Consider the following 57,671-nt stretch of genomic DNA (forward strand, 5'->3'; position numbering starts at 1 on the left):
AGCGTATCCTTGTGCTGCTCGGTGCGGTGGCGCTTTTGACTATCTGGCAGCGTAACGTCGCTGATCAGCCAATATTTAAACCAATCCCTATCGAGCCTGTGCTAGAGGAAGCGGCGCTCTACAAGCAGCCACGTTTGCTCCAAAACGCTCTAAACAGTATCGATCCGGGTATCACGGGAAAAACCGACTGGTACTTTATGGGTGTGGCGGGGTTTTCTGAGCAAAATGTATTTCGCTCGGAGATCAATAAAGTCCGTGAGCTGTTTGATGTACGTTTTGGCACCAGTGGTCGCTCGCTTGCTTTGATTAATAATACTTATAGCTGGCTAGATGAGCCGGTGGCGACCAAGACCAGTATCTTGCGCGGGCTAAAAAAAATTGGCCAGCAGATGAATACCGATGAAGATGTGCTGTTTATGACGCTCTCATCACACGGCACCGAAGACCTGATTCAATTGGCCAACCCGCCACTCGCTATGGAAAACCTCGACGCGGCATGGCTGCGTGAGGCACTGGATACTTCTGGTATTCGCTGGCGGGTGATTGTGGTGTCTGCCTGTTATTCTGGCTCGTTTATCGACGAGCTGGCGTCGCCGACCACGGTGGTGATTACCGCCTCAGACGCTGATAAGATGTCGTTTGGTTGTACCAACACCGCTGAGATGACTTACTTTGGGCAGGCGTTTTTTGCCGAGAGCTTACGTAGCAATACCAGCTTTGCGGCGGCCTTTAAAGACGCAAGGCGGCGGGTTAGTAAGCGCGAAAACCTGATGGGCTTTGAGCCCTCTGAGCCGCAAATGGCCATCGGTAGTCTAATGGAGACGGCGCTGCCAGCCTTTGAGCAAGTGCTGTTTGATAAAACGCGGCCGCCAGTGGCACGCATTATAGAGGGTGCTGGTATCGATGCCGCACCTAAAAACGCTGCCCGTCCAGCGGTCGCCGCTATTGATGGGATGCGTTGATCTTATCAATATAAGACAGCACGGCCCATGTATTCTCTCGTTAAGCGTCATATATTTGACCAGTATTTTATCTTAGATAAAAAGGATCTGACTTATGAGTAACTCCTATCATCATAGCTTCTCTACCAGCTCACAGCTCACGCAGCTTAGTGTCAATCGCTGTTTTGATGGCGAGCAGCACTATTATAGCCATCAGTCGACAGCGACAAAGACTGCGATGACATTTAGTATCTACTTGCCAGATGAGGCGCTCGCAGGTCGCCGCTGTCCAGCTGTTTTATATTTATCAGGTTTGACGTGTAATGCCGATAACGTCACGCACAAAGCGCATTTTCAACAAAAATGCAGCGAGCTTGGGATGATATTTATCGCGCCAGGCACCTCTCCTAGAAGTAGTGAGTCGGTGGATGTGCCAAATGATGAGCGTTATTTTGTCGGGCAGGGCGCCAGCTACTATGTCGATGCTGCGCAGGCACCGTGGTCCGAGCATTTTAATATGCAAAGTTATATCGTAAATGAGCTATATGACTTACTGCGCTCAGAGTTTCCTATCGATAGCATCGGTGTGACAGGACACTCAATGGGTGGTCATGGGGCACTGCTATTGGGGTTTAAATTCCCGAGTAAGTTTATCAGCGTATCAGCGCTGTCGCCAGTATGCGCCGCCAGCGAGTCGGCATGGGGCGAGGCTGCTTTTACAGAGTACTTTGGTGATGATAAAGCGCAGTGGGCGCAAGCAGATGCGGCAAAAACGATAGAAAAAGTCGGTCAGCAGTATGCAAGTATTTTGGTCGATCAAGGCGCGGCGGACAATTTTTTGGCAGACGGCCAATTACAGACCAATAAGTTGCTTGACGCTTGTGAAAAAGCCAAACAGCCCTTAACATTACGTTATCAAGCAGGGCATGACCATAGCTATTACTTTATCCAAACTTTTATTAATGATCATATCGAGCATCATTGGCGTATGGCGCAGTTTGGCTAGTGGCTTGTTTGTCCCGAGCTGTTTTTTGCGCGTAGGCTTTCATATAGGTGCTGTACGGTAGATTGCTTATGTTTATTAAGGTTAAAATATAATGGCAAGTTATCAAGATATTATGACTTCCAAGCCTGCTATATCGCAGGCTGCTTGTGCCTCAGCCTCGCTTACCATCATGCGCGCTGATATGATTGCCGCCTTACAAAGCAAGCAACATGGTAAGCGGGCGTCAACTGAGCCGCAGCCCTGTCCTCAGCATACAGGTAGTAGTCTGAGTGTGCTAGATGAGGCGCAGATATCACGCGTGATAGAGATGGCGTGGGAGGATAGGACGCGCTTATTGCAAAACGCAATATAAGCCGCGTTAGCTGTGGTTTTGAGCCTTGTTATTTCTAGCCTTGTTATTTTTATACAATCATCAATCAGGTAGTTTATTTATGAGCAGTCCTTCTAAGCCTTATCTTATTGCGCCTTCTATCTTATCGGCTGACTTTGCCAGACTTGGTGAAGAGGTCGAAAAGGTATTAGAGGCTGGTGCTGATGTCATTCATTTTGATGTCATGGACAATCACTACGTACCCAACTTAACGTTTGGTAGCATGATCTGTAAAGCGCTACGTGATTATGGCGTCGATGCCCCTATCGATGTGCATCTGATGGTGTCGCCTGTCGATGGTATGATTGAGCAGTTTTTGGACGCAGGGGCCAGCATCATTACCTTTCATCCAGAAGCCAGCGCGCATATCGACCGCTCTTTGCAGCTGATCAAAGATGGCGGCGCTGAGTGCGGTTTGGTATTAAACCCAGCAACGCCTTTACACTACTTGGACTACGTGATGGATAAGGTCGATCAAATCCTGCTAATGAGTGTCAACCCAGGGTTTGGCGGTCAGTCGTTTATCGACAGTACGCTGGGCAAGGTGCGGGAGGTGCGTCAGCGCATCATCACCAGTGGCCGTGATATCAGGCTTGAAGTGGATGGCGGCGTCAAGGCCAGCAATATCCGTGCGATCGCTGAAGCGGGCGCTGATATGTTTGTCGCAGGCTCGGCGATATTTAATCAGCCAGATTATAAAGCTGCAATCGACGCCATGCGTGCAGAGCTGGCATTGGCCAACGCGAGCGCATAGCTGAGATGGGGCACGGCTCACGGCTGCTGTTAGCGTGAGCGCCCTACAAAAGTAAAAAGGTGACATATGAACACAAACAAACCGCCACACACATCAGTGCCGCCTGATTCTGTAAATAGCCACGCGCCGCGACAGCGCAGCTTGGTGCCTAAAGGTATTACTATTGGTCTTGCTGTATTTGCGCTTGTACTCAGCTTAGCCGGTTATGGCTTTCGGCTGATGCTCGGTGAAGATGTAGAGACGGTGCTGCGCCATGCAGCGGTCATCGTCCCAGCCTTTGTGCTGGGCATCCCGCTGTTTTTTTGGCTGGGTTCGCGCCTGCTCAACAAAGTCAAAGGCATGCATATCGAAACTCGCAATGCCTTAACGCTTGGCTGGCTGACCGCGTGCGTGGCCATGCTGTGGCTGATGGGGACTTATAGTTAAGTTGTTATGTGCCTCGCTATACTGCATAAACTAAAGGGTTTTGCGTATCGTGCATATCAAATACCCTGTTATGAGGACAGGTTAGTGTGTATGAGCGCAATTCAACCTTTTGTGACTGCTTACTTTTTATTCATAAATACGTCACGCTGTTTGGGCGTGACTGGACGCTTGCATGTCAAAACCTTCTGATAAAATCTTCGATCTTATTTTTCCCAAAGACTTACCCAACAGTTTGTTTATTATCCTGATAGTGGCTTGTCTGCTGCTTGGGCTGTCATCCTTACGTCATGGCACCGACTTGCAAGGCTGGCTCAATGTCATCGAAAACTGGCTACTGATGCTGCTGATATTTCCTACGGCGACAGCGACTGTTGCCTTGCCATTTAAATACCGTGACCCATCGCTTGAGCTCAAGCTCATGTATTATCTGGGTATGTTTGTCGCTTTCTTATTTACCTTAGCAAAACTGCGCTACTGGCGCTGATCGGCGCATGTGCGAGCGCAAATACTTGACACAAGAGCGGACTCTAGAATAGAAGACTTACGTGACAGCCCTTGAATTTCAGGGCCAAAGCGTCCATTGTATGCATAAGACAGTTTTACCCGTATTACTTAGCGTAATCACGTGGCCAGACGCGACGTATTTTGCCAGTACTTCATCACGGGACAATAAGGAACACATGAATGCCATACGACATCGATATCGATAATGAGATAGAAGTAGATAACGAGAATAGCGATCAATTCGCAGGATTTGGAAGAGAAACCACGCTTGAGCTGGTAGAGGCCGATGATGGGCGACTGCTATTACGTGATGCTGAGCAAAATGAAGCACCGCTCATGACCATTGATTTTTCTGAAAAGCTCAAAGACATCCTCGGCAGTGATACGCAGGCGATAGGTCAGCATATGATTCATGCTGCCATTCAGGTAATCATGCAAAAACAAATGAGCCAGTGGCACGCCCATGTCTATGACAAAGAGCCGGCACACTATAGCTAGCTAGCCGATGTACTATAGACAGATAGTCAGCTGAAAACCTACGGCCAAAGCGCCATGCGAGTGACAATAGAAAAAAGTAGCAGATAAAACAGACAAAAAAAGGGCTTATCAATCGATAAGCCCTTTTTTGTATTCAAATAATCAGCATTGCCGTATTATTTGATTTTTGCTTCTTTAAAGATCACGTGCTGGCGGACTTTAGGATCATATTTTTTGATCTCCATTTTGCCAGGCATCGTGCGCTTGTTTTTGGTCGTGGTGTAATAATAGCCAGTACCAGCAGTCGATACTAATTTGATTTTATCTCTCATGATAGCTTTCCTTTAGATGGTGGTGATAAGCGCGTGGCTTAAACTTTTTGACCTTGTGCGCGCAAATCTGCTAACACTTTATCAATACCAACTTTGTCGATGATGCGCATACCTTTGGTAGACACACGTAGACGTACAAAACGGTTTTCTGACTCTACCCAAAAACGATGGTTGTGAAGGTTTGGTAGAAAGCGACGACGGGTTTTGTTGTTTGCGTGCGAAACATTATTACCCACCATAGGGCGCTTTCCAGTCACTTGGCAAACTCGAGACATGGCGAACTCCTAATCTATGAGGCATGAGGGATTCTCATACCAGTCTGGGCAAGTTGCGCGTTTTTGCGGCATGGACACAGCAAGCGGCAGCTTTGCACCAAACAAAACTATATGAAGGTTGAGCTGATATGACTGTTACTAAAGGCAAATAACAGACCCACCAATTCAGAAAATTTTAAAGCCGACATTTATACCATAAAACAGATGAATACTCAAATATTTTTATGATTATCGTCGGTCTAAAGGGTAACTATTATACCCTGAAATGAGCCGTCTATGTTGTTGATTATTTAATAGTAAAGATTCATTTTTTAGTTGTAAGTTATAACAAAAGTCAGTAAAGTTGCTGTTATATATTTAATACAATCTGTTAATACAACCAACCTTACTGTAATTCTATGTATCATTATCAGTCTGTCATGATTCTAGACAATGATATTTTGCTTATTTGCGCGAATAAATTACTGCCGATGCGGAGTTCCAAATATGTCTCATAGTTCACGTCCACTTTCTTCTAAGTTGTTTCAACTGACAGCGCTAACTTTAGCACTCACATTGGCTGGCTGTGGCGGCGGTGATGGTACAGATGTGGTTGCACCAACGCCTGATATTGGTCTGATTCCAGTTACCCCTGACGATCAAAATCCAGGCTCAGGCGAACAAGAGGAATCAAGTACTAAAGTAAGTGAAATATATATCCTGTCTAACTATGACAGTATCAACGTCAATATGGATAAAGACACCTCTATCAAAGTAGAGGCGTTGGTACTAGATGATAAAAATGGTGTAGTAGAAAATAAAACGGTGACGTTTGAGATTACTGATCCGAAAGCTACAGGGTTATTTAGCACCTCTAATTCTAGAGTAATTACTGATGAAAAAGGCAGAGCTATCATTGAGTTACAACCAGTAAATAGATTGACAGAAGCTCAAAAGGATTTTTTGATAAAAAATGGTTTAACAGTTAAGGCCAGTGTCGATGGTGTCGAACAGTCAGTTACACTTCTTGGAAAAGAAAGCGGCGATAATACCCAAAAAGACAATGCTTATGATGTCTTTATCTCATCCGATAAAACTGAGTTGTTAACTGGTTCGGATACAGCGACAGTAAACATTAGAGTCACCGATAAAAAAGGTGGTGTCGTGGCAGGTGTTCCAGTTATTCTGGGTATTACAGATGCGGCGTTGTACGGCTTATCACTCAATAGTCCTTCTAAGCGAGTCACTGACGAGCAGGGATTAGTGAGTGTTGAGTTGATACAAAATAGAGTAAATGTTGATGCTCAATTAAATCACGAAAGTCTGTTAACAGTCGTGGTTGATGATGAAGAAAATAGTATCGTTGAGCAAGGCTTTCCTATTATAGTGTCAGGCACTCGTGCAAGTAACGTGGTGTCTTCTAAGAACATCGTCAGCACTGGCGAGAATTTCTCAGTATCTGGGCAGCTTTTAGATGGTGCAGCAAAGTCTATTAATCGTGCAGATGTAGTTTTATATAATAACAATATCGAAGTAGGCACTGCTACTACTGATGATAAAGGTGGGTTTAGATTTGACTTAAACGCAGCCAACCTAGAAGTGTCGTCTGATGATAGCTATGTATTTGATATTGAAGTCAAAGGGACTGAAAGTACTCAGCGTATCTCTAATATATTGACGGTAGGCTCTGCTGTTAGCTCAAGCATGAACTTTGTACAGATCACTGATATTGTGGTTGGCGTTAGAAAGAAAATTACTCTGAATGTGCCAGATGGCAGCAACGGTGATGATGTTGTTCTCTCAACCAATAAAGGCAGGATCTTCAGTAGTATGGATGAGGCTGAAAACCTTGGTAGCTCTCGCCGTGTATTAAAGGTTATGAACAAAAAAATCGAGTTTTTTGTGAAGTCAGATGTACCTGATAGCGCTACTATAACTGCCACACATAAGCGTACAGGACAACCAAATAATACCAAAGAAACTGTGCTGAGCTTTGTGTCAGTTAGCCCCACTAAGCTACTGCTACAAACTGAGCGTTCGGTACTGAGTGTTGGTGGCTCCACTGAGGTGATTGCTCGTGTATTAGATAATGATGATGCACCAGTGAAAAACGCGATCGTGCAGTTTACAACGATCAAAGATGCCTCTGGTGGTAGCTTGGGACAAGGGGTTGCTTATACCAATAGTAGTGGCGTGGCGAGAGTCGTTTATAATGCAGGACAGAACCCTACCAAGACAGATGGTGTCATCATCGAAGCAGAAGTACGATTGATTGAATTACCAAATGGTACAGAACAGGCGGTTAGTGTCAGACCGACAGAAACCAAACTTTCAGTACAGACTAAATCAACATTTATCAGTTTTGCCTTTGCCGATAAAATAACTGCAGGTGAGCGAGAGGTTTATTACTTCCAAAAAGGCTCAATCAGCGTACTAAACAGCACAGGTAAGCCAGCTATTAACCAGCCAGTATCCATTAATTTGAATCCTGATACTTACCTTAAAGGTAGGTTTATCGTCGTGAAAGATATAGATGATGAGAAAAGCTGGGTTCAAACGCCCCCTTACACTTGCCAAAATGAAGATAACAATAATAACGGTATCTTAGACCCAGGTGAAGATGTTAACGGTAATGGACAGTTAGATCCTATCAACGTTGCAGCAGTGCTCGATAAAGACGGTAATGAGGTGAACTCTAGCCAAAACTTTAACTTTATTACTGATCAGTTTGGTAAAGTTGATTTCTCAATACGTTATCCAAAAGAGTATGCACAGTGGTATAAAGCAAAAGTTACCGTCAATACAAGCGTCGATGGCAGTGAGTCACAGCAGTCTCGTGCGATTGGTTTCCCCGTATTAGTAGATGATGTGGATATTAATGAGCCATTACGTCCAAACTGGGTTAGTCCATTTGGTACTGGAGCCTGTACGAGTCGCAACTAAGCTGTTTTTATACTTATATAAGACTAAATGACTAATCCAACCCCCCCCAACCCTGCGTTGGGGGTTTTTGCATTTATAATCTTAATAACCAAATACAAGCAACTCAATCAGCAAAGTTTTGCAAAAACGATTAGAATAGTTGGTTTCCTATACTTTTATTAGATTTCTGCTATCAGCATGACCATGTAAAGCTGATAGCTTTGTTTTTTGAATTGGGCGCATTATGCTAAGTAAAACAACACCAAGTAACACCACCTCAAGCAACAATGCAGCTGTATCCGCACCAGCTGTGTCATTGCCAAGTACATCAGCAAAATCTTCGCAAACGACAGCGGCTATCGATACGGCGACGCTACTCATTAAGTGCCGTGACCAAGCGGGCATCGTCCAAGCGGTATCTGAGTTTATCCATCGCTATGGCGCGAACATCATTACCTTGGATCAGTATTCCACCGCGCATGAGGGCGGGCAGTACTTTATGCGTTTAGAGTTTGCTTTGGCAGGCTTGAGCGAAATTATGGATAACTTTGAGGCCAGTTTTGCGCATACGGTTGCTAAGCGCCACAACATGACGTGGCGGCTACACAACAATGCCATCAAGACCAAGGTCGGTATCTTGGTGTCAAAGTTCGATCATGCGTTATTGGACTTGCTATGGCGTCATCAGCGCGGCTTGCTCGATTGCGATATTACTTGTGTGGTCAGCAATCATCCAGACCTGCGCCAAGCGGTAGAAAACTTTGGCATCACTTTCCATCATGTACCGGTGACGAAGGACAACAAAGCAGATGCCGAAGAGCAGATTCATACGCTGATGGCAGGCAATGACTTATTGGTATTGGCGCGTTATATGCAGATATTGTCGTCCGATTTTGTCAAACGCTGGCCGATGCAGGTGATTAATATTCATCACTCATTCTTGCCAGCGTTTGTCGGTGCCGACCCTTATCGTCAGGCTTATGACAAAGGTGTCAAACTTATCGGCGCAACAGCGCACTATGTCACCGCCGAGCTCGATCAAGGGCCTATCATTGAGCAAGATGTACACCGCGTCACCCATCGTCAGGGTGTGGCGGAGCTGCGCGCTATTGGCCGTGATATCGAGCGCAATGTCTTGGCACGTGCAGTCAACTGGCATGTACAAAACCGCGTGATTGTGGCGGGTAATAAAACTGTGGTGTTTAATTAAGGTACTTAATTAAATAGTGCTGAAATCACTGTAAGTTAGTAAAAAGGCCGCCAGTCATCTTCTATCACGACTGGCGGTCTTTTTATGTTTGCTGCTTGAAAATACCAATTATATAGTCGATTCTAAATAAAACAGATACATTATATGTCAACGTGGAACTGGTATAAATTTTCCTTGCGTGCTGTGCCTGCGCCGACAGAGGCTGCGTAAAATTTATCCCAGTCCCACTGTATCGTTTTTATACTGAACTCACTATAGCAGCATCTCTAATACAAACTTGCTACCAACAAAGCCAATAGCCAGCAGGATAAACGCATAAATGGTGATGTTGGCCGCACGTTTGCCGCGCCAGCCTGCGCGCCAATGACCGAGTAATAAGCCACCAAACAACAACCAAGACAGCAGGCTAAACACGGTTTTGTGGACGATATGCTGCGCCATCAAGTCCTGTACGTAAATAAAGCCAATCCCCAGCGCGATACTAAGCAAGACAAAGCCAACTAAGAGCATATCAAACAACAAGCTCTCCATACTTTGTAGAGATGGCAGTTTATTAACCCAAAATCGGTGGATGGTTTTGTGCTTAAGCTCACGGATTTGCAGCCGTAAAAACAGCGCCTGCACCGCCGCCATCAGCAGCACACAATAGGCCGCCAGCGACAGTAAAATATGGGTCTCAAGCCCGAGGCTGATATCGGTAATGGGCTGATAGGGGGCACGGCCGACATAGCCGATGGTCATGCCTGCCAGCGCGGTCGGCGCTGCCAAGATGCCAAGACTGACAATCGGGCGATACAGGCTAAACAGCACATAAAAACACAAGAAAAATAAGCTGATCAGGCTGATGACGTTAAATAAATTAAAGTTTAGGCCATATAACGTCACCACAGATGGATAAAGTAGCGCGGCATGCGCGGCCATCCCGATCAGCAATAAGCCTAGACTGCGGCCTTTGTAGATAGGTTTATCAGCAATCAGCGCCCAACCGATGTAAACGCTGACCGCTATATAAGTCAGGCTAGCAAGTAAGAATGCAAAGTGCACAGATATAAAACCTCATCTCATACTGAGCGCAACATGACCGCTCAATGTATCACCAAAGTGGTATTATCGGAATGATTAGAATAATCCTCCAATTTATCATAAAATGGGTGGCAATTGAGTACCATCTTACTTATTCTTGATAAATGCTTGGTGGCCGCATTATCCGCAGCAAGAGGGTTTAAACCTCTGCAAAACGACCATAAGTACCGTATCGTCTTAATGGTATAGTAAGGATTATCTGCTGTTTTTTTGTGGCCATCTCATAAGGGCTTGTGCTAAGAGCGTCCCTTAATATGTTCAGACACCCTGATATTATTGATAAATCGGTTAACTGGTTTACTAAGCGCTGATTTAACGAACAACTATTTTAACTGTATTATTTTAACTGAGAGTTATTTATGTTTGATACCTTAACAGAACGCTTATCGTCGAGCCTACGTAATATCGTAGGATCTGGACAACTGACTGAAGACAATATCAAAGACACGCTGCGCGAAGTGCGTATGGCATTACTAGAAGCCGACGTGGCGCTACCTGTCACCCGAGACTTTGTCAAACGTGTCAAAGAGCAGGCGCTAGGGGCAGAGGTGCTAAAAGAGCTGGCACCGGGCCAAGCCTTTGTCAAAATCGTCCATGACGAGCTGACCGAGATGATGGGCAGTGCCAACCAAACGCTTGAGATGACGGGCAAACCGCCGGTTGTCTATCTATTAGCAGGCTTACAAGGGGCGGGTAAAACCACCACGGCAGGTAAGCTTGCCAAGTACTTACAAGAGCGGCAAAAGAAAAAAGTCATGCTGGTCTCAGCGGACGTCTATCGTCCAGCCGCGATTAAGCAACTTGAGCAAGTGGCCGGTCAGGTCAATGCCAAGTTTGTCAACTCAAGCACGGATGAAAACCCGATAGATATCGCCCGCCGCGCTATCGAAGAAGCAAAAATCCAATACCAAGATATCTTGATCATCGATACCGCGGGTCGTTTGCACATTGACGACACCATGATGGATGAGATCAAAGCATTAACGGCTGCGGTCAATCCATCTGAGACGTTGTTTGTCGTCGATGCGATGACGGGTCAAGATGCCGCCAACACTGCCAAAGCCTTTAATGATGCGCTACCGCTAACAGGCGTTATCCTCACCAAGACCGATGGTGATGCGCGCGGCGGTGCGGCGTTGTCTGTACGTGCCATCACAGGCAAGCCGATTAAGTTTTTGGGTCGCGGCGAAAAGCTGGACGCCTTAGAACTCTTTCATCCTGAGCGTATCGCCCAGCGTATCCTCGGTATGGGTGACGTACTGAGTCTGGTCGAAGAGGTCGAACAAAAAATCGACCGTGATAAAGCCGAAAAAATGGCGAAAAAGATACAAAAGGGCGGCGATTTTGACCTTGAGGATCTGTTGACCCAATTTCAGCAAATGAAGAGCATGGGCGGCATGGCAGGCTTTTTGGACAAGATGCCAGGTATGGGCGGCTCAGACATGCAAAAAGCGGTCGAGGATGCCAAACCTGAAGAAAAAGTACGTGAAATGGAGGCGTTGATTAACTCTATGACGCCGTTTGAGCGTAAAAACCCAGATAAGATCAACCCAAGCCGCAAGCGCCGTATTGCTGCAGGCTCTGGGCGCGAGATTCAAGACGTCAACCGCTTACTAAAGCAGCACAAACAAATGGCAAAGATGATGAAAATGATCTCAAAGCCAGAAGGTATCAGTAAAATGATGAAGTCGATGCAAGGCTTGATGGGCGGCGGCGGATCTGGCGGCGGTCCACTGTTTGGCGGTGGTCAGCAAGGCGGCGCTAAAGATGTGAATCCTGCACAGATGGCAAAGCAAATGGGGCTGGATCCAAACAACATGCCGAGCACCGAAGAGATGCAAAAGCAGATGCAAGAGCTACAAAACCAAGCGCCCAAAAAGTTCAAAACGCGCTTTTAAGCCTTGATTGGCGGTCATGGTCGTCAGTATGGTCGTCAGTATTATAAATACGGCAGGTATAACGACCATCAAAGAGACCTCAAAGCTGTGACGGCTTTGGGGTCTTTTATATTTGCCAAGCGCGAGTTGGTACTGATAAAGAAAGTATGAAAAACGTAGAAATTCATAAAACTTGCCTATCCTAAATGCTATGATAGGCGCTGATTTATTAGGGCATAAGTTTATGCCGAGCGACAAAATTGAGGTTGTGATGTTTTTAGCAATGGATACCGTGTTTGATCAGTGTTCGATCGCCGTTTTAGATGCCAGTGGACAGGTATTGTCCGCTCATACAGAGAGCGGCAAACGTCAGCAAACCCAGCAAATCTTGCCGATGATTGATGCCGCCTTGTTGGAGGCCAATCTAAAGCTTGCAGATATACACGCATTAATATTTAACCGTGGCCCTGGCGCGTTTAGCGGCATACGTATCAATACCGCCGTGGTGCAAGCGTTGTCTGTGGCGCATGATCTGCCTTGCGTTGGTGTCTCAAGCCTGCAGGCCATTGCCCAATGCGCGTATCAGCAGTATGGCGTGACAGAGGTTTATAGCGCCCTTGATGCGCGGATGCAGCAAGTATATTTTGGTCACTATAAGATAAAGCAGACCGAAGAGACAGCCGCCATTATGCAGCCAGTGTCGACGGCTGATGATGAAAGCACAGAGCAGCTGCTCGATTATGACAGTCAGACGACGCTGAATTTACCTATCGCTGGTAATGGCTCAGTATTACTCAAACCACAAGACGGTCAGGTGTGTCATGATGATGTCTGGCCGGACGCCGTGGTGATAGGGCAGATTGGTATCGCCCAATTTATGCATACTGGCGGTACCGATGCGGCACATGCGCTACCAAAGTATCTGCGCAACCAAGCATGGAAAACCCTCAAAGAGCAAGGCAAGGCCTAACTGCGGCCAGCCGTATAGACGATAACAACATCGCAAAAATTATACTCAGTCACCTGTCAATCTGGGTTTAGGAATACCACCGTGGATATCATTTTATTAATTCAAGCTGTCATCATGGGTATCGTTGAAGGTATCACTGAGTTTTTGCCCATCTCTAGTACCGGCTATATGATTTTGTCAGCCGATGTCATGGGGTTTTGGAGCAAAGACAAAGTTGATTTGTTTGTGGTGGTGGTGCAGCTTGGTGCGATTTTGGCGGTCATTTACGACTACTGGGGGCGGCTCTGGCAAGCGTTTATGGGTCTGCTGACTGGCAAGGCCGCTGGCATGAGCAACCCACGGCAGCTGGGGCTGAGTCTGATTGTCGCCACTATTCCGGTGATGCTGGTGGGCTTTACTTTTGCCGATGAGATTAAGACTTATCTGTTTAATCCGATCACAGTCGCTATCATGCTTATCATCGGTGGTCTGCTGATTTTTTATGTCGAAAAACGCCCTAAGACCGTCATTGCATGTGAGGCCGAAGACGTCAGTCTAAAGACAGCGCTGATGATAGGGTTGTTTCAATGTCTGGCTCTCATTCCGGGAACCTCTCGCTCAGGGGCGACCATCATTGGTGCGCTGTGGCTTGGCGTCTCGCGCAAGGCTTCGGCTGAGTTTTCATTCTTTTTGGGGATTCCGGTCATTGTGGGTGCTGCATTATTAGACTTGCTCAAACACGGTGATGTATTGAGCAGTCGCGAAGACTGGCTGGTATTGGGCGTAGGCACAGTGGTGTCATTTATCGTCGCGCTGCTTTGTATTCGCTGGCTGGTAGCATGGGTCAGTCGCCGTGATTTTACGATTTTTGCATGGCTACGGATTATCACTGGAGTCATCGTACTGTTGGCGTCTTGGTTATTTGGTTATCAAATGGCAGGCTAAATGGGGGCGATGATTTGTGGTTATATAAGTAATAAATAGAGAGAGATAGTCATGAGCGCGCCGCAACCAGCAGCTAACCCTCCTAATGTGCAAAGTTACTGTCACCTGTTTTATATCAGCGATAGCCAGCAAGCACAGATTGAGCGCTTGCAAGCCTTGATAGTACAGCACCAGCTGACCATTGTCTTACATACTGAGCGATTGCACGATAAGCTCACTCAAAAACGTCGCCAGCAGTTAAGCCAAACCTCCAGCGTACCTATTTTAGTATTGGATCAAAAAGACAAGCTATCATGGCTAAGTGATGGGTTAAGTGTTGCACCAGAATGGGATAAATTGCAGCGCCGCGTGGTAAGCGCTGGGCGTAAGTCTGAGCTATTGCTGCAAGCAGCGAAGGTCACAGCGGACAGCCGTGTGATTGATGCCACCGCAGGCTTTGGTCATGACAGTTTGATATTGGCCAGCACCGGCGCACAAGTTACCATGCTCGAGCAGCAGCCGTTGATGGCATTGCTATTGTTGGTAGAGCAGCAGCGGATGAGTGCACAGCCCAATTGGCAAAAGCTGATGAGCCGTCTGCAAATTATCAACACTGATGCGCTCAGCTACTTTGCAACCTTACAAGCTGATATAACAAATGAGACTAAAGCCGTCGATGTGGTCTATCTAGATCCGATGTTTCCAGAAGACAGCTACCAAGACAGCAAGACTGGCAAAGGTGCTAAAGTTGGCAAGCATATGCAAGCGCTGCACCAGTTAGCAAGCCCGCCGACACTGGACGAAGAGCGCCAGCTGCTACAACATGCGCAAGCTATCGTTGGAGATAGTGACAAACAAGGCCGCGTGGTGGTAAAGCGTCCACAGCTTGCCTCAGCACTTGCCAATCAACCACCCAATGAGAGTTGGCATAACGAAGCGGTGCGCTTTGATGGTTATTTTGTGTGATAGACGTTTATTATTAGGATGAATGGACTCAATTAATCCGCTTGAGTGTTTAGAGTTAATGGATATAGGAGCCGGAATGTCAGCGTTAGTCATATGGATCATGGGAGCAGGGTTATTATTGATAAATATCATACTGCGTACTCGGCTGCTTCGGCTGGAAGCATCACTTAAAGCACTCAGAGGTCCACAAGAGTGTTTGAGTTATCTGCATAATCAAGCTAAAACAACGCAAAATAATAAAGTGGCTGCTATCAAAGCGCTGCGAAAAAAATATCCTGAGTTGTCGCTGATCGAAGCCAATAAATTATGGCAGCAGATCCAGTAATCTTATCCGAGCATATAAGCTGGTTACCTAACTTTTTATTGATGATAATTAAATTACCATGACATTTTCAGACAAACTACATGCCTACCTGCAGTTGACCCGTTTTGATAAACCAGTCGGTATAGAGCTGCTACTCTGGCCGACGCTGTGGGGCGTGATGCTGGCGGCGATGGGTAAGGCGCAGCAGCAAGGGGCGACGGCAGGTTTGCCCAGCCTAAAAGTATTTGTATTATTTGCCCTCGGGGCGATTTTTATGCGGGCGGCAGGCTGTGCGATTAATGACTTTGCCGATCGTAAGGTCGACGGTCATGTGTCTCGTACCAAAGGCCGACCATTAGCAGATGGTCGCTTGTCTGCCAAAGAAGCCATCGCAGCTTTTGTGATACTTGTCTTACTCAGTGCCAGCTTATTGTTTTTTTTGCCTATCGCAGTGTTTTATTGGTCGTTAGGGGCAGTCATATTGGCCTTTATTTACCCCTTTATGAAGCGCTATACCCATTTGCCGCAAGTGTTTTTGGCTGCCGCGTTTGGCTGGGCGATACCGATGGCGTATGTCGCGATACAAGGCGCGCCTGATATCTGGTGTTGGCTGTTGTTTATCGCTTATATGTGCTGGACGGTAGCATATGATACCCAGTATGCCATGGCGGATCGTGAGGATGATTTAAAGATTGGGGTTAAATCCACAGCGATACTCTTTGGCCGCTATGATGTCGTTATCATCTCGCTACTACAGATGCTATTTTTGCTCATTATGGGCGTGGTGATGTGGCACTACTTTGCGCCGACGTCGCTTGGCATAACGCCAGTATTTGGACTAGCGTTGGTGGCGATGATGTTTGCTAAGCAAAACAGCGCCTGTGCCACGCGTCGTGCAATGTCTTGCTTTCAGGCGTTTTTGGCCAATATCTGGGTCGGGCGCTGTGTCTTTGCACTTATCGCAGTTGCGTGTCTATGGACGACTTTTAATGGATAAATTTAAGAAGCTATCAAAGTCAAAAGCGAGAAAGCGGGCCAATCCCAATGGTCCAAGCGTCGATTATCAAGCCAAGCTTGCTGAACATGGACTGACGCGCGCGCAGGTCATCGCCACCGAGCGTAAACTGGCCAAATTTGCCAACACCGTGGACTCATTGGTGCGGGTGCCATTTACCAAGCAAGGCATGGGCGCTGATGCCGCGCTGTCAACCATTCCGCTGGCAGGGGATTTGGCGGGGCTGGCGTTGACCAGCTATGCCTTTATATTAGGTCGTCAGCTAGGCGTACCGGCACATAAGATGACGCCTGCAGTGAGACTGGCACTGATCGATATGGTGGTCGGTATCGTCCCTGGTATCGGCACATTGCTGGATATCTTTATACGTCCCAGCCGCAAGACTTTGGGAATCGTCCATGAGCATCTACATAATGAGTATGGCATCACCGAAACCATGCATATGGATCGGCCGTTTTTACATCAATCATTAGAAGACAAGCAGCAGCAAAGTCGCTTTTGGCGTAATCCTATTGTGGCTTGGGTGTATCTGCATATCCCAGACATCATCGGCCTTATCGTCATCGCGATGATCGCGTGGGGGCTGTGGGCGCTTATTAGTTGGCTGGTCGAGGTATTTGGCAAGACAACGGGTTTTGGCTAAAAATAAGCAATAAAAAAGGCGGCAAACGTTATGGTCGTGTGCCGCCTTTTTTATTGCTTAAAATATTCTTTTGAAGAGGCTTAAGGCATTTGACTTTTAATAAGTTGCCAGTTGGTAATTTACTCAGTGATGACTTCAGCATCAGCGCTGATGGCTTCAAAGCTTTTGACTTTATCGTTTTTAATCAGGTCGATACTGCCGCCACCTGCATGACTGACCAATTGAACATCACCATCGCTTGAGCGATACGTTGGGTTATTGCCTTGGCCTTCTGGGGCGCTTAGGGTCATCGTTGATTTATTGGGCAAGGTGACAATGGCATTGAGTACGCCCGCCGCCGAGGTCTCAAAAGTGACAGATAATGACTCACCAGCTGCGCTTATATAACGCACGTCGGTGATTTGCGCGCCTTTAATGGCTTGCTCTGGGTTTGGGGTAGGCGGCGTATCGGGTGTATCGGAGGCAGCCGGCGCTGCACCGTCAAGATCGCTTTCTAATTCCGTTAGGCTAACGTCATGGTCGGTCGCTGTTATTGGCTCAATCTGAGTGTGCGCCGTGTGTGCCTCATCGCTACCAGCATGATCGGTATCAGTATTTGTGGTCGCTACTGGTTGGGTGCGGATCTCAGTTTGAGTATCGTCAGTGGGCGCGGGCGTTTCTTGACAAGCTGCTAGTTGCAGGCTGAGCACGGCAGCAGGCAACAAAAGATAAAGGCGCCGCGCCTTTTGAGACATGGCACTTGAAGGGATGGCTCTTAGAAAGCTCGTCAATGTGGGGGCTAGGGTCGTCATAAGGCGCTGCTTGTCTAGTAAGATAGCGATATTTAAGCACAGTAAACCAATAGGAACAATCCACGACCACGCCAACGGTATTTTATAGGGTAAATAGTGGTTTTCTTTGTGATGGTATTTTCTTTAAACTAGGGTGTGTCCTCAATTCAATCGATAGCCATCTAAATGGGCGAAATCTGGCCAAACGGTGTCAAATAGCTGACGAATATCTCGATATTATCTGCGCTATTTTCCTTGTTTGACGGCGATTTATCTCATTTTTATCACCATTTTCAAAATGAGGACACGCCCTAGTCTTAGTCTGCAAGCGGCGTCTGCAAGCGCGTGCGGTTCGGTGATAGGCGTGATTGCATCGCTGCCGACAACGGTGCAAACGAGCCGAGCATCATATCTGCCAAGGCCTCAGCACATATGGGGGCTAATGCATAGCCTTTTGCGCCCATTGCGCTCATTGTCCAAAGCCGCTTACTATCTACCAACAGCCCAACCATTGGATGATAATCAGGCGTTTGCGTGCGAATGCCTGCACGTCCCCGCCATAGAGCGGTATCTGTTGGAATCACTGCTGCCATCTCAGGAATGGCAGTGACGAGCTTGTCACGGCTAATCTGATGCTCTTCATCACGAATATCGGTGCCTGTGTCATTACGCACAAAGCTTGCGCCTAACAATAAATACTGTTCGCCTTCTACCACATTATTCAACCTACCATCACCAACTTGCCCGCTAAATGAGGTGCAATAGCCGCTATATTTAAGCGGTATTTTAGGTAGTTTTGCGAGTTGTTCGGCTGTAGGTGTAAACCACGAAAGCTGACCACGGATTTTCCGACAATCAAAAATACGCTGATCTAATTGATGGCTTTCATAAGCGGCGCAAATCACCACGTTATCGGCATCAAGAGAGACGATACTATCATCCTGATCATTACCTTTAATCGTAGCGGTTTGCGCCGTCTCGCTAATATCGTAAACGTCTATTTGTTGAAAACGGATGAGCGGATGCGTCAGGATGGTGTTTTTTAAGGCGTGCGGATTGACCAAGCCAGACTGTGGTAAATATAAGTTTTCTGTTAAGTCTTGCATGGTTAGTCCGCTGATGCTTTGTGCCTGCGCATGTGGTAGCGTGGTGGCCATCTCATCCGGATAATCTGCAATTTGCTCGGTGCCGATATTGGCTTTTATCAGCAAATCGAGCGCGCCTGTCGGCTCAAGCACTGGCGCTAGCTGCTGCGTAGCCTTGTCATTGAGCGTTCGATATAGTCTGCTACTATAGAGATAGCCGATAGTATGCAGATGCTCGTCGACATGATGGATGGGCGTCATTTTGGGCGCGAGTAGGGCGCGCGGATTGCCTGACGCCCCTGCCAACGGTGCCGTTTTATCCAGCAAGGTCACCTGGATGCCGCGATTGGCCAGCGTCCATGCCATCATCAGCCCTGAGATACCAGCACCAATGACGATACTATGGCCATTATCTATAGCTTGGTGGTCAGCCGCTCGATTATCAGTGTGTTCATACGTCTCATCGCTTACTGGCGCTGGCATGATGGCAGTGAGCATCTCACGCTTGCGGCCAAAGCCTTTGACTTTTTTGATCTCAAAGCCGCAGTCTTTTAGCGCGCGTTTGACGATACCGGCGCAGCTATAAGTAGCCGCGGTCGTGCTGGGAGACGATAGCCGCTGTATCTGTGCAAAGATATTTTCAGCCCATAAGGTGCTGTTGCAAGACGGCGCAAATCCGTCCAGATACCAAGCATCGATAGCAGGCGCTGGCGTTAGGTGCGTCCCTGATGCCAATTTCGTCAAGCTGTCAGCGGCATCGCCCAACCATATATCGACCGTTAAGTTGTCATCAAAAAAACGCAAGCGATGACAGCCTGCGATGAGCGGCGGATAGGCGGCCAAAAACTGCTCAATCAGCTCGGCCAGCTCAGGCGCACGCTGTGTCCATAAGGCTAAAATTTTAGTAAGATCGGCGTGCGCGATCGGGAATTTTTCTGTGGTAATAAAATGCAGCTTCGCTGTGGCTAAGTGCGGATGCCTGTCACGCAGCGCACGCCAGAGCTGCCACGTTGCCAATAAATTTAGCCCCGTGCCAAGCCCCAACTCCGCGATGCTAAAGCATTGCATTGGCGCAAGGTTTGCCAAGCGCTCGGCGAGTTGATTGTGCGCCAAAAACACATAACGCGACTCTGCGAGACCATCGGCATGGGAAAAATACACATCACCAAACTCACCAGATACCGGTACTTTATTACCCGTGTCATCCATTTGCCAGTCGATTTTGGCAGGGCGGATGGCAGAAGGCTGTGGTGAGTGACTGTTTGACGACTGCGTATCTGGCTGGCTATTTGGCTGTTTATCTGGCAAGGAGGCAGATGTACGGCTGTTTTTTGGGGCGGCGTTAGACATAAATGGTCACATCAGACAAAGCAAAAAGACGATAAATAAAACTACCAGCGCTCACGGCGGACAAACACAAGCCACGAGATAAAAATACCCACAAGCAAGCTGATCAAAACCGTAAAAGCGCCATATAAAAACAACTGGCCCTTACTCTCATATATCAAGACATTGACTTGGGTTTGTAAGTCATTCACTTGCCGCTGCAATTGGGCATTGCGGCTAAGGAGCTGCTGATTGGCATCGGAGAGCGCTTGACTGGACGGCTGCAACTGCGCGGCCAAGGAGTTATTGATATCAAGGCTGGCGTTGGTACCCGCTGCACCTGCTGCGGCTTGCTCTACCAAAGGGGCGGCAGTGCTGGCAGCCGTATCGGTGACGCTCGGTGCTGCATAAGCAGACTGCGCGGCCAGCGCCATGACCAACAACACTCTAGCAAGCGCAGACGTAGGGCCAAGCGTATTTATTACAGAGGGGTATCGGCTCACGGTTTGGTCACTTGTGCAGCGCCGTTACCAGATTTTGGCAACGTATGAATAAAAGGTCTGATATCGACATGGCTATAGACGCCATCACGTAGGTAGGGCTCGTCGTTTGCCCACGCCTGCGCCGCCTCGATAGAGTCAAAGTCAGCGATGATTAGGCTACCTGACATTGCCTCCAAACCGTGTTCGATAGGGGTGGGGCCTGCGATAATTAGGCGGTTTTCTTGGTCGAGTGCCTGCAGACGGGCGACGTGCTCAGCGCGGGTAAGTTGACGCTGCGCGCGGCTATCGGCTACGTCATGACCGATGATGGCAAATAAGGACATGAGACTTCCTCATAAAATAAACAGTAAATAAAAGGGGTGAATGTTCAACAAGCCCTAACCACATAAGCTGATAAAAAATCGCGAGTATCGATACAAATGTGCCAAGATGGCATCATGATGGTCGCGATTGGCATTTAGCTGGCGCTGCAAATTATTATAAAATCATAGAAATCATAATGCGCGCGACTTTGCTACTTTGCCGACTTATCCGTCAATGCTGGATTGAGATGCTTTTTTAGTACTGCAAACTGAGCGACGACAAACACCAACATAATTGGAATCCAGCCATAAGTTTTAAAGTTGATCCAGGCTTCATCTGACATCATAAACGCTGTGATATAATGCAAGATGCCCATAAAGGCAAAAAACAACCCCCACGCGACAGTCAGTTTTTTCCAGCCGCTCATCGTCAGTGAAAAGACATCTTTCATGGCCAGCTGCATCAAGGGTTTATTGATCGCAGCACTGACAATCAGCGTCAAGGCAAAGATGCCGTTGATGATTGGTGACTTCCAGCGTAGATAGACATCATCACGCAGCAATAACGTGCCACCACAGAACAAAATGGTCAATAACAAAACGACCCATTGCTGTTTATCAAATTTGCCTTTTTGCCGAATGAAGTGAATGGCATAAACAAGGATGGTGGCGATCAGTAGCGCACCCGCCGCCGCCAAGATACCACTGTAACGAGCAGCGATAAAAAAGGCAATTAAAGGAATAAAGTCTAATAAGGCTTTCATAGCAAGTGGGATGTCCAACAAAAACGTATGGGGTAGTTTACACGTCTACTGCGGCAAAAAAAAGCAAACAACGCGATAATCATACGATATCACAAGCCTGCGCGCCAATAGTCAGTGCGGCTGATCAGTCGTGCTACTGCTATATCGAAAGGGTTGTTGCTGACGCACGGGCGCGCCGAGTTATTACTGACTTTTTATACTTTTATATACTATTAAAGCTAAGGCTTATTTTATGAAATTTGATTTACATTGTCACAGTACCTGCTCTGATGGTACTTATGCACCGACCGAAGTGGTGCAACGTGCCCACGCAGCTGGCGTCAATGTATTGGCACTGACCGATCATGATACGCTGGCGGGGATTGATGAGGCGCGGGTAGCGGCGACGGCCTGCGGTATGCAGCTGATTAATGGGGTTGAGATTAGCTGTGAGCATACGCTCAGCGGCGGCTATGGCAAAAACAAATCAAGCAAAAAAATCATCCATGTGCTGGGGCTGGATTTTATTGACCGAGATAAAATGCACGCAACTTTGCAGCAATTACAAGACAGCCGCGCCAGTCGCGGTCAGAAAATCACTGAGAAGCTTAGTGAGTTATTAAGTCTCGATTATGAGGAGCTGTGGCAAGCTGTACTGGGTAAAGCCGGTGGCAACCCGCAAGGGGTCGGACGCGCCCATATCGGTCAGGTATTGTTTGAACGCGGCGATGTCAAAACGGTACAAAAGGCCTTTGATAAATATCTGGCGGATAATAAACCTGCCTATGTGGCAATCGATGCGCTGAGTATGGCTGAGGGTATCGAGCTAATACATGCGTGTGGCGGCAAGGCTGTATTGGCGCATCCGACGCGTTATCATCTATCAGCCACGCGGGTGCGTAAGCTGATCGAAGAGTTTGCTGGGCTGGGCGGTGATGGTTGTGAGCTGCCTGCCACCAGTGAGCCTATCAGCACCCGCCGCATGGTCGATCGTAGTATCGCTGCCAACAATTTGGTGGCCTCGGTTGGTAGTGACTTTCATGGTAGCAATATGCCGTGGCGGCGCTTGGGCGACGTTCCTGCATTGACACCTGACCAACAAGGCGTCTGGCAGTCGTTTACCACGCTTGGCTAACGGCTCATATACATTTGTCTAGAAGCGCGCTGCTGCCGCTTATTTGGTTACATTTTGAGGTGAGCGTTTGTCTAATAAATAGCCAAAACAGATTGAAACCTCAGACAAATCTTGCCACACTTAAGTGGTGGCCAGCGTTTGTACGATGGGTAGGATGTTTATCTTTTACCCATGCAGTTATCTGAGCTTATCTTTAATAGACGCTTATTTTTATATAGCAATTGTAGTAGTTGGTTGCTTTCACTCATGTTATGTCTGGTGTATTTACATTTTTTGCGGTAGCCAAACTATGTCTGTATCGTTTCCTCATTTAGGCTACAAGCGACTCTCGCGAGCAATCTTCGAATGGCAAGCTGCTGATAGGACTGCTTTGTTGGCAGTATTTATCTTGATGGAGGTGTTTTTACACTGGCTTTGGTGTGTGTTTGTCTGGTGGTATCAAGATGCCTTAGGCGCTTATGTTTATATTCATCTGTTGTATCCGCTGTGGCTTGGCATTACGGTGATGGGTGTGTTTTTTTGGGGTATCGCACGCCATCTGTCGCGTCTTAAACGGCAAACGACTGCCATAAAAAACAAAAACTTAAACAAATGGCAGCTGCTGTTGGTGGTGCCTTATACTTTCTATATCGCCACTGTGATTATCATGGTCGGTTATAGCAGTTTGTTTGCGGGTGTCTCGCTGGTAGGCGGTGCGATGCTTGGGATGATGCTGATCAAACGCCGCTATGCGTGGCGTGTGTTTTTGCTACAGATTGCTCTGATTTTATTGGCTATCTTGGCGCCTTACTTCGGTATTCATCTGCCCAACTTGCGCCAACTGACGTTTGTTTATCCATTTTTAGACAGCCAAAACTACCTGACGTACAACGAGCTGATGGCGATTGAAAACACGCTTGCCACCTCGGTGTTTAAAGGGGTGACGTTAGACTGGTCGAGTATCAGTGAGCTACAGCGCTCTTCGACGTTTTTTTGGCGCGCAACCCACGTGCTACTGGCCTTACCCAAAGCAATCTTTATCGTTTATATGTTTCGTACGTTGTTGTTGATATTAGATGACAGCAAAAATGAGATATTAAAGCATGCCAATCAAGACGAGCTAACCCAGCTCAAAAATCGTCGATACGGTTTGACGCAGATGAAGCAAGCGCTAAAAGAGCTACAAGATGGGCAGGACTTTAGCGTTATCTTGCTAGATTTGGATTGGTTTAAAGACATCAATGACACCTATGGTCATGAGGTCGGCGATCAGGTGTTGTTTGAAGTGGCGCAGACGCTGACGCAGGCATTGACCGATGCGGCCATCGTGAGTCGCTATGGCGGCGAAGAGTTTTTGATTGTCCTGCCAGCCACGAGTCACGATGGGGCGATGCTCATCGCCGAACAGCTCCGCAAAGACATCAGTAAGCACGTCATCAAGGTCGATGATAATAAGGCGTTTAGCGTCACCGCAAGCTTGGGGCTATACACATTCACTCACGAACAAAGTGTGTGTATGAAACAAGCCCGTACAGAGCAGTTACAGTTAGAGGCGACGCTGCAACCAGCGCTCGCAGGCAAGCCCCGGCACCACAGATCCGCCTTACCGCCAGAGTACCAGACCCTTTTGCCACCTGATATTTGCCAGCGTTTAATCTGTACAGCGGACAAGGCGCTCTATGAAGCAAAAGACCGTGGCCGCGACCAAGTGGTCAGTGCCAATCATATGTTCGTCAGCGAAAATAGCCGCCATGCGATGCTGTGTGGTATCTAAGCTGAGCCCAACTGTAAATGCTGGACGATGCTGGCCAATACACTGGTGGCAAAGCTGCCAGTCGTCAAGGTAAAGCTCAGCACCAGCGCTTGCTCATTGCTATCGGATGCATCTAACCACTCCCAGCTTAGCGCTTCAATCGGCAAACGCAGTGCTCGGCGCTGGGCTTTGACATCGCGCTGCTCTAAGCCCATGGCCAGCTGTGTCAATAAGGCATTATTTTTCACAATATCGCTCTCAAGCTGCGCTGCCATGCCGCTAACCTTATCGTTACCCACGCCCCACAGCACCCCAGTCGGATGAATATCACCACTCATCATCCGTGCGCGTAAGGCATCGTCTATTGCCTCACTGCCAAATATCGAGCCTGAGCCGTTTAAGTTAAATACCTCACCTGCCAGCCCAGTATCCCAGTTGCCTACGCGGACTCTGGCTGCCAATATCTCATTAAATATCAGACTACGAGCCGCAGATAGCTCCATGGCGTTTTGCTCACGTGGCGCGCGTTTGCGTTTACTCTTTTTGGTTTTTGGTTTGCTCGCCGGTATGGGACGAGCAAATAGCCGTAGGGCTTCTGCGATGTTGTTGCCTTCATAACCAAAACGCTGGGGGCCAAAGTAATTGGGCACGCCTGTTTTTCTGATAGTAGCCAGATGTTGCTCGGTTGCCTGCTTGGCGTCAGTAGCTGCGATATTACTGGCAAACTCGATTTCTCGTAGGATAATGGTAAATTGATTGGCGCGGTGAGTACCGCGATTGAGCTTTTTGTGGTGCCAATGCTGGGCGATGATGGTGACGGACTCGTTGTCACTGATGTCTACTGGGGCAAACTCAGAGTTGGGCAGTTGCTTTTTGGGGATTCTTAAGCTAAACCACTGCGTCGTCAGCGCATGACGGTCTTTGAGCCCCGAATAACCAACATCGCGCAGTGGGATCTCTGCCCATTCTGATAGCAGCTTGGCCAGATAGGCCGTATTTATCCCTGATTTTTTGATATGTAGCCACAAGTGCTCACCCTCGCCTGTGAAGTCAAGCGGCAATATTTCATTGACAATAAAGTCGTTGTTTTGGGTTTTATAAGTTGCCTGCCTTAAAGGTTGCGGCATAGGCTGCGGCAGCTGCTCGGTGTCTGTCGCCGCTTTTATATCAGTGCTTGTCAGCGTGTCGCTCATAGCCCGCTCATGAGTAGATGGCTGATGTGTCGTTGTATCGTTCTGATTATCTTGATCTTGGGAAGTCATAAAGGTGTCTTTTGTTTTGATAAGGGTAAGAGGGACGTACGCGAGATAAAGGTAAGTAATGAGAATATAATTAATGAAAATAACAGCAAAAAAGTTACGTTTTGCAACGTGGCACGCATACAAATAAACAACGTCAGCCAAGTGGTCTTGCTACTATCAGATAATACGTATTTTTGAATGTAGTGTCTAAATGTCTATAAATGGACTTTTGGTTTGAGCCAATACAATCCTGCCCAAGCCCGCCTAAGCCAATACGGATGCCAGCCTATCAACAATAACTGTTAAGGATGACCTATGAGCCAAACAAACAATAATCAAGCCGCTGACAAAATCGCCGCCAAAAATCTAGTGACCATCGATAAGTCCGACATCCCAGATGGTGGCATGAAGTCTTATAAACAAGAAGACGATAGCATCATTTTAGTCACGCGAGACCGTGATGAGTTTAGCGCATTTGATGGCAAATGTCCGCATGCCGGTGCCGACTTGGGTGAGGGGTTGCGCTGCGGCGATAGAGTGATCTGTCCATGGCATCATGGTAGTTTTGACAGCCGCGACGGTACGCTATTAGAGCCTGTCGCGATGCGCGGCCTGACTCAATATGAGCTGGTCGATGAGGGCGAGCGGTTGGTGGTGGATACCGCGGCCAAGATAGACAACCGTACCGCAAATGACAAGCTGACCGACACGCATACCATCATCGTAGGCGGTGGTGGTGCAGGATTTATGACCGCCAATCAGCTACGTCATACGGGTTATGGCGGCAAAATTACCTTAATTAGTAAAGACAGTTACGCCCCTTACAACCGTCCTTTATTATCCAAAATGTTTTTGGCAGGCAAGATGGATGAGAAGTATCTGATGCTAGGTGGCCGCGAGTGGGCCAGTAATAACAACATTGAGCTGCGCCTAAATCAAACCGTCAGCGCAGTACTGCCCAATGAGCGTACGATTGTCATTGAAGGCGACGATGGTAACCACGAGCAACAGGCTGCGGATTTTTTGGTCGTGGCAACAGGCGCCGAGCCGAAGATACCGCCATTTCAAGGTGCTGAGCTAGCGGGCGTCTATACGCTACGTAGTATGGATGATGCTAAGGCGATCAAAGGTGCTACCGATAACAAAAACGTCGTCATCGTCGGTACAGGATTTATCGGCATGGAGGCGGCGTCAGCGCTGATGCAGGCTGGCAATGCCGCCTCCGTCACCATCGTCGGGCGCAGTCGCCGCGTCATGAGCAATATCGTCTCTGAGGCGGTGAGTAATACGCTTATCAAACTGCATGAAGAAAATGGGGTGCGCTTTGTGTTTGGTGCAGGTGTTGAGAGCATCAATGGAGATGGCAGTCACGTCAGCGGTGTCACACTGTCAGACGGCAGTACGCTGGCAGCGGACGTGGTAGTTTTGGGTACGGGCGTGGCACCACGTACCGAGCTATTAAATGAAGTAAATGACCCCGATGGCGTGCAAGTCGATGAGCATCTACAGCTACGCGACGGCGTCTATGCACTGGGCGATATTGCCAAAGCCACCAATCAGATGGGGCGTATGCGTATCGAGCATTGGCGCGTGGCTTTACAGCATGGCATGGTAACGGCTGCTGCCATCTTAAATGAAGACAATGACCACTCGCTAGAGGAGCGTATTCCGTTTTTTTGGACTGGACAATATGGCAAAAGCCTACGCTACAGCGGACATGCCGCAACCCCTGATAAAGGCATATTATTTGGCTCGCCAGATAGCCTAGATTATATCGAATACTACTTCGATGATGAGGCGGAAGACACCCGCGCCAGTGCTGCAAGCTCGCTTGGACGAGACAAAGAGCTGATCGCGTTTTCTGAGCTATTACGCCGTGGTCATGCGCCAACACGCGCGCAGCTCAGTGCCGGATTTGACATGATTGAGCAAGCACAACTACTGTCGCGCTAGCATTTACAGGCGGATAAGGTTTACTATAAAAAGCTGGCCTACAGATAGGTCAGCTTTTCATATCACACGCTATATATAGCAGCAGTAAAAGGACATACCCTCATATGGATAGCAATACTACCAAAAATCGCCCTGTGTTTTTGCGGCAAGCCCGCCGCGCCGATATCGCCGCGCTCGAGCAGCTACTCAACCGCTGCTACCGAGAGACCGCAGGCTGGACAAATGAAGCGGATCTGGTGGGCGGTATTCGTACCACGGCAGACGAGCTGGCAGGCGTCATCGATCATCCAACACACTACCTGTTTGTTTATCCAAAAACCACGACAGGCGCACGTGATGATGCAGAAACAGGCGAGCTGCTAGGCTGCATCGCAGTGGACATAAAAACAGATGACAATGCAGCCACTTGTGCTTATATCGGTATGTTTGCCGTGCATCCAGAGCTGCAAGGGTGCGGCGTTGGCAATGAGATATTACAAGCGGCAGAGACGTTTGCTACGCGGCATCTAGCAGATAACGGCCAGCCAAGTCGTCTCACGATGTCTATCTTGAGCCATCGCCCCGAGCTATTAGCCTACTATCAGCGCCGCGGCTATCAGCTAAATGGCAATAAAATGCCATTTCCAGATGACGGTAATAATGGCGAACCAAAACGTCAAGATTTAGAATTATTAGAATTAGAAAAAGTGGTGAGTGCGTAAACCCTAACCCCAAAAATGCCCAAAGGTCATAAACAGGCCGACACTCAACAAGATAAATGCCACGATAATCAAACGCTTAAACCAAGTAAAAGCAGGCACGCGCGTGGCATTATCATCAGACATGAGAAAAGCGAATAAAAATAGCAAACTTCCTGCCAAGGTCATGATGCCTAAGCCCACGGGTAATATAAAAAGGTACACCTGCCACACAGTCATCTCGCAACGGTCATTATTAAACGCATCATAGCAGCATCAGGATTGTGCTGTCTGTATCTGGTTTTACACTAAAACAAAAATAGACAATAAAAAAGGCCATTTCGTTAAAAATAGCCTTTCTTCTCATTCAGTCTGTCTAACGCATCGTCACAAACTCTTCTGCACCTGTCGGATGGATGGCGACGGTATTGTCAAAGTCAGCCTTAGTCGCACCCATCTTGATCGCCACTGCAAAGCCTTGCAGCATCTCATCGACCCCGTAACCGATGCCATGTAGGCCGATGATTTTTTCCTCCTCACCTAAGCACACCAGCTTCATCACGCACTTTTGGCGATGCTGCGTCACCGCGCTATACATCGAGGTAAAGGTCGAGGTGTAGCATTTGATAGTGTCTTTGCCATACTGCGCCACCGCATCGATCTCAGATAAGCCAACCGTCCCAATCGCAGGGTGAGTAAAAATCACCGTCGGTACCAGCTCGTATGTTAAATGCTCATCGGTCTTGTCGTTAAATAAGCGCTCAGACAGACGCCTACCAGCGGCGATGGCTACTGGTGTCAAGTCGATGCTATTTTCGATAATATCACCGACCGCGTAAATACCATCGACATTGGTATTTTGGAACTTATCGACTTTGATTTTGCCAAACTCGGTGGTTTCTACGCCCGTTACTTGCAGGTTGATGTTGTCGGTTGAAGGCGCGCGCCCAATCGCCCAAATCAGGCAATCGACCGTATCAAGCGTACCATCTTTGGTGAACAGCTCTAAACAGCCATCTTCGTTTTTATTGACTTCGGTGAGTGTGGTGTTGGTATGCAGATGAATACCGTCTTGCTCCATCTCTATCAGCAGCGCCTCGACGATAGTGTGATCAAACGAGCGCAGCGGCGAATGCTGGCGGACATAGAGATGTACCTCAGCGCCGAGGCTGTTGAGTACGCCTGCGATTTCGACAGCGATATAGCCTGCGCCTGCGATAGCGACGCGTTTGGGCAAATGAGTCAATTTAAAAAAACCATCAGAATCGATGCCGTGCTCTGCGCCTTTGATATTAGGCTTAATGGGCTGTCCGCCCGTCGCGATCAGGATATGATCGGCAGTGATTTGCTCGCCATTGACTTCGACCGTATTGGTATCGACAAATTTTGCAAAGCCTTTGATTACTTCCACGCCGTTTTTGGCCAGATTATTGTCATAAGAGCGGTGGATATTTTGGATATATTGCTGGCGGCTTTGTACCAGTTTTTGAAAGTCAAAGTTTTTTAATTCCACATCAAAGCCATAATCTGGCGCATACTTCTCAATCGCTTCGGCCACTTGCGCGCCATACCACATCACCTTTTTGGGTACGCAGCCCCAGTTGACGCACGTGCCGCCTAGTTGCGCCGCTTCGATAATGGCGCATTTTTTGCCGTAGCTGGCCGCGCGGTTGATTGAGGCAATACCGCCGCTACCGCCGCCAATGGCGATATAATCATAATGTTTGCTCATGTTTTATCCTTATATGTATGATTGATAAGTGCTGTCTTGAGTATTGTCGCGGCAGGGTGCAACCGACCACTGTAGGTATGGTACAACATAAACAGCCGCTATTAAGAGAATGGGCAAAGACCCAACATACTATAAACGATACCTAAACAATGGCGCGACGTCTATAAAATAACAGCCCAGGAATCGACAGACCCAGCACCAACCCTGAGGTCACAAACAAGGCCTCGAACAAATACACCATCATTTGGCTAAATAACTCGTCCGAAAAACCAAAATAGCCTATCTGTACCATACTGACCATTGCCTTATAAGCAGCGATACCGGGCATCATACAGATGACGCTTGGTGAGATCAGTGCTTTGGGCGGCAGCGTATATTTTTTAGAAAAATATACTCCCAAAAAGCTGGCAAGCATCGCCCCAAAAAAGCTGGCCACCGCCAGATGGACATGCTGATAGACAAGGGCTGTTTTTAGTCCGAAGCCAAACGCCGTCATCAGCAAACACGGCAAAATATAGCGTTTGGGCACGGTAAACATCAGCGTCCAACCAAGAGTGATGATGCATGATAGCGCGACAGTCTCAATGAGCCACATATCAAAACCCCCAATGCTGTATTTGCAGTAACACCAGCGCCATGACGATGCCCACGCACGCGGACAAGGTCAGCATATAAGTAAACACCGCCCGCCCAACGCCGATATTGACATAGCCCTTTAAGATATCGGATAAGGAGTTGATCAAAGGAAAGCTGGGCACCAGTAGTAGCACGCTAGAGGCCACCGCAATATCGGCATTATTGCCAATATCAAAATAATAAGTCGTCGCCCCGATCAAGGAGGCGATAAAAGCGGTGGCAATGACGGTGATAAAAGGGTTGAAATGATGCTTGGACAAATAAATACGAGTAAACATCGCCACCATACCGGCGATAAAGGTCACCCCAGTAATCGCCCAGCTGCCGCCGTTTAGATAGGCAAATGCGGCGCAAGACGCCCCTACAAATATGCCCACCAACCACGTTGGATACACCGCCTTATCTAGCTCATCAAAGGCAAGGATGGTGCGGTCCGTCAGCTCAGACTTTAGCGTATTGCCACCTAGCTTGCCGCTACTGGTATCGGCTTCGGTTTTATTGATGATTTGCTGGATTTGTACGAGTAAATTGACATTGATGCTTTGGTTGATGGTGTCTCGGGTGGTGGTGATACAGCGCTCATCACAGATGGTGGTCAAGGTAATGGCGTTAAAGTTCAGCGAGCATTCGACGCTGTTCATGCCTAAGGCCAGCCCCAAGCGTTTGGACAAATCCACCACCACCGCAGACTCTGCGCCATACTGCATAAGAAGTAATCCGCAGCGCACGCATAGCCGAGTGATGCGCTGCTGCTGTACGTAGCTGATAGAAGTCATGGGTAAGCTGGGCATGTTGGCTACTGTCGCTCTTATGAGGGTTATAAGGGATGAGAAGTAGTGATGACGTATCGATATAGCAAGGTAACGATAGCATAACTTGCGCTATTGATTTGCTACTATTATAAGGCGTAAACCATTGTCGCAAGGAGAATAAAATGCATATTGCTATCTTAACCCTGACTTTTGCGCTAGCTGGCTGTCGCTCACTTAAAGAAAAACGTCAACGTATGGGCGGCTTGCATGCGCGCTTTGGCAATACGCCAAGCGTCGCCGTCTGTGAGAGCGGCGCGCGCGAGCGCCATGACGCCAGCGAGTGGACGTTTTTCATCGTTGGGCAGTCCAAACGTGAGGTCGAGTCGCAATGCCGTCAAATTGAGGAGAAGATAGAGCGCACGGTAGATGCACGGGTGATGAGTATAGAGCGGGAGTTTGTTTAGAGTAAGTCCGTTATCCATTTTGCCGCAATGACAAAAAAAACCTAACTGAGCGGTTAGGATGAGCGTGCAATCTTGATATAGCCAAACAATAGACTGTTAAATTGATAGACTTTTGTTTTTTACCGTGATAATCTCTTCGTGCAATTTAGACACATTAGTTACATATCGGTTACATTTTAATGGTTATGGCTCTCAAATAGGACGTCTGATGACAACGTTTCAAAAAATAAAAAATGCACTATTGCTGACTACGGTTACTACTTTAGCAGGCTGTACCACGGTCGCTGATATCGCAGGATATGATACTGCTACCATGAATATCGATGCGGCAAAAAGCTACTCGCAAGTGGTTTCTAGCGCTCATAGCCAAGGCGCGGTAGACAATACCTCTGCCACCGCCGCGCGGGTAAATCGGGTTTTTCATCGTATGAAGCCCTATGCTGTGCGCGCTAACACAACAGGGGTGCCCTTTGATTGGCAGGTCACTGTAATACGCTCGCCTGAATTAAACGCTTGGGCAATGCCTGGTGGTAAAATGGCGTTTTATACCGGTATTGTAGAAAAGCTACAGTTGACAGATGCAGAGATCGCGGCAATCATGGGACACGAAATGACCCATGCATTAGCTGAGCACAGCAAAAAGGATGCTGGGCAAAAAATTCTGACAAGCCTAGCACTTCAGTTAGGAGGTGCCGCGATACAGGCGGAAACAGGGCTGAGTAATGAGGCGCTGGGTTTGATTAGTGACTTTGGCATTGATAAGCCGTTTTCTCGTAGTCAAGAGTCACAAGCCGATGCAGGTGGCTTACGCTTGATGGCGCAAGCAGGCTACAATCCAGAAGCTGCCATTGCAGTATGGAAAAAAATGGAAGCGGCAAATGGTCGCAGCAACACCTTAGTCACGTTGATGTCTACGCATCCAAACTCAGGGCAGCGTATCGCCAAAATTCAAGGGCTGCTACCTGACGTGATGCCAGTTTATCAAGCCGCTGCAAAAGCGCCGACCAATACCATGAGTGGCACCACGACTGGGGTAGTGACTCGGACGATTAAACATAAATAAATCAGTACATAACATCAAAAAAGGTAAGTCAAACTGAACTGCTCCCATAAGTTAGTTGTATCCAACTTATGGGGGCAGCTCAAAAGAGCAGCCGTTAAATAACAACTAAAAGTAAAACTTAACCTGCCTCAGACATCGCCTGCTTAAGCATCGGCTTTAAAAACTCACCGGTATATGAGCCTTTGACTTCTGCCACTTCCTCAGGCGTACCTTCAGCGATGATCATACCGCCGCCTTTACCGCCTTCAGGGCCAAGATCAATCACCCAATCCGCAGTTTTGATGACATCCAAGTTGTGCTCGATGACCACGATGGTATTGCCTTTATCACGCAGCGCATGCAGGATATTAAGTAGCTTATCAATATCATGGAAATGTAAACCAGTAGTCGGCTCGTCCAAGATATACAGCGTCTGTCCGGTATCACGTTTGGCCAATTCACGTGCTAACTTAACACGCTGTGCTTCTCCGCCAGACAGCGTCGGCGCAGACTGACCCAAGCGAATATAGCCAAGACCGACATCCATGAGTGCTTGTAGACGGCGATAGATCGCTGGGATCGCTGAGAAGAACTCAGTGGCATCTTCAACGGTCATATCGAGCACTTCAGCGATGCTTTTGCCTTTATAATGAATCTCTAAGGTTTCGCGATTATAGCGTTTGCCTTCGCAGGTATCACACGGCACATACATATCTGGCAAGAAGTGCATCTCAACTTTGATCAGGCCATCGCCCTGACACATCTCACAGCGCCCGCCTTTGACGTTGAAACTAAAGCGGCCGGGTTTATAACCACGGGCGCGTGCCTCAGGCGTTTGGGCAAACATTTCACGCACAGGGGTAAACACGCCAGTATAAGTGGCAGGATTTGAGCGCGGCGTACGACCGATTGGGCTTTGGTCGATATCGACCATTTTGTCCAAATGCTCAAGCCCACTGATGCTGTCATGCTTATCCGCGATAAGGGTAGACGCATTGTTTAACTGAGTCGCTGCGATCGGCATCAAGGTGCGGTTAATCAGCGTTGATTTGCCCGAGCCGGATACGCCAGTGACACAGGTCATCACACCGACTGGCAAGCTCAGATCGACGTCTTTTAAGTTGTTACCTGACGCGCCTTTTAGCTCGATCGTCATTGGCACCTGCTTTGGTTTGGCTTTACCTTTGGTCTCAACTTCCATGGTCTTGGCTTTATGCCGTACTTTTGGGATTTCGATTTTTTTCTCGCCAGACATATATTGTCCAGTCAGCGAGTCTGGGGTCGCCATGATCTCATCGATCGTACCTTGGGCGATGATATGACCGCCATGCACGCCTGCGCCGACACCGATATCGATGACGTGATCGGCTTGACGAATCGCGTCTTCGTCATGCTCAACGACAAGGACGGTATTACCCAAGTCACGCAGCCGCGTTAGAGTCTTTAGTAAGCGATCATTGTCACGCTGATGCAGACCGATCGACGGCTCATCGAGCACATACATAACGCCCATGAGACCAGCACCGATTTGGCTGGCAAGACGGATACGCTGTGCCTCCCCGCCCGATAGCGTCTCAGCAGAGCGAGCAAGGGTCAAATAATCTAGCCCGACACTGACGAGGAAGTTTAGGCGCTCATTAATCTCTTTAAAGATTTTTTCCGCCACTTCGCCTTTATGGCCGCCGATCTTTAAGGTCTTATAATAGTCAGCGGCATCACCAATAGATAGCTTGACGATATCGGCGATGGTCTGCTCATCGACACGCACGTTGCGCGAGATTTCATTGAGACGCGCGCCATCGCAGACGTTACAGGTGGTGTCAGCCAGATATTTTGCCAGCTCATCACGCACAAGGTTACTTTGGGTCTTGGCATAACGGCGCTCAAGATAGGGCAATACGCCTTCAAATGGTACCGTCTTATTGGTCTTGCGCCCGCGCTCATCGGTGAAGTTAAAACTCAGTTTTTCTTTACCAGAGCCGTGCATGATGATGTCTTGTTGCGCTTTTGGCAGTGCTTGCCACGGCGCATCCATATCGATGTCAAAGTGCTTGCAAACGGTAGAGAGCAGGCCAAAATAATAGGCATGACGCTTGTCCCAACCATTGATTGCGCCTTGGTTGAGCGATTTTTCATGATGGGTAATTAGCTTTTCGCTTGAGAAATACTGACGTTTACCCAGACCGTCACAGCTTGGGCAAGCGCCGTATGGGTTGTTAAAACTAAACATCCGCGGCTCAAGCTCAGGCACTGCTCGATCACAGACAGGGCAGGAGTGCTTGGCTGACATCACTTGGTCGTCAGCACTGTCTGCGTTTGGGTTGCCATCCATAAAGTGTAGCGTGACCAGACCTTGACCCAAGCGCAGGGCAGTCTCGAGACTTTCGGCGACGCGGTTGCCCAAATCGTCGCGAACTTTAAAACGATCGACGACGACTTCGATGGTGTGTTTTTTCTTTTTATCGAGCGTGGGTAGCTCATCGGTATCATAGACATCGCCATCGACACGCACACGGACGAAGCCTTGTCCGATCAGCTGCTCAAGTAAGACCGTATGCTCGCCTTTGCGCTCACGAATTACAGGAGCCAGGATCATAAGCTTGGTGTCTGTCGGCAGCGCCATGATCTGATCGACCATCTCGGTGACAGACTGCGCCACCATCGGTTCGCCATGCTCAGGGCAATAAGGCGTGCCGATACGGGCATAGAGCAGGCGCAGATAGTCATAGATCTCGGTGATGGTACCGACCGTTGAGCGCGGGTTGTGGTTGGTGGATTTTTGCTCAATGGCAATAGCAGGGGAGAGTCCCTCGATGCTATCGACTTCGGGCTTCTCCATTTGTGAGAGAAACTGACGCGCATAGGCGGACAGACTCTCGACATAGCGGCGTTGCCCTTCGGCATACAAGGTGTCAAACGCCAAGGACGATTTACCAGAGCCTGATAAACCTGTGATTACCACGAACTTATCGCGCGGGATGTCCAGATCGATGTTTTTTAGGTTGTGCGTGCGGGCGCCGCGTATTGCAATGTGGTCATTTGCCATCGGTGATAGGTTTCCTATTTGCTAAAGTGATGGATAAAAATACTGATGTATAAGAAGTAGTGAGCGCAACCTACATTTAAACCAGCCATGTAAAACAGCATCCCAGTCGCGCTATGTTATTTTTAAAGTGTATGAGGGTCAAAATAGTGACGCAAAAGATAGCTGGTTTTTATAAACAGCGTTTTTGTAAGCTATGTTTTTACGATAACTATTTATAAGCGATGCTTTTATAGACGATACGCCTTCTTTATTGCTTCGGTTTTTATAGTGTCTTTGTCAGGCCTCGCTGCGGTTTTTATCCCATTTTTTAGTGCGTGCTTTCTCGCGCGCGTTTTTTATAAGCTGGGTAATCTTTAACGAAACCGTTTAAGGCAGCTAAACCATCTAGGCCGTTTTTATCTCACAAGTTTTGTTAGACTCCGCCAATCTAAATCAAATCTGTGTTACGTAACAGGTATCCTTTGTTATGGTTTTGACCAGATAAGCTTGTCTTAGTCAGCACTTAATGGCTCAAGCGACTCCGCAACCTTATTGATAACGTTGTACTTTATTGTCATGATGCGTGCATTATTCAAGGCAAAAAGCCGCTAGAGACGCACTTGGTAACAAAAAACAAAAGTCTCGGCAACCAAACGGCGAATGTCTTATACTAGGGGCCTTAATTTAGAGGGCTTGATTTGTAGGCAAGTGCCCTGATAGATCAACTGTGATATTGATGTATGGATAATCTATTTTAAAATAAGTTAAGTATAGACCTACTGGTCGTCATTTTTAGAGTGAATCGACTATATCAGCAATGATAAACCTGTGAGGCAAGTATGAATAGCGTAGAAAAACGGGCAATCCTCGGGGTCGGCGGCATCTTTGCTCTGCGTATGATTGGCCTGTTTATGATTGTGCCTGTGTTTTCGGTGTATGGCGACAATTATGCGCATGCTACGCCGTTTTTGATTGGTTTGGCGGTCGGGGTTTATGGGCTGGGTCAGGCGATTTTTCAGATACCGATGAGCCTTGCTGCTGACAAGTTTCCGCGTAAGCCGATTATCTTTTTGGGTCTGATATTGTTTGCTCTGGGCGGTATGATTGCAGCCAACGCCACCGATATTTATGAGGTCATCATCGGTCGGGCGCTGGCAGGAAGCGGTGCGGTGTCGGCGGTATTGATGGCGCTACTTGCTGATGTCACGCGCGAGGAGATGCGTACCAAAGCGATGGCGACGATGGGCTTGACCATTGCCACCTCTATTATGTTGGCCTTTGCCTTTGGCCCTTTATTGGTGGGGTCGCTTGGTATGTCAGGCTTGTTTTGGCTGACATCGGGTTTTGCGGTATTGGCAATGATGCTATTGTTTGTGGTGCCGACGCCGCTACGAGTGCTCAAACATAACTTGGACAACAAATCTATCGGTCAGCAGTTGGCCAGTGTGCTAAAAATCGGCGATTTAAACCGTCTGCATATCAGTATTTTTGCGCTACACCTGACCATGACGGCGATATTTGTTCTTTTGCCGCATCAGCTCTCTGAGGTGCTGGGTTTGTCGGTTCGTCAGCAGGGCTTGGTATATTTGCCACTGTTGTTTATTGGTTTTGCGGTAGCGATACCTTTTATTATTGTCGCAGAAAAAAAGCGCAAAATGCGTCAGGTGTTTTTGGGTGCGATCGGCCTGATGACTGCGGCACTGGCATTACTGGCGCTGGGTAGCCATGTGGGCGTTGGGATTATTTTGGGTTTACTCTTATACTTTATGGGCTTTAACTTGCTTGAGGCGACGATACCGTCTTGGATATCCAAGCGTGCACCCGTCGCCAATAAAGCCACAGCGATGGGACTAAACTCATCCAGTCAGTTTTTTGGTGCATTTGTCGGCGGGGCGCTGGGCGGCTTATTATTGACGCAGCCAAATTTGCTGGCATGGGGCGTACTGGCGCTGATTATGGGCACGGCGCTATTACTGATATTTCCGATCGCCCAGCCGCCGTATCTATCAAGTACCACCATTACCATTCCTAAAAACATCAATATCCAAGACTGGTCGCGGCAAATGCTGGCAGTAGATGGCGTAGATGAGCTGGTGGTCATGGCAAAAGAGCAGGTGGCCTATCTTAAGCTGGACAAAACCCAGCTCACCGACGACTCGCGACAAGCACTGTCGCATCTGGCACAAAGCCCACTAGATATTTAAATAAAAATTGGTTAAAGTAAAATCAAATTACTGTAAAATCGTATTGTCGATAGCATTAACGGTGATGAGGCATATTGGCTTCATTGAATCATTATAGATACGATTCACTAAATTATTCATAAATAAAAGGACGGTATCATGCGCGGAGTTAATAAAGTTATCATCATCGGTAACCTTGGAGCAGACCCTGAGGCACGTCAGTTTAACAACGGTGGTAGCGTGACCAATATCTCGGTTGCGACATCAGAGCAGTGGACAGACAAGCAAAGCGGCGAAAAAAGAGAAGCGACCGAATGGCATCGTATCTCACTCTTTAATCGTCTAGGCGAGATTGCAGCGCAGTATCTTCGTAAGGGCAGTAAGGTCTATATCGAGGGCAGTTTGCGCACGCGTAAATACCAAGACCAAAATGGTCAAGACCGCTATATCACCGAGATTCGCGCTGAGCAAATGCAGATGCTCGATGGCGCAAGCGGTGGCGGTCAAAGCCAAGGCGGGAGCTATGGTAATCAAGGCGGCCAAAACAGCTTTGGTCAGCAAGGCGGCTACAACCAAGCAGGCGGCGTAGCAGCTCAAGGCATGGCGCAGGGCGGTAACCAAGGGGGTTATAACAATCAAAATGCTTATAACAACCAAAGCAATCCTCAGCAAAACACATTCAATCAGTCAGCGCAAAATGCCTCTCAGCCTAAGCCAACAGCGATGCCTGATGGTCCAGTCGATGATGATATTCCGTTCTAATTTATACAATAACAAGATGTTGTATTTATAATTCTATAGCTCATTGATAATAATATCATTGAGCTATTTTTATATCCGTTTTTATTATTGAATTTTTTATTTTAATAAAAACAAAGTTTGTTCGTTATTAAATGCGATTGTTTATAAAATTAAGAAATAATAGGGAGTAATAGCGGCTTAAAAATTTACTTAAGTTTACTGTCTGCTGAGTCTATACAAAAACGTATAAAAAACTACTGTTGTGATAAGCGATGTTTTTGTTTATATTACTTTTACGGATAAGTTTTATGACCCAAAACCTTTTTTGGTTTGAGTATGGCGATATTGAGCTATTTTAAATCAGATGACATTTAATGGGTTTATAATCTTAACGCCGTTATCATATGATTAAATGATAACTCAGATACTGAGTCAGTCACGTCCTTAATGGTTCATTGGATCATTAAGATTGTTATTTTATTATAGAGTTGGATTTATTATGACTAAAAATAGTGCTATTGATTTGGATAGTTTAGGCGTTGATGAGCTACGTGCCATTACCGAAAACGCTCAGCAACTTATCGCTAAAAAACAACATCAGCGTTTATATGACGCTTATATGCAGTTCGAAAAAATTGCAGAAGACAGCAATACCACCATCGAAGAGATTTTAAAAGCTGGTGAGACGCTGGAGAAAAAACGCAGTATTAAATACCGCAATACGGCTAACAGCGAAGAGACGTGGACGGGCCGTGGCCGCAAGCCTACCTGGTTGGTAGAGGCGTTGGCCGCAGGTCGCAAACTTGAAGACTTTGCTATTTAATGAGCACAGCCAGCGTCTGGTTGCTGAGCCAAGCATCAGATAAAAGCCAGTATCTTTTTTGCCAGTCTTTTGGTAAAAAGATACTGGCTTTTTTTCTGTCATCTGTATGCCATTGTTTGTTATGATAATGACGTTTTTGTCTTATATAAGAGTTATCACACTGTGCCCCAAGTATCTGCGTCGTCTCATAAGCGTCCCCGTAAGCTGTGGTGGCTCGTTGGGCTGGTGCTCTTTGCGCTATTTGCGGTACTGCAAATGCCTGCCGCATGGGTGCTCAACAAGTATGCGCCAGATACGCCTTATGTGCAGCACGTATCGGGCAATCTCTGGCAAGGGTCTGCTATTTGGCAGATGCCTGTGGCAGCAAGCTCGCTTACGGGGACAGCCGACTGGTCATGGCAGCCATGGCAGTTGCTACTCGGTAAGCTCGGCGCCAAGGTTGAGATTCAATCAGAACAAACCCGCCTGCATGGACAAGTAAAAATAGGCTGGCACTCGTGGCAGATAGATAATATGAGTGGCAAAATTGCTCCGTCCACCCTTGCCAGTATCATCGATTGGCAACTGCCCAATACACCAATTCAGGTCAATAATGTCTCGCTCAAACGCCAGACAGCTAGCGGTACCGCCGCCGATGAGTCAGCGACCAGCGCCAAGGCGGCAGGCTTTAGCCAAGCAGATGGTCAGCTTACGTGGGTGGGCGGCGAGGTTGGCTACCCAAGTGGCGGTAAGGTATTTTATATCACTATGCCTGCGCTGCGTGCTGAGCTGAGCGCTGAGCAAAAAAACAACAAAAACCTTTTGCATATCAATCTACTAAACCAACAAGACAAGCGCTTGGGTGACTTATATATCGATGGCGATAATATGCTAGATGTCAGTTTGACCCAACGTCTGCTAGAAAATATGCCCGACTATAAAGGACAAGCGCCGCAAGACACGGCAGTCGTCAGTGTGCGTCAGCCGTTATTGGCTGGTTTGGGGGCGCAGTAAATGCTGAATATGAGCGCAAATCTCAAGCCTGTACTCAATATCCTAAATCGTTTTTCGGGTTGGTTGCTGTTTTTGGCCATGATATGGCTGTGCTGGACAGCGGCGCGGCTATTTTGGCTCTTGCTGGCGGCACCGCTCGCACCAGCCTTGCCCTTAGCGCCATTACAAAGCAGCACGGTTTCAGGCAATGACAACGCAGGTTTGTTTGCGATCTTCGCTGACCCCGAGCCGAGTGCAGCGCCTGTACAGCCGCCACCAAACGTCGAGTTAAAAGGGGTGCTGCTCGCTATGCCAGAGAGCCAGTCGTCGGCATTACTTGATGTCAATGGTGAGGTAAAAAACTATCGTATCGGTGATACGTTGACAGGTAGCGACTATGCATTGGTAGCCGTCGATTGGAATGCTGTCGTCATCGCTGATGCCTTTGACAAGCAAACTGTGATTAGAATGGTTGAGGCGATGCCGCTGGATCAAAGCGATGACATAGCAGGCGCGGTGAGCAACCAGCGTTTGCCAGATCATACGATGTTGCCCACCGCGCCGCCGCCAGCTGATATAGACAATGAGGCGGCCATGACAGGCCACGACGATCGTGACAGTAGTCCGCAATCAGCCATCGCCGAGGCGGTCACCGAGCTGCAAGAAAACCCCGCCAGCTATCTGAGTAGAATGGGGGTGATGGCGTCAGGAGAGAGTTATCAAGTGACAGCGGCGATGCCAGCGCAACTGCGTAATCGCTTGGGTCTTGAGCCAGGGGATAAGGTCATCACGGTCAATGGACAAAGTGTGGGCAACAATCCTGCCCAAGACGCGGGCATATTGCAGCAAGTCCAGCAAACTGGCGAGGCGCAGATACAAGTGCAGCGCGGCGAGCAAGTGATCACCATTCGGCAGCAGTTTTGATGCCATTTAACAGGTTGCAGCAAGGTGTGACTTTGTATTTATCGCATTTATAGTAAGTCCATCACCAGATGGATGAGGCATTCGCTCAGTTGTATCGTTGTGTTTGAGTCCTCACGCTCACATAGTGGTTTTAAATGCTGGTTAGGTAGGTTTTGACCTAAAGCCAGTACATATTTAGCAACATCACTGCAGGTAATTATCAATATGGTCAGTTCTCACAAATTTTCAGTCACGCCTTTGCAGCGTATTATGCAGCGTCTGATGCGTATGTGCCGTCCTTTATGTCTGGCGATACCGCTGTGGGCTGCCAGTACAGGGCTTGCGAGTGCTGAGAGCTGGAAGGTCAACTTACAAGACGCTGATATCAAGGCGTTTATCAATGAAGTGGCGACCATCACCAATCAAAACTTCGTCCTCGACCCGCGTATCAATGGCAATGTAACGGTGATTTCAAACAAAGCATTATCACGTGATGAGATTTACCAGCTGTTTTTGAGTGTGATGCAGGTCAATGGCATTGCCGCGATTGATTCTGGTACGACGGTCAAGCTGGTGCCTGATAATGTCGCCAAGCAATCTGGCGTCGCCGTCGATTTGCGCGGAGATAGTGTCGGTGAGTCCTTGGCCACACGCGTGATTTATCTGACCAATACTCAGGCGGCAGAAGTATTGGGCGTCATTCGGCCCCTGATGCCGCAGTCTGCCCATGCTGCGGCGGTACCTGGTGTCAATGCGCTGGTGTTGTCTGATCGCGCCGATAGCCTCAATCAGCTGACGGCGCTCATCCGTGATTTGGACAGCAATGTCAATGATAGCTTGCGCGTGATACCGCTACGCCATGTCGATTCTGAGCGCATGATGGAGCTGATCAGCGCGTTGGTCTCTAATGCAGGCAGCGGGCAAGCACAAGGCGGTAGTAATCAGCTGAAGGTGATTGCTGATAGTGCCAGCGATAGGCTGTTGGTCAAGGGTAGCCCTGAGATGATCGCCAAAGTACAAGAGATGGTCAATCAGTTAGATACCACGCCTAGCAGGCGTCTTAGCGGCTTACGGGTCTTTCGTCTAAAGTATGCCAGTGCCAGTCATATTGCAGAGATGCTACGCGGACTGCTGGCCAATCAGTCGATCAATAGTGCAGGGGCGACCTCTACTTTGGAATCTGCCTCACTAAACGACGCCAGTAGTGCAGGGGCAGGACTGAGCAGTGCTGCCAACGATACCAGTACGAATAGTACGGCTGCATCGGCGTTGTCTTCTGCAGGCGCTGGTACTGGCAGCGCCAGTGCAAATGGGCGACCCTTTAGTATCATCGCTGATGAAACCCAAAACGCCGTCATCGTCAACGCCGCCCCTGAGCTGATGTTTGAGATCGAAGATGCCGTCAACCAGCTAGACAGTCGCCGCGCGCAAGTGTTGATTCAGGCAGCGATCGTCGAAGTCTCAGGCGATGATGCCACCCAGCTTGGCGTACAGTGGGCGCTGGGCAATGCCAATAGCGGCTACGGCGTGGTCAACTTCAATAACGTAGGCGCTAGTGCCACCTCGCTTGCTGCCGCCGCTTTAGCAGGTGGGTCGAGTATCAGCGCCGCTGCTGGCTCGATAGCAGGCGCGTTGGTCGGTATCGGTGATAGCAGCAAAGACAGCCAAGGCAACACTCAGTTTTATGGCGCAATCTTACAAGCGCTTGACTCGACGACCAGTGCCAATCTGCTGTCGATGCCTTCTATCTTGACGTTGGACAACGAAAAAGCCAGTATCTTGGTCGGGCAAAACGTACCTTTTGTCACAGGTTCTTATACGACCAGTGGTAACTCCTCGACCAACCCTTTTCAGACCATTGATCGTCAGGACATCGGTATCAATCTCAATGTCATTCCGCATATCGGTGACAATGGCACGGTACGTCTTGAGGTCTCACAAGAGGTTTCATCGGTGGTGCCTGGCAGTACTGGCAACGCGAGCGGACTGATTACCAATAAAAGCCTGATTAATACCACGATTTTGGCAGACGATCAGCAGACCATCGCCTTAGGTGGCCTGATGCGTGACAACACCACCACCCGCCAACAAAAAGTCCCAGGGCTAGGCAATGTTCCTGTGATTGGTCGGTTGTTTCGCTCAGACAACGACAGCACTCAAAAAAGCAACCTAATCATATTTTTGCAGCCCACCATCTTACGTGATGGCGGTGCGGTCGCCAGTGTCACTGAGCGTAAATACAATCAGATGCGCGTGCTACAGCTGGTCATTGATAAAAACGGCACAATCAAACAGTTGCCCCTGAGCGGTACAGAAGGCTGGAATGGCAATGTCAGCGCCGACTATGAGCTGATGCCGCTTAATCCTCTCGTACCCAAGCGCGATCAGACCCCAACTGCGGCGCCGCAAGGCTTTACAAAAGTGGACAGCCCAAGCAGCGGTATCACCACCTATCCGTTAAAGCGCTAATGGCTGATGGTGGCTGGTTTTTAATTCACCAATTTTTTAATTCATATCAACAATCCGGCATAAAGCCAAGGCGCTTATGGGGCCGGATCATGATGTAATCACGTACATGACATCGTACATTAGCTTGCGCATTCATAACACAGATACACATAGCACACTTGATATCGCCGTATAATAATGGGCAATGAATGATTGTTGGTATCAGTTGCCAAGAAAACTAGGCAAATATCAAGAGTAGTTACCATGTCAGAGCATCAAAATGACCAAGCATAAAGACAACAAGCATAAAGACCATAAACAGACAACAAAAAAATGGCTGGCCTTGGGGCTAACCGCGGCGGCTTTGTTACTGATTCCTCGGCGTAGTAGCAGGCAGTCTGCCACGCGCTGCCATGAGGGCTGCGCAGACCACTCATGACACGCCCTAATCAAGCGGCGATGCAAAAAACCAAGGTAAAGATAGCTGCCAGAGACCCAATACGTGCCGTGGAGTGACGATTATGACTGCTAGCGACTCATCAACCCTTAGCCATGACCATGAGAGGATATCTACTATCTACCCGCTCATCGATACGCACACACACTTTGATGCGCCTGTATTTGATCATGACCGCACAACCCTTGCGCAACAAGCCTATGAGCGAGGGGTGCATCATTTGGTACTGGTGGGGTATTTGGCGCGTCATTTCGAGCGTATGTATGAGACCAAGCACGCACTCACGGCGACTGATGCAATTCAAGACAAAGACTGGGACAATCGTGACCGCCAACCGATGCCTGTCACGCATATTGCGTTAGGTTTGCATCCTTTTTATATTGAGCAGCATACTGACCAGCACTTGGCGGATATGGCTCAGATATTGGGGCAAAAGCGTCCTATTGCTATTGGTGAGATTGGACTAGATACGTTTACAGATGCCTTGAAAGTCCCTGCCGTGTTTGCCAAACAGCAGCAGTTTTTTTGCGCACAGCTAGACATGGCAGTGGCGCATCAGTTGCCTGTGATGTTGCATATCCGTAAGGCACATGCAGAGGCACTGGCTATTTTAAAAGCGCACGACTACGACGCGCAGCAGCTCGGTGGTATCGCCCATAGTTTTAGCGGCGGCGAGCAAGAAGCCAAGGCTTTTGTCAAACTCGGTTTTAAGCTGGGAGTGACAGGGCAAGTCACCAATCCCAATGCCAAAAAACTGCGCCGCGCGATTAGTGCGGCGGTAAACGCGCATGGCATCAGCTGCTTGGTGTTAGAGACGGATTGTCCTGATATGACACCCATCATGTGTCAGACGGCAGGCGACAGCGCATCGGCATTAGGCCAGTCTCCAGATGATGAGTGGAGCGCGCCGTCTACTGCGGGATGTGCTCATAATAGGAATGTACCGGCCAACTTGCCATGGGTGCTGTCGAGTCTCAGTGAGCTGCTCGAAATACCCATCGACGAGCTTGCCAAACAATTATGGCAAAACAGCAATGATGCTTTACAAACGCGTTGGCCTTATCCCGTATAATGGGAGTAGAAAATCAAGCATCATGTAGACAAGTCATTTCAATTTAAAAGAGCGTTGAATCTGTGATAAGTGATACAAAAAGTTTTGAGCAAATAAATGAAGCGGTGAGCAACGCGCCTTTGGCGATGCAAGCCGAAGATGGGCAGTATGAGCGCCGCTTTCAGGGCACCAAGACGCTTTATGGCGCAGCAGCGGCAGACACCTTTGCCGCCGCTCACGTCTATGTCATCGGGGTGGGCGGTGTCGGCTCTTGGGCAGCAGAGGCGCTGGCTCGAACCGCGGTCGGCACCATTACCTTGATAGATTTGGACGTGTTGGTCGCCTCCAATGTCAACCGTCAATTACCGGCACTAGACAGCACCTTTGGTCAAAGTAAAATTGCAGCGATGGCCACACGCCTGCAGGAGATCAACCCAAAAATCACCGTAAACTTGGTCGATGATTTTTTGACAGTAGAGAATGTCGCAGGGTTATTGCCCAGTCGCGATGCGGCCAAAACAGCCGCCCAGCAGGGCAAGCCGATGGTGGTGCTCGACTGTGTGGACGATATGAATGCCAAACTGGCCATCGCGTTGCACTGCCGTTTTAACAAATTAAAACTGGTCTGTGCTGGGGGCGCTGGTGGTAAGATAGATCCAAGCCAAATTCGAGTGAGTGACTTGCGTGAGAGCTATCAAGACCCGCTACTGGCCAAGCTACGCAACAAGCTCCGGCACGAAAAAGGCATCAATCGCGAGCTAAAAGATAAGTTTGGTATCAAATGTGTTTACTCTACAGAGCCGCCACGGGTAGATAAAAGCTGTCAAACAGGAGGCTTGCATTGTGGTGGTTATGGCTCAGCCGTCGTCGTCACCTCAGTGGTGGCCATGGTCATGGTGAGCGAAGCGTTACAATTATTGATAAAGCAGACCGCGTAATGCCAACCGTCTGAGATTATTAAATGGAGTCCATCTTGTCTACAACCAACTTGCCAACGCTCAGCTATCCGGTCGCAGTCGATGAAGCTGCGCGCATCAACAAGCTAAGAAAGTATCAAGTGCTCAATGACAATGATGAGCCTGCATTTAAGCGTTTGGTAGAGCTTGCCAAGTCTTTTTTTGGCATGCCGATTGTCACCATCACCTTTATGGACGAGGAGACGCAATATCTCAAGTCTGCCCATGGCTTAGGTGAGGTATGCCGAACCTCACGTGAAGTGGCAATCTGTAATTATACGGTGCTCTCCAATGACGTTTTTGTGGTGGCGGACTTATCAAAGGACAGCCGCTTTAGTCAAAACCCTTTGATTACCGATTCACCGCATTTACGGTTTTATGCAGGGGCGCCCATTATCTTACATGAGGATCATAAAAGCTTTCGCTTGGGCTCTTTGTGCCTGATGGATACCAAACCACACGACGACTTTGATGAGTCGCAAGCCAAAGTACTGGCGCAATTTGCCATGATCGCAGCAGATGCGTTACAGCTACAGGACAAGCAGCGCGATGCCAAGCATGCCAATGAGATGAAGTCGGATTTTTTGGCCAATATGAGCCACGAGATACGGACACCGATGAATGGCATCATCGGTATGGTGGAGATGCTAAGCGAGACGGAGCTTAGTGACGAGCAACAAGAATACGTGGACAATATCAAGGTATCCAATGAGCATTTGATGGCGATTATCAATGGGATTTTGGACCTATCAAAAGTTGAGTCTGGCAAAATGACCATTGACTCCATTCCGCTCAATCTCTCCACGTTATGCAACGAGGTGGTGAGCCTCTTTGCGATAAAGGCGCGTCAGCGCGGGCTGATATTAGATTATCACTATACTGAATCGCTATCGCCTTATGTACAAGGCGATCCGATACGGCTCAAACAAATCATCGCCAATCTGGTCAATAATGCCATCAAGTTTACCCGTGAAGGGGGGCGGGTGAGTATCGCGGTCAAGCACGTGCCCAACTGCTACTGTGTCGACGATACCGACCACGCTGATGACAATCATCATCACTCAGGTGAGGCGATCCGCGTACCAGCCAATCTATCGAGTGACCACCCTGCCGATGATACGGCGGTGCCTGCTGACTATATGACCGTATGTATCGAGGTGACTGACACGGGCGTGGGCATCAAGCCTGAGTCGTTAGAGGCGATATTTGATGCCTATGATCAAGCGGATAAGTCGACGCACCGACTTTATGGTGGTACAGGGCTTGGGCTGTCTGTTTGTAAGTCGTTGGTAGACTTGATGGGCGGTGAAATCAATGTCGACAGCGAAGTGGGCGTTGGCACGACGTTTAGTGTCCTGCTACCGCTGCCAACCATCGATGCTGCCAAATATGAAACTTGGCAGGACTCCAGTGAGCTTATCACAGATGAGCCAAGTCATGAGCGGGCAGGTCATATCTTGCTGGTCGAAGACGATGCGGTAAACGCCATTATTGCCAAAAAAACCTTGACCAACAGTGGGCATGTCGTCACCCACGTCACGGATGGACAGCAAGCGCTTGAGATATTTGCCGTATCGCCTGATAGCTATGATCTAATTTTGATGGATCATCATATGCCAATTTTGGACGGGGTACAGGCCACCATCAAGCTACACGAGCTCTATGATCCGCAGTCTTTGCCGCCGATCATCGCTTTGACGGCCAACGCGATGGATGGCGAGCGTGAAAAATATCTCAAGGTTGGGATGCAGGATTATTGCACCAAACCCTTTAAACAAGAGCAGCTCAATGCGCTGGTGCAGTATTGGCTGATTCAGCAGTCATCCAATCAAGAATAGCGGGGCAATAAAAAAGCTTAACCCTTATCATAAAGGTTAAGCTTTTTTGTAATCAGCAAACAATAATCGCAGACTAGTTGACACGGGTCTGGTAGTCGCCAGTACGGGTATCCACACGGACCACTTCGCCCTGCTGGACAAATAATGGTACACGTACAACCGCGCCAGTCTCTAGCGTGGCAGGTTTGCCGCCGCCGCCTGAGGTATCGCCGCGTACGCCAGGATCGGTCTCTGTGATTTGCAATTCGACAAAGTTTGGCGGCGTGACGGATAAGGGTACACCATTAAACAAAGTAATGACACAAAGCTCATTACTGTTGTCTTTTAGCCATTTTGGCGCATCACCAACGGCCGCTTTGTCGGCTTGTAGCTGCTCAAAGGTTTCTGGATGCATAAAGTGCCAAAACTCACCGTCGTTGTATAGATAGTTCATTTCAGTGTCTAGTACGTCAGCGGCTTCCAAGCTTTCGCCTGATTTAAACGTTTGCTCAAGTACTTTGCCACTACGAAGGTTACGCAGTTTGACGCGGTTAAAGGCTTGACCTTTACCCGGTTTGACAAATTCGTTTTCAAGAATGGCACAAGGATTGCCATCCAGCATGACTTTTAGACCTGCTTTAAATTCATTGGTAGAAAAACTTGCCACAAGAGACTCCTAAGGGTTTGTAGGTAGGGGGTATCACTATGCTATGTGCTGGTGGTTGCAAGGCTTATTGCGCCAAAGCTTATACCATCACTTGTGTCTGTCGCACTTAGCAAAATAGGCTAGGCGGGATACTTTGATAGGGTAGACACTAAGGGCGTATAATAGCGGCTTTTGGGCACAGGTAATAGGCTGTCATGATAAACCATTTAATCACACAAAAAAACTGGCAAACGCAATTATCCGAAGCCATTACATCCGTGGATGAATTGCTTAGCATTCTAAAGCTTGAGACGCTACGCACAGAGGTCTATGTGCCGAAACACTTTGCGCTGCGAGTGCCGCGTGCTTTTGTTGCAAAAATGAAAGTCGGCGACCCCGAGGACCCGCTGCTCAAACAAGTCTTGCCCGATCAGCAAGAGCAAATCAAGGTCACAGGCTACGTGGCGGACCCACTAGCGGAAAACGACCAGAACCCTATCAAAGGCCTGCTGCACAAATACCAATCAAGAGTGCTGCTGACCATCACGGGGGCTTGTGCGATTCATTGCCGCTACTGCTTTCGTCAGCACTTTGATTATAGTGCCAATATGCCCACCGCCGATGCCAAAGCACATATCATTGACTATATCACAGCGCACCCTGAAATCAATGAGGTTATCTTAAGTGGCGGTGATCCCCTAAATGTGACCAACAGGCGGCTGTTTGCATGGCTGGACACGCTTGAAGCCATCCCGCAGCTGACCACCATTCGTCTGCATACGCGCTTACCGCTTGTGATTCCTGCGCGTTTGGATGCGCCGCTATTAGATAGGCTGGCCCAAAGCCGCTGTCAAATTGTGATGGTCATCCACTGCAATCATGCCAATGAAATTGACACGCTGACGGCGGAGTATCTACAGCGTGCAAGAGCCGCTGGCATTACGTTACTCAACCAAGCGGTGTTATTAAAAGGCATCAATGATAGCGTGGCGATACAGATACAGCTCAGTCAGCGCCTGTTTGCTGCAGGCGTGCTGCCGTATTATTTACACGTTTTGGATAAAGTGGCAGGCGCGGCCCATTTTGATAGTGATGAGCACAGCGCTGTGAGGCTATACTGGTCGCTGCTGGCGGCTTTGCCGGGATATCTGGTACCCAAACTGGTCAGAGAATTACCGAATAAACCCTTTAAAGTGCCGGTTAACATTTACCATGATGTTTGATATACAAAATATGCTATATTAAAAATTAGTAAACAAAGAATGACTAATAAAGAGTGGGCGAGCTGCTGACTACCAAACAAGTAATATCGATAGTGACGCTTGGTAAAGGATTTATCAAGCGTGCGGGTAAAGATGGCATTGAGGTATAGTCATGCGAAGTAAAATCGATACGCTGATATTAACGTGCAACTGGCATCAGCTTTTCTTGCTTGCCTTTCTGACAAAACGGCTTTGCTGCCAAACTATTTGATATCACGAAAAGTTATTATGATTAAAAGTTATTAGGAATCTGGATGATTACCCTATCGACGTTTCAAGAGTATTTGTCTACTACAAAACTGCAGTCAACGACAGCAAGGCGTTCTGTTGATAATGAAGCGCGCTATTTACAGACACTATTGACCGGTCTGCCGTCACAGACACATGAGGCGCAAGCTGAGCGGCTAGAAGAGATTTTGAAGGTCTTGCAGGCAGCGGATATGGAGGAGGAGCAGCGCCTTAAGCTCACCGCTTGTGTCATCGAGGCCGCCGAGCAATTGATTGTGGCGCTGCGCCAACACTATATTTATGAGACTGCTGCCTTTAGTGAGGCGCAGATGGCGTACGTGGCTCAAGTTCGGTCGTTATATTATTTGGTTATCATGATCTATGATGGTGTCGTACAGCGTGAGATGACAAGCTCCATCCATCCCGATAAATCTGCTACAAAAAACGGTTGGCAGCGTTATTTCAACCATGAAAAGCGCGCATCAGCCGTGCTCGCCCTTGCTATCTATCAGTCACTATTGATGTATCAAAAGCTCTTAGGCGAGGCGGCGCTCTGCTACCAAAAGCCGTCATCGTACTTATGGTCTAAGATCAATCAGCTGTATTATCTTGCTCATCAGCAGCGCCTAACGTTGATGAATCTGAGCGCCCATACGCTCACTCAGCGCGCAGACAGCATTCACCGACTGTACTGTCAGCTATGTTTGCACAGTTTATTGAACGTACGTGCCATGCGTCGCCCTAATATCTTGTTAGTGCAGCGGTTGTTGCCTGAGTGGGCCGAGCATCTGCTCGCCACCATAGAGCCTGAGAGTGAAACCCGAGTGTTTGTCAATTTAAAAGACAGTCAGCCGCCCACTTACTTGACGGCTCATTCATGCATCAATCCTTATGAGGATCGGTATGAGTGCTTATTTATAGAGCTGACACCGATGATTACCTATCTGCAGGCACGCAGGCAGGCATTGATAAAAGAAGGCCGAGAAGCGGTGGCGTGTGCGCTGCTCAATAAAGTAATCATGACGCTCACGTATCGCTATCTGCAACCTCAGCTGACGTTGCCCACCAAGTATAGCTCAAAGCAAGACGCTGTGGTGATTAGCGGATTTAACGACATGCATTACCGAGTCAGTCAGGGCTGCAGCTTCACCAGATTGATTGTAGCAAACGAGCTGCCAGAGGCACACCGGCCTCATTATGATACCCATCAGTTGCACACCAACACTCATACGCGGTTGAACGCTGAGACATTTGATGGCAATGATACCTTATCGTTGTTTCGCATCTTGCGACTGCGCACTGAGCCTGCGAGCATGCCAGCAGTTCGTCAACCACCGACGCGGACTGGGCAGCTCGATTTGAGTCCTCTACCTATAGATGCAGGTATCCAACATGACACCAGTCATAAAACTCGTGATGAGTGCGTGGCCGCGCCGGTGCCATTACAGATCATGAGGCTTTTTTTGTTATGTCGCACTGAGATCGCGACCACCCTTGATTGCTCGATAGGGCTGACTCGCTGGGTCAATGCCGATGGCGCTACGCCAGAGATTGAGTGGCAGGTACTCGGACACAATCCAGCGGCTTGCGGCCTACGTGTCGATGGTGATGACACGCGTGACCGGCACTTTGTGCCAGCTTTTATCATGGGGAAAGACGAGCAGCTTCAAACTGTGGCAAGCCTCATTGTCCCAACCGCCCATTTTCAGGTTGATGATCGGGTCATCATGCGTATCAATCAGCAGCAGACGCCGTTACGTTTGGGGCGACGCTTATTAATGACTGATGAGTTTAGCCAATATGAAGTGCTACGCTTATAGTTTGACTACCAGCACTATTGTTTAATTTGAGGCAAGCTTTATCAGGCCTGTAGTAGACACGATAAAGTTTGTGTTTTTGCATTTGAATCATGGATAAGTACCAAAACATACTGCGCGAACCCCCGCTAATGAAACTCGCCTGCAGGGGGTGCAGTTATTGTCTATAATGGCACAAATTGTTACTCTATTGATGCGACACCCAATCTGCTGACCAAGCACTGAGCAAGCAAGCTCAGGTATCAAACATCACTGATAAAATACGATCGTATGATCATAAGATTAAAAGGCCATTTATGCGCACTCAGTCTATCCTAAACCTGTTAGTCATCAATGATGATCAGCTCTATGCTGAGCGACTTGTGCAGTTATTGAGCGCTTATTATGACAGTGTGAATTTGGGATTTTTGGACGATAAAGAAGAGCTGCTAAGGCTGTTGCGTCAGCCATGGGATGTATTGGTGTTTGGTAGTGCTTATGACATGAACTTCACCGAAGTGGTGGGCATCGTGCAAGAGCAAAGTATTGATTTACCGATGATTTGCCTGTTTCATGATGAGGCGGCAGCCACCGCACAAAATGACGACGGCTTGCCAGCTATCGTCAGTGGTACAATGGTCAAGGCGCTCAAAGCCGAGCAAGAGATGGCAGTGGTAATGGCCATTTGCCTGCAACATGACAACTTGCGCAGCCGCCGTGAGCTAAAGACGCTACGCCATGTCATCTCTGAGGCGGAGCAACGTGCGAACGTATTGATTAAAAACTCCAAAAGCGCGGTCGCCTATATCGATCAAGGCATCCATATATTTGCCAACGACCCCTATCTGCAGCTTTTTGGCTTTAAAACCATGAACGATGCCATCGGCGTGCCAGTCGTTGATTTGATTTCAGGCGGGGATAGTGTCAAAGGCTTTAAACAGTTTTTGCGGCAGTTTGACAAAGGCAATCGACAAGAGGTGGAGTTTGAGTTTGAAAGCAAACGTACAGATGGTAGCACCTTTGAAGCCAAACTACAGCTTGCCTCAGCCACCCTAGACGGTGAGCCTGTCACCCAAGTTATCATTCAGCAAAACACCAATAACAGCGCTGAGGTGGCCAAGCGTTTAGCGGAGGCTGAGCGTAAAGACAAACTGACTGGTATCGACAACCGCCATGGTTTTGAAAAACAAATGGCACTGGTGTATGAGCAAGCAAGACAAGGGCTACTGACAGCAGGGCTTTTGTATATTCAGCTTGATAATGTGGGTAAAATAAGAAGCAGTTTGGGCCTACAAGGGGTCGATGCGACGGTCAAGCAAGTCGCCTATATGTTAGATGAGCTGATAGAAGACGGGCATGTGAGCCGCTTTAGTGATACGGTGTTTACGGTGCTTGTCGAAGACAAAAGCGCCAGCGAGCTAAAAGATTTGGCACAGCACATTGTCACACGCATTAGTGAGATGTTTATCGAAGTCGATAAGCGTACCACCAGTACTACCGTCAGTATTGGTATCGTGAAGATAGAGAAAAACGCTGCAGCGCCCAATGTACTGCTTGAGCGGGCTATCGATGCCATCAATCAAATCATGATAGAGACCTCCAATCATGGCGGGACCTACCACTTGTATGACCCAAGTGAGCATGCCAATAGTGATGATCATGCACTGGCTGAGTCTTTGGTCGATGCTATTACCAACAATCGTTTTGATCTGTCATTTCAGCCCATATATGACATTAACAAAGACCGTAGCGACTTTTTTGAGGTGTATCTGCGCTTACCGCTGGCAGATGCTGACAATACCGTACTCACCCCTGATCAGTTCATGGCTGTCGCCAAGACGCATAATTTATTAGAAAAAATCGACCGCTGGGTACTAATCAATGCCTGCAAAAAAATAAACGAAGTCCGTAAGACCCATCCTGAGGCCAGACTGTTGGTGCAGCTCACTGGGGCGTCGCTGGTCGACAAAAAACTGCCAAATGTGGCCAGTCAGTTGATCAAGGCGGTCGGCGGTGCCGCTGGAGTCTTGACACTGCAGTTTAATGAAAAAGATATCTTAGACTATCTGACCGTCGCCAAGACCCAGTTTTCGGCGTTGACACAAGTCAGCTGTCAATTAGGTATCAATAACTTTGGTTCATCTGCTAAGTCTATCGAACTTGCCAGCTTTGTGCAGCCAGATATGGTGCGTTTGGCGCGAAGCTATATCCAAGACATCAATTCTGCGGATAATCTAAATACGGTTAAGTCTTTGATTGTGCGTACCTCTGAGGTCCATGCTGACGTGCTCATGCCATATATCGAGGATGCCGCGACGATGTCGGTGGCGTGGAGTGTGGGCGCCCGCTATTTGCAAGGATACTATCTAGAAGCGCCCAGCGCGACCATAAAAGTCTCATAACGTCATGCCTCAACCTGTTTTTATTTGTCATACCTTTTAACTGAAGACTGTCAAACATGTTTATTATTCGTCAGTATCGTTTGTGCGGCCTTGTTGCCGCTGTTTTATTGCTCAGTGCGTGCGGAGAGCAAGTGCCTGCTGATCACCGTGACCCTGTGACATTGCCGCTATATACTGAGGGCGATGCCGACAACGGTGCGATCATTTATCAAGATGCCTGCGGTCAGTGCCACCAGCTCAATGCAGGGCTGAACAAAAAAGGCCCGCAGCTGATGAATATCTACGGCGCGCCTGCCGCCGCCCTCGAGGATTATACTTATAGTGAAGGATTAAAGGCGTCAGGCTGGGTATGGGATGCACAGACACTAGACCCTTATATCGCCGATGCGCAAAAGAGTATGCCAGACTCAAAAATGCTCTCCGACCCGATGCCGGATGCAAAAGAGCGAGCAGATGTGATTGCTTATCTGTCAACCCTAAGGGCCGCGCCGCCTGCGACCGATGATGCCAATTGATCGCAGACTTATTATGTTTATTCTTCCAAAATGAGCCAATAACTGACTATGAGCCATGCTGCGATCGACCCCGCTTCTAGCCCTACACCTCAACCAGCGCCGCAGCTGGCAGATACGGCGGCCTTGAGTGCCGCTGACTATCAGCACAATCAGCAAAAAATAGCTCAGCTGCTTGGGCAACTAAACCACATCGTTTTAGATAAGCCGCAGGCGATTAAGCTGGCGCTCAGTGGTATATTGGCGGGTGGTCATTTATTGCTACAAGACTTGCCTGGTATGGGCAAGACCACATTGGCACAAGGGCTAGCTCAGCTGCTTGGCCTGAGCTTTAATCGTGTGCAGTTTACCAATGATATGCTGCCCGCTGATATTTTGGGCATGAGTATCTTTGAGCAAAAAAACCAGCACTTTGAGTTTCGGCCAGGGCCGATCTTTACGCAGTTGTTACTTGCGGATGAGATCAACCGCTCTAGTCCCAAAACCCAAAGCGCGCTGCTAGAGGCCATGGAGGAGCGGCAAGTGACGCAAGATGGGCAAACCTATGTGCTGCCGCAGCCGTTTTTTGTCATTGCCACCCAAAACCCATTGCAGCAAGCGGGCGTTTATCCATTGCCTGAATCGCAGCTAGATCGATTTTTATTGTGCTTGTCGCTGGGGTATCCATCACCTGCTGCTGAGCGCGAGCTTTTGCAAGGTCAAGACCGCCGCGAGCTATTAAAAGAGCTGCCCGCGGTGCTTGATACGCAGGCTGTATTATTAGCGCAGCAAGGTGTCAAGCAGGTATATGTTGCGGATGTAGTGTTAGATTATCTGCAAAGACTTGTCGCCAAAACACGTGCAAGCTCTGAGTATCACGGTCTTTCACCTCGTGGCGTACTGTCGCTACAGCGTGCTGCGCAGGCTTATGCTTATGTATCAGGGCATATGGAGGTGACACCAGAGGACATCCAAGCGGTGTTTGCTGCCGTCACCGATCATCGCCTCGGTCAGCGTTTTGTACCCGCGCATGTGACTGGCGGGCAAGCGATGCAGACCATCGCCCAACGTATTTTGGCCGAGGTGGCTGTTATTGTTTGACCGTCTGTTTACTCATAAGAGATTCACTTCTAAAGCTGCTCGTTTATTAGCGATAAGACTATTAATGTTGAGGATGGGGTCGTTATGAGCCTGTTGCCAAAAGCCTTCACCGTACCAGCGGACTCTGCACTACGCCGCTGGTTTGCCGCGCGTGCGCCCAAAAGCGATAGCGCCACCCTCACGCTGCGTAATGTCTATATCTTTTTTAGCCGTGAAGGCCTGCTGTTTGCTGTTTTGTTAATCATTACTTTTATCGCTGGCATCAATTATGGTAACAACTTGGTGCTGGGTTTGTGCTTTTATTTGGTTAGTGTCTGGCTGATCAGCTTTCATGTGACCTTTGCTCATATCTCAGGTCTCAAGGTGCAATTGATAGATGTCACTATGGCAGAGGCGGGCGCGCCTGTCTGGGTGACCTTAAAGCTGATTAGTGAGAGCCGCCAACCAAGACGGCAGCTATTATTTGGTTTTGAGCAAGCTGACGGCCAAGCGAATAGTAAGGCTAATGGCAAGATAGATAAAAAAGGCAATAAGAAAATCAAGAATAGCGCTAGTACCCCAGAGTCGATACTAGTGACACGGCTACAAGGCGAACAAACAATTCGTCTGCCTGTACAAACGCACAGCCGCGGCCAGCTGGTGCTCCCCAGACTCACCATCAAAACCGTCTACCCGCTCGGCATTATGCGCGCATGGTCTTATGTGTATTTTGCCCGTTGCGCTTGGGTGTATCCCAAACCTGAGGCTTTTGATTGGCAAGCACAGTATGCGCTAGCCAATGAAAAAGATCTGCCAACAGGCGGGCAATATCAGCAAGGTCAAGATGATTTTGAGCGGCTCGACAACTATATCGAAGGTGAGTCGCTGGCCCGTGTGTCGTGGGGGCATGTGGCACGAGGTCAAGGCATGTTTACCAAGCATTTCGCTGATCCTATCGGTCATGAGCAAACGTTGGATTATGCCGATATGCCAGCCGCGCATCATGAACAAAAACTGGCACAGCTGGCTTATGGCGTACAGACCTTGGGTGAGCTGGGCGTACCCTTTACGATGCAACTACCGCAAGATAAGCCTGACGGCGCGGCGATGGGGGCTGGTGACAGCTTTGTACAAGCGTGCTTGCTAAGGTTGGCAAAAGCGCCATGAATAACTCTACGCAGCCTCTATCAAAAAAAACGATAGCGTCATCGAGTCGCTTTGATAAAGCAGACGCTATAAACGCTGCCAGCTTTGAGCAGTTGGCCTTGGGTGATCATCGCAGCGCACAGATAGTACACAGCGAAAAGCCGAGCGGATATGCCAAGTTGTTTGCTTTGCCT

General features: G+C 48.3%; 52 protein-coding genes (2 of these 52 only partly in view). 38 read left to right on the forward strand and 14 right to left on the reverse strand.

Annotation, left to right across the window (positions count from 1 at the left end; genetic code table 11):
- From BTV99_RS00960 to BTV99_RS00990, 7 genes are all read left to right on the forward strand, one after another.
- On the forward strand, positions 1 to 962 hold the 3' portion of the coding sequence (locus BTV99_RS00960; RefSeq protein ID WP_075100480.1) for a C13 family peptidase. The gene continues 508 nt to the left of window position 1, outside the view; only the last 962 of its 1,470 coding nucleotides appear in the window; the start codon falls outside the window, past its left edge; its stop codon occupies positions 960 to 962.
- Positions 963 to 1,056: 94 nt separating this feature from the next.
- Complete coding sequence (gene fghA / locus BTV99_RS00965) at positions 1,057 to 1,947, forward strand: S-formylglutathione hydrolase (RefSeq protein ID WP_075100481.1); 891 nt, start codon at positions 1,057 to 1,059, stop codon at positions 1,945 to 1,947.
- Positions 1,948 to 2,038: 91 nt separating this feature from the next.
- Positions 2,039 to 2,299 carry a hypothetical protein gene (locus tag BTV99_RS00970; protein ID WP_075100482.1) on the forward strand — a complete coding sequence of 87 codons (261 nt, stop codon included), beginning with the start codon at positions 2,039 to 2,041 and terminating at the stop codon, positions 2,297 to 2,299.
- Between the two features lie 79 nt (positions 2,300 to 2,378).
- Positions 2,379 to 3,071 carry a ribulose-phosphate 3-epimerase gene (gene rpe, locus BTV99_RS00975; RefSeq protein ID WP_075100483.1) on the forward strand — a complete coding sequence of 231 codons (693 nt, stop codon included), beginning with the start codon at positions 2,379 to 2,381 and terminating at the stop codon, positions 3,069 to 3,071.
- A gap of 66 nt (positions 3,072 to 3,137) precedes the next feature.
- The gene (locus tag BTV99_RS00980) at positions 3,138 to 3,497 is read left to right on the forward strand and encodes a hypothetical protein (RefSeq protein ID WP_075100484.1); all 360 of its coding nucleotides are present in this window, start codon (positions 3,138 to 3,140) and stop codon (positions 3,495 to 3,497) included.
- Between the two features lie 172 nt (positions 3,498 to 3,669).
- Complete coding sequence (locus BTV99_RS00985) at positions 3,670 to 3,981, forward strand: hypothetical protein (protein WP_075100485.1); 312 nt, start codon at positions 3,670 to 3,672, stop codon at positions 3,979 to 3,981.
- Positions 3,982 to 4,181: 200 nt separating this feature from the next.
- Positions 4,182 to 4,499, forward strand: coding sequence for a hypothetical protein (locus tag BTV99_RS00990; RefSeq protein ID WP_075100486.1), 318 nt, complete (start codon positions 4,182 to 4,184; stop codon positions 4,497 to 4,499).
- Positions 4,500 to 4,654: 155 nt separating this feature from the next.
- Here BTV99_RS00990 and rpmG read toward each other — a convergent pair whose 3' ends face one another.
- Both rpmG and rpmB read right to left on the reverse strand, forming a co-directional pair.
- The gene (gene rpmG, locus BTV99_RS00995) at positions 4,655 to 4,810 is read right to left on the reverse strand and encodes a 50S ribosomal protein L33 (protein ID WP_075100487.1); all 156 of its coding nucleotides are present in this window, start codon (positions 4,808 to 4,810) and stop codon (positions 4,655 to 4,657) included.
- Positions 4,811 to 4,848: 38 nt separating this feature from the next.
- Positions 4,849 to 5,085, reverse strand: a complete 237-nt coding sequence (gene rpmB / locus BTV99_RS01000; protein ID WP_075100488.1) for a 50S ribosomal protein L28 — start codon at positions 5,083 to 5,085, stop codon at positions 4,849 to 4,851.
- Positions 5,086 to 5,571: 486 nt separating this feature from the next.
- Between rpmB and BTV99_RS01005 the strand changes: the two genes are divergently transcribed.
- Together BTV99_RS01005 and purU are read left to right on the forward strand one after the other, a co-directional pair.
- Positions 5,572 to 8,007: an Ig-like domain-containing protein gene (locus tag BTV99_RS01005; RefSeq protein WP_143507015.1), complete on the forward strand. Its 2,436-nt coding sequence runs from the start codon at positions 5,572 to 5,574 to the stop codon at positions 8,005 to 8,007.
- 223 nt (positions 8,008 to 8,230) lie between these two features.
- Positions 8,231 to 9,196, forward strand: coding sequence for a formyltetrahydrofolate deformylase (gene purU / locus BTV99_RS01010; protein WP_256713696.1), 966 nt, complete (start codon positions 8,231 to 8,233; stop codon positions 9,194 to 9,196).
- Between the two features lie 252 nt (positions 9,197 to 9,448).
- Here purU and BTV99_RS01015 read toward each other — a convergent pair whose 3' ends face one another.
- The gene (locus BTV99_RS01015; protein ID WP_075100490.1) at positions 9,449 to 10,240 is read right to left on the reverse strand and encodes an inner membrane protein YpjD; all 792 of its coding nucleotides are present in this window, start codon (positions 10,238 to 10,240) and stop codon (positions 9,449 to 9,451) included.
- A gap of 398 nt (positions 10,241 to 10,638) precedes the next feature.
- Between BTV99_RS01015 and ffh the strand changes: the two genes are divergently transcribed.
- The 7 genes from ffh (at position 10,639) to BTV99_RS01050 (ending at position 16,957) form a co-directional block, all read left to right on the forward strand.
- Positions 10,639 to 12,177, forward strand: a complete 1,539-nt coding sequence (gene ffh, locus BTV99_RS01020; RefSeq protein ID WP_075100491.1) for a signal recognition particle protein — start codon at positions 10,639 to 10,641, stop codon at positions 12,175 to 12,177.
- Positions 12,178 to 12,427: 250 nt separating this feature from the next.
- On the forward strand, positions 12,428 to 13,126 hold the full coding sequence (gene tsaB / locus BTV99_RS01025; protein ID WP_075100746.1) for a tRNA (adenosine(37)-N6)-threonylcarbamoyltransferase complex dimerization subunit type 1 TsaB: 699 nt from the start codon (positions 12,428 to 12,430) through the stop codon (positions 13,124 to 13,126).
- 81 nt (positions 13,127 to 13,207) lie between these two features.
- Positions 13,208 to 14,050, forward strand: coding sequence for an undecaprenyl-diphosphate phosphatase (locus tag BTV99_RS01030; protein ID WP_075100492.1), 843 nt, complete (start codon positions 13,208 to 13,210; stop codon positions 14,048 to 14,050).
- A gap of 51 nt (positions 14,051 to 14,101) precedes the next feature.
- Positions 14,102 to 14,995, forward strand: a complete 894-nt coding sequence (locus BTV99_RS01035) for a class I SAM-dependent methyltransferase (protein ID WP_075100493.1) — start codon at positions 14,102 to 14,104, stop codon at positions 14,993 to 14,995.
- A gap of 76 nt (positions 14,996 to 15,071) precedes the next feature.
- On the forward strand, positions 15,072 to 15,320 hold the full coding sequence (locus BTV99_RS01040; RefSeq protein WP_075100494.1) for a hypothetical protein: 249 nt from the start codon (positions 15,072 to 15,074) through the stop codon (positions 15,318 to 15,320).
- 58 nt (positions 15,321 to 15,378) lie between these two features.
- The gene (ubiA, locus tag BTV99_RS01045; RefSeq protein WP_075100495.1) at positions 15,379 to 16,296 is read left to right on the forward strand and encodes a 4-hydroxybenzoate octaprenyltransferase; all 918 of its coding nucleotides are present in this window, start codon (positions 15,379 to 15,381) and stop codon (positions 16,294 to 16,296) included.
- On the forward strand, positions 16,289 to 16,957 hold the full coding sequence (locus tag BTV99_RS01050) for a DUF4112 domain-containing protein (RefSeq protein ID WP_075100496.1): 669 nt from the start codon (positions 16,289 to 16,291) through the stop codon (positions 16,955 to 16,957). Before ubiA ends, BTV99_RS01050 begins: the two co-directional genes overlap by 8 nt.
- A gap of 119 nt (positions 16,958 to 17,076) precedes the next feature.
- Here the strand turns inward: BTV99_RS01050 and BTV99_RS01055 are convergent, their stop codons facing one another.
- The 5 genes from BTV99_RS01055 to ispZ form a co-directional block, all read right to left on the reverse strand.
- Positions 17,077 to 17,748, reverse strand: a complete 672-nt coding sequence (locus BTV99_RS01055; RefSeq protein WP_256713697.1) for a hypothetical protein — start codon at positions 17,746 to 17,748, stop codon at positions 17,077 to 17,079.
- A 296-nt stretch (positions 17,749 to 18,044) separates the two neighbouring features.
- A complete protein-coding gene (gene mnmC, locus BTV99_RS01060; protein ID WP_256713708.1) occupies positions 18,045 to 20,021 on the reverse strand; it encodes an FAD-dependent 5-carboxymethylaminomethyl-2-thiouridine(34) oxidoreductase MnmC in 1,977 nt (658 codons plus the stop codon).
- 182 nt (positions 20,022 to 20,203) lie between these two features.
- Positions 20,204 to 20,641 (reverse strand): hypothetical protein, encoded by a 438-nt coding sequence (locus BTV99_RS01065; protein ID WP_075100498.1) that lies wholly within the window; start codon positions 20,639 to 20,641, stop codon positions 20,204 to 20,206.
- Positions 20,638 to 20,964, reverse strand: coding sequence for a YciI family protein (locus tag BTV99_RS01070; RefSeq protein ID WP_075100499.1), 327 nt, complete (start codon positions 20,962 to 20,964; stop codon positions 20,638 to 20,640). The genes BTV99_RS01065 and BTV99_RS01070 overlap by 4 nt, the downstream gene beginning before the upstream one ends.
- Before the next feature lie 191 nt (positions 20,965 to 21,155).
- A complete protein-coding gene (gene ispZ, locus BTV99_RS01075; RefSeq protein WP_075100500.1) occupies positions 21,156 to 21,707 on the reverse strand; it encodes a septation protein IspZ in 552 nt (183 codons plus the stop codon).
- Between the two features lie 232 nt (positions 21,708 to 21,939).
- On the opposite strand from ispZ, the gene BTV99_RS01080 reads away from it, so the two are divergent.
- Both BTV99_RS01080 and BTV99_RS01085 read left to right on the forward strand, forming a co-directional pair.
- Positions 21,940 to 22,821: a PHP domain-containing protein gene (locus BTV99_RS01080; protein ID WP_075100501.1), complete on the forward strand. Its 882-nt coding sequence runs from the start codon at positions 21,940 to 21,942 to the stop codon at positions 22,819 to 22,821.
- Between the two features lie 289 nt (positions 22,822 to 23,110).
- Positions 23,111 to 24,574, forward strand: a complete 1,464-nt coding sequence (locus BTV99_RS01085; protein WP_083608463.1) for a diguanylate cyclase — start codon at positions 23,111 to 23,113, stop codon at positions 24,572 to 24,574.
- On the opposite strand, the gene truD is transcribed toward BTV99_RS01085, so the two are convergent.
- Positions 24,571 to 25,746 (reverse strand): tRNA pseudouridine(13) synthase TruD, encoded by a 1,176-nt coding sequence (gene truD / locus BTV99_RS01090; RefSeq protein ID WP_075100749.1) that lies wholly within the window; start codon positions 25,744 to 25,746, stop codon positions 24,571 to 24,573. The genes BTV99_RS01085 and truD overlap by 4 nt on opposite strands.
- 363 nt (positions 25,747 to 26,109) lie before the next feature.
- Here truD and BTV99_RS01095 point away from each other — a divergent pair, with 363 nt between their 5' ends.
- Both BTV99_RS01095 and BTV99_RS01100 read left to right on the forward strand, forming a co-directional pair.
- Positions 26,110 to 27,747: an FAD-dependent oxidoreductase gene (locus BTV99_RS01095; protein ID WP_075100502.1), complete on the forward strand. Its 1,638-nt coding sequence runs from the start codon at positions 26,110 to 26,112 to the stop codon at positions 27,745 to 27,747.
- Between the two features lie 104 nt (positions 27,748 to 27,851).
- A complete protein-coding gene (locus BTV99_RS01100) occupies positions 27,852 to 28,448 on the forward strand; it encodes a GNAT family N-acetyltransferase (RefSeq protein ID WP_075100503.1) in 597 nt (198 codons plus the stop codon).
- A 352-nt stretch (positions 28,449 to 28,800) separates the two neighbouring features.
- Here BTV99_RS01100 and gorA read toward each other — a convergent pair whose 3' ends face one another.
- The 3 genes from gorA to BTV99_RS01120 form a co-directional block, all read right to left on the reverse strand.
- Positions 28,801 to 30,156: a glutathione-disulfide reductase gene (gene gorA / locus BTV99_RS01110; RefSeq protein ID WP_075100505.1), complete on the reverse strand. Its 1,356-nt coding sequence runs from the start codon at positions 30,154 to 30,156 to the stop codon at positions 28,801 to 28,803.
- A gap of 142 nt (positions 30,157 to 30,298) precedes the next feature.
- Positions 30,299 to 30,751, reverse strand: a complete 453-nt coding sequence (locus BTV99_RS01115; RefSeq protein WP_075100506.1) for a threonine/serine exporter family protein — start codon at positions 30,749 to 30,751, stop codon at positions 30,299 to 30,301.
- Position 30,752: 1 nt separating this feature from the next.
- On the reverse strand, positions 30,753 to 31,568 hold the full coding sequence (locus BTV99_RS01120; RefSeq protein ID WP_075100750.1) for a threonine/serine exporter ThrE family protein: 816 nt from the start codon (positions 31,566 to 31,568) through the stop codon (positions 30,753 to 30,755).
- A 158-nt stretch (positions 31,569 to 31,726) separates the two neighbouring features.
- Between BTV99_RS01120 and BTV99_RS01125 the strand changes: the two genes are divergently transcribed.
- Together BTV99_RS01125 and BTV99_RS01130 are read left to right on the forward strand one after the other, a co-directional pair.
- A complete protein-coding gene (locus BTV99_RS01125) occupies positions 31,727 to 32,008 on the forward strand; it encodes a DUF503 domain-containing protein (RefSeq protein WP_075100507.1) in 282 nt (93 codons plus the stop codon).
- Positions 32,009 to 32,216: 208 nt separating this feature from the next.
- Positions 32,217 to 33,071 (forward strand): M48 family metallopeptidase, encoded by an 855-nt coding sequence (locus tag BTV99_RS01130; RefSeq protein WP_075100508.1) that lies wholly within the window; start codon positions 32,217 to 32,219, stop codon positions 33,069 to 33,071.
- A gap of 118 nt (positions 33,072 to 33,189) precedes the next feature.
- On the opposite strand, the gene uvrA is transcribed toward BTV99_RS01130, so the two are convergent.
- Entirely contained in the window at positions 33,190 to 36,096 is a 2,907-nt protein-coding gene (gene uvrA / locus BTV99_RS01135; RefSeq protein ID WP_075100509.1) for an excinuclease ABC subunit UvrA, read from the reverse strand.
- Positions 36,097 to 36,914: 818 nt separating this feature from the next.
- On the opposite strand from uvrA, the gene BTV99_RS01140 reads away from it, so the two are divergent.
- From BTV99_RS01140 to BTV99_RS01180, 9 genes are all read left to right on the forward strand, one after another.
- Positions 36,915 to 38,279 (forward strand): MFS transporter, encoded by a 1,365-nt coding sequence (locus BTV99_RS01140; protein ID WP_075100510.1) that lies wholly within the window; start codon positions 36,915 to 36,917, stop codon positions 38,277 to 38,279.
- 138 nt (positions 38,280 to 38,417) lie between these two features.
- On the forward strand, positions 38,418 to 39,020 hold the full coding sequence (gene ssb / locus BTV99_RS01145; RefSeq protein WP_075100511.1) for a single-stranded DNA-binding protein: 603 nt from the start codon (positions 38,418 to 38,420) through the stop codon (positions 39,018 to 39,020).
- A gap of 478 nt (positions 39,021 to 39,498) precedes the next feature.
- The gene (locus BTV99_RS01150; RefSeq protein WP_075100512.1) at positions 39,499 to 39,822 is read left to right on the forward strand and encodes an H-NS family nucleoid-associated regulatory protein; all 324 of its coding nucleotides are present in this window, start codon (positions 39,499 to 39,501) and stop codon (positions 39,820 to 39,822) included.
- Positions 39,823 to 39,984: 162 nt separating this feature from the next.
- Positions 39,985 to 40,815, forward strand: coding sequence for a type II secretion system protein N (gene gspN, locus BTV99_RS01155; protein WP_075100513.1), 831 nt, complete (start codon positions 39,985 to 39,987; stop codon positions 40,813 to 40,815).
- Between the two features lie 9 nt (positions 40,816 to 40,824).
- Positions 40,825 to 41,718 (forward strand): type II secretion system protein N, encoded by an 894-nt coding sequence (locus BTV99_RS01160; protein ID WP_256713698.1) that lies wholly within the window; start codon positions 40,825 to 40,827, stop codon positions 41,716 to 41,718.
- Between the two features lie 204 nt (positions 41,719 to 41,922).
- Positions 41,923 to 44,166, forward strand: coding sequence for a type II secretion system secretin GspD (gspD, locus tag BTV99_RS01165; RefSeq protein ID WP_075100515.1), 2,244 nt, complete (start codon positions 41,923 to 41,925; stop codon positions 44,164 to 44,166).
- A 500-nt stretch (positions 44,167 to 44,666) separates the two neighbouring features.
- Entirely contained in the window at positions 44,667 to 45,674 is a 1,008-nt protein-coding gene (locus tag BTV99_RS01170; protein ID WP_083608464.1) for a TatD family hydrolase, read from the forward strand.
- 125 nt (positions 45,675 to 45,799) lie between these two features.
- A complete protein-coding gene (locus tag BTV99_RS01175) occupies positions 45,800 to 46,591 on the forward strand; it encodes a ThiF family adenylyltransferase (RefSeq protein ID WP_083608485.1) in 792 nt (263 codons plus the stop codon).
- A gap of 35 nt (positions 46,592 to 46,626) precedes the next feature.
- Entirely contained in the window at positions 46,627 to 48,447 is a 1,821-nt protein-coding gene (locus tag BTV99_RS01180; protein WP_256713699.1) for a GAF domain-containing hybrid sensor histidine kinase/response regulator, read from the forward strand.
- A gap of 73 nt (positions 48,448 to 48,520) precedes the next feature.
- On the opposite strand, the gene efp is transcribed toward BTV99_RS01180, so the two are convergent.
- Complete coding sequence (gene efp / locus BTV99_RS01185; protein ID WP_075100517.1) at positions 48,521 to 49,093, reverse strand: elongation factor P; 573 nt, start codon at positions 49,091 to 49,093, stop codon at positions 48,521 to 48,523.
- Between the two features lie 194 nt (positions 49,094 to 49,287).
- Here efp and epmB point away from each other — a divergent pair, with 194 nt between their 5' ends.
- The 7 genes from epmB to BTV99_RS01220 form a co-directional block, all read left to right on the forward strand.
- Entirely contained in the window at positions 49,288 to 50,295 is a 1,008-nt protein-coding gene (gene epmB, locus BTV99_RS01190) for an EF-P beta-lysylation protein EpmB (protein ID WP_075100518.1), read from the forward strand.
- 293 nt (positions 50,296 to 50,588) lie between these two features.
- Positions 50,589 to 52,382 (forward strand): hypothetical protein, encoded by a 1,794-nt coding sequence (locus tag BTV99_RS01195; protein WP_075100519.1) that lies wholly within the window; start codon positions 50,589 to 50,591, stop codon positions 52,380 to 52,382.
- 293 nt (positions 52,383 to 52,675) lie between these two features.
- Positions 52,676 to 54,760: an EAL domain-containing protein gene (locus BTV99_RS01200; protein WP_075100520.1), complete on the forward strand. Its 2,085-nt coding sequence runs from the start codon at positions 52,676 to 52,678 to the stop codon at positions 54,758 to 54,760.
- A 56-nt stretch (positions 54,761 to 54,816) separates the two neighbouring features.
- Positions 54,817 to 55,275 (forward strand): cytochrome c family protein, encoded by a 459-nt coding sequence (locus BTV99_RS01205; protein ID WP_075100521.1) that lies wholly within the window; start codon positions 54,817 to 54,819, stop codon positions 55,273 to 55,275.
- Positions 55,276 to 55,323: 48 nt separating this feature from the next.
- Positions 55,324 to 56,352, forward strand: coding sequence for a MoxR family ATPase (locus BTV99_RS01210; RefSeq protein WP_256713700.1), 1,029 nt, complete (start codon positions 55,324 to 55,326; stop codon positions 56,350 to 56,352).
- Between the two features lie 84 nt (positions 56,353 to 56,436).
- Entirely contained in the window at positions 56,437 to 57,498 is a 1,062-nt protein-coding gene (locus BTV99_RS01215) for a hypothetical protein (protein ID WP_075100522.1), read from the forward strand.
- Positions 57,495 to 57,671, forward strand: the 5' end (the start) of a protein-coding gene (locus tag BTV99_RS01220; protein WP_075100523.1) for a DUF3488 and transglutaminase-like domain-containing protein. The gene runs 2,145 nt beyond the window's last position; the window shows 177 of its 2,322 coding nt (coding positions 1-177); it begins with the start codon at positions 57,495 to 57,497; its stop codon lies beyond the right edge, outside the window. Before BTV99_RS01215 ends, BTV99_RS01220 begins: the two co-directional genes overlap by 4 nt.

It is taken from the genome of Psychrobacter sp. Rd 27.2 (assembly GCF_001921755.1).
Classification (GTDB): Bacteria; Pseudomonadota; Gammaproteobacteria; order Pseudomonadales; family Moraxellaceae; genus Psychrobacter; species Psychrobacter celer.

What these genes read in the sequence shown, in the direction of transcription:
- BTV99_RS01040 (WP_075100494.1), top strand. Translation starts at nt 15,072, where the DNA reads ATGTCAGCGTTAGTCATATGGATCATGGGAGCAGGGTTATTATTGATA.
- BTV99_RS01070 (WP_075100499.1), bottom strand. Translation starts at nt 20,964, where the DNA reads ATGTCCTTATTTGCCATCATCGGTCATGACGTAGCCGATAGCCGCGCG.
- BTV99_RS01170 (WP_083608464.1), top strand. Translation starts at nt 44,667, where the DNA reads ATGACTGCTAGCGACTCATCAACCCTTAGCCATGACCATGAGAGGATA.
- ssb (WP_075100511.1), top strand. Translation starts at nt 38,418, where the DNA reads ATGCGCGGAGTTAATAAAGTTATCATCATCGGTAACCTTGGAGCAGAC.
- BTV99_RS01095 (WP_075100502.1), top strand. Translation starts at nt 26,110, where the DNA reads ATGAGCCAAACAAACAATAATCAAGCCGCTGACAAAATCGCCGCCAAA.
- BTV99_RS01215 (WP_075100522.1), top strand. Translation starts at nt 56,437, where the DNA reads ATGAGCCTGTTGCCAAAAGCCTTCACCGTACCAGCGGACTCTGCACTA.
- gorA (WP_075100505.1), bottom strand. Translation starts at nt 30,156, where the DNA reads ATGAGCAAACATTATGATTATATCGCCATTGGCGGCGGTAGCGGCGGT.
- BTV99_RS01205 (WP_075100521.1), top strand. Translation starts at nt 54,817, where the DNA reads ATGTTTATTATTCGTCAGTATCGTTTGTGCGGCCTTGTTGCCGCTGTT.
- BTV99_RS01140 (WP_075100510.1), top strand. Translation starts at nt 36,915, where the DNA reads ATGAATAGCGTAGAAAAACGGGCAATCCTCGGGGTCGGCGGCATCTTT.
- epmB (WP_075100518.1), top strand. Translation starts at nt 49,288, where the DNA reads ATGATAAACCATTTAATCACACAAAAAAACTGGCAAACGCAATTATCC.
- rpe (WP_075100483.1), top strand. Translation starts at nt 2,379, where the DNA reads ATGAGCAGTCCTTCTAAGCCTTATCTTATTGCGCCTTCTATCTTATCG.
- truD (WP_075100749.1), bottom strand. Translation starts at nt 25,746, where the DNA reads ATGAGCGACACGCTGACAAGCACTGATATAAAAGCGGCGACAGACACC.
- BTV99_RS01055 (WP_256713697.1), bottom strand. Translation starts at nt 17,748, where the DNA reads ATGACGACCCTAGCCCCCACATTGACGAGCTTTCTAAGAGCCATCCCT.
- BTV99_RS01100 (WP_075100503.1), top strand. Translation starts at nt 27,852, where the DNA reads ATGGATAGCAATACTACCAAAAATCGCCCTGTGTTTTTGCGGCAAGCC.
- BTV99_RS01115 (WP_075100506.1), bottom strand. Translation starts at nt 30,751, where the DNA reads ATGTGGCTCATTGAGACTGTCGCGCTATCATGCATCATCACTCTTGGT.
- fghA (WP_075100481.1), top strand. Translation starts at nt 1,057, where the DNA reads ATGAGTAACTCCTATCATCATAGCTTCTCTACCAGCTCACAGCTCACG.
- BTV99_RS00985 (WP_075100485.1), top strand. Translation starts at nt 3,670, where the DNA reads ATGTCAAAACCTTCTGATAAAATCTTCGATCTTATTTTTCCCAAAGAC.
- mnmC (WP_256713708.1), bottom strand. Translation starts at nt 20,021, where the DNA reads ATGGATGACACGGGTAATAAAGTACCGGTATCTGGTGAGTTTGGTGAT.
- BTV99_RS01160 (WP_256713698.1), top strand. Translation starts at nt 40,825, where the DNA reads ATGAGCGCAAATCTCAAGCCTGTACTCAATATCCTAAATCGTTTTTCG.
- BTV99_RS01120 (WP_075100750.1), bottom strand. Translation starts at nt 31,568, where the DNA reads ATGACTTCTATCAGCTACGTACAGCAGCAGCGCATCACTCGGCTATGC.
- rpmB (WP_075100488.1), bottom strand. Translation starts at nt 5,085, where the DNA reads ATGTCTCGAGTTTGCCAAGTGACTGGAAAGCGCCCTATGGTGGGTAAT.
- BTV99_RS01085 (WP_083608463.1), top strand. Translation starts at nt 23,111, where the DNA reads ATGTCTGTATCGTTTCCTCATTTAGGCTACAAGCGACTCTCGCGAGCA.
- BTV99_RS01195 (WP_075100519.1), top strand. Translation starts at nt 50,589, where the DNA reads ATGATTACCCTATCGACGTTTCAAGAGTATTTGTCTACTACAAAACTG.
- BTV99_RS01125 (WP_075100507.1), top strand. Translation starts at nt 31,727, where the DNA reads ATGCATATTGCTATCTTAACCCTGACTTTTGCGCTAGCTGGCTGTCGC.
- BTV99_RS01200 (WP_075100520.1), top strand. Translation starts at nt 52,676, where the DNA reads ATGCGCACTCAGTCTATCCTAAACCTGTTAGTCATCAATGATGATCAG.
- BTV99_RS00990 (WP_075100486.1), top strand. Translation starts at nt 4,182, where the DNA reads ATGCCATACGACATCGATATCGATAATGAGATAGAAGTAGATAACGAG.
- BTV99_RS01150 (WP_075100512.1), top strand. Translation starts at nt 39,499, where the DNA reads ATGACTAAAAATAGTGCTATTGATTTGGATAGTTTAGGCGTTGATGAG.
- BTV99_RS01175 (WP_083608485.1), top strand. Translation starts at nt 45,800, where the DNA reads ATGCAAGCCGAAGATGGGCAGTATGAGCGCCGCTTTCAGGGCACCAAG.
- purU (WP_256713696.1), top strand. Translation starts at nt 8,231, where the DNA reads ATGCTAAGTAAAACAACACCAAGTAACACCACCTCAAGCAACAATGCA.
- BTV99_RS01035 (WP_075100493.1), top strand. Translation starts at nt 14,102, where the DNA reads ATGAGCGCGCCGCAACCAGCAGCTAACCCTCCTAATGTGCAAAGTTAC.
- ubiA (WP_075100495.1), top strand. Translation starts at nt 15,379, where the DNA reads ATGACATTTTCAGACAAACTACATGCCTACCTGCAGTTGACCCGTTTT.
- BTV99_RS00980 (WP_075100484.1), top strand. Translation starts at nt 3,138, where the DNA reads ATGAACACAAACAAACCGCCACACACATCAGTGCCGCCTGATTCTGTA.
- BTV99_RS01080 (WP_075100501.1), top strand. Translation starts at nt 21,940, where the DNA reads ATGAAATTTGATTTACATTGTCACAGTACCTGCTCTGATGGTACTTAT.
- BTV99_RS01005 (WP_143507015.1), top strand. Translation starts at nt 5,572, where the DNA reads ATGTCTCATAGTTCACGTCCACTTTCTTCTAAGTTGTTTCAACTGACA.
- ffh (WP_075100491.1), top strand. Translation starts at nt 10,639, where the DNA reads ATGTTTGATACCTTAACAGAACGCTTATCGTCGAGCCTACGTAATATC.
- rpmG (WP_075100487.1), bottom strand. Translation starts at nt 4,810, where the DNA reads ATGAGAGATAAAATCAAATTAGTATCGACTGCTGGTACTGGCTATTAT.
- BTV99_RS01210 (WP_256713700.1), top strand. Translation starts at nt 55,324, where the DNA reads ATGAGCCATGCTGCGATCGACCCCGCTTCTAGCCCTACACCTCAACCA.
- uvrA (WP_075100509.1), bottom strand. Translation starts at nt 36,096, where the DNA reads ATGGCAAATGACCACATTGCAATACGCGGCGCCCGCACGCACAACCTA.
- tsaB (WP_075100746.1), top strand. Translation starts at nt 12,428, where the DNA reads ATGTTTTTAGCAATGGATACCGTGTTTGATCAGTGTTCGATCGCCGTT.
- gspD (WP_075100515.1), top strand. Translation starts at nt 41,923, where the DNA reads ATGGTCAGTTCTCACAAATTTTCAGTCACGCCTTTGCAGCGTATTATG.
- BTV99_RS00970 (WP_075100482.1), top strand. Translation starts at nt 2,039, where the DNA reads ATGGCAAGTTATCAAGATATTATGACTTCCAAGCCTGCTATATCGCAG.
- ispZ (WP_075100500.1), bottom strand. Translation starts at nt 21,707, where the DNA reads ATGAAAGCCTTATTAGACTTTATTCCTTTAATTGCCTTTTTTATCGCT.
- BTV99_RS01130 (WP_075100508.1), top strand. Translation starts at nt 32,217, where the DNA reads ATGACAACGTTTCAAAAAATAAAAAATGCACTATTGCTGACTACGGTT.
- BTV99_RS01050 (WP_075100496.1), top strand. Translation starts at nt 16,289, where the DNA reads ATGGATAAATTTAAGAAGCTATCAAAGTCAAAAGCGAGAAAGCGGGCC.